General features: G+C 57.9%; 56 protein-coding genes (1 of these 56 only partly in view). 26 read left to right on the plus strand and 30 right to left on the minus strand.

Annotated features, from left to right (window positions below):
• Positions 1-58 carry the start of an acetylglutamate kinase gene (argB, locus tag K3556_RS02485; RefSeq protein ID WP_260518151.1) on the minus strand. 803 nt of this gene lie to the left of the window's left edge, so the window shows 58 of its 861 coding nt (coding positions 1-58); its start codon is at positions 56-58; the stop codon falls past the left edge of the window.
• A 108-nt stretch (positions 59-166) separates the two neighbouring features.
• Here argB and K3556_RS02490 point away from each other — a divergent pair, with 108 nt between their 5' ends.
• On the plus strand, positions 167-910 hold the full coding sequence (locus K3556_RS02490) for an SDR family NAD(P)-dependent oxidoreductase (RefSeq protein ID WP_260518152.1): 744 nt from the start codon (positions 167-169) through the stop codon (positions 908-910).
• A gap of 13 nt (positions 911-923) precedes the next feature.
• Here K3556_RS02490 and yihA read toward each other — a convergent pair whose 3' ends face one another.
• From yihA to rpmH, 10 genes are all read right to left on the minus strand, one after another.
• Positions 924-1,577 carry a ribosome biogenesis GTP-binding protein YihA/YsxC gene (gene yihA / locus K3556_RS02495; RefSeq protein WP_260518153.1) on the minus strand — a complete coding sequence of 218 codons (654 nt, stop codon included), beginning with the start codon at positions 1,575-1,577 and terminating at the stop codon, positions 924-926.
• Positions 1,574-2,326 carry an MOSC domain-containing protein gene (locus K3556_RS02500; RefSeq protein ID WP_260518154.1) on the minus strand — a complete coding sequence of 251 codons (753 nt, stop codon included), beginning with the start codon at positions 2,324-2,326 and terminating at the stop codon, positions 1,574-1,576. The genes yihA and K3556_RS02500 overlap by 4 nt, the downstream gene beginning before the upstream one ends.
• Positions 2,326-4,137, minus strand: a complete 1,812-nt coding sequence (yidC, locus tag K3556_RS02505) for a membrane protein insertase YidC (protein ID WP_260518155.1) — start codon at positions 4,135-4,137, stop codon at positions 2,326-2,328. The genes K3556_RS02500 and yidC overlap by 1 nt, the downstream gene beginning before the upstream one ends.
• A gap of 108 nt (positions 4,138-4,245) precedes the next feature.
• Positions 4,246-5,778, minus strand: a complete 1,533-nt coding sequence (locus tag K3556_RS02510; protein WP_260518156.1) for a putative bifunctional diguanylate cyclase/phosphodiesterase — start codon at positions 5,776-5,778, stop codon at positions 4,246-4,248.
• 116 nt (positions 5,779-5,894) lie between these two features.
• Positions 5,895-6,746, minus strand: a complete 852-nt coding sequence (ttcA, locus tag K3556_RS02515) for a tRNA 2-thiocytidine(32) synthetase TtcA (protein WP_260518157.1) — start codon at positions 6,744-6,746, stop codon at positions 5,895-5,897.
• Positions 6,747-6,822: 76 nt separating this feature from the next.
• Entirely contained in the window at positions 6,823-7,056 is a 234-nt protein-coding gene (locus K3556_RS02520; protein WP_260518158.1) for a hypothetical protein, read from the minus strand.
• A gap of 102 nt (positions 7,057-7,158) precedes the next feature.
• The gene (locus K3556_RS02525; protein ID WP_260518159.1) at positions 7,159-7,380 is read right to left on the minus strand and encodes a hypothetical protein; all 222 of its coding nucleotides are present in this window, start codon (positions 7,378-7,380) and stop codon (positions 7,159-7,161) included.
• A 364-nt stretch (positions 7,381-7,744) separates the two neighbouring features.
• A complete protein-coding gene (yidD, locus tag K3556_RS02530; RefSeq protein ID WP_260518160.1) occupies positions 7,745-7,993 on the minus strand; it encodes a membrane protein insertion efficiency factor YidD in 249 nt (82 codons plus the stop codon).
• Positions 7,990-8,430 (minus strand): ribonuclease P protein component, encoded by a 441-nt coding sequence (rnpA, locus tag K3556_RS02535; protein ID WP_260518161.1) that lies wholly within the window; start codon positions 8,428-8,430, stop codon positions 7,990-7,992. Before rnpA ends, yidD begins: the two co-directional genes overlap by 4 nt.
• Positions 8,431-8,447: 17 nt before the next feature.
• The gene (rpmH, locus tag K3556_RS02540) at positions 8,448-8,582 is read right to left on the minus strand and encodes a 50S ribosomal protein L34 (RefSeq protein ID WP_260518162.1); all 135 of its coding nucleotides are present in this window, start codon (positions 8,580-8,582) and stop codon (positions 8,448-8,450) included.
• Between the two features lie 262 nt (positions 8,583-8,844).
• On the opposite strand from rpmH, the gene K3556_RS02545 reads away from it, so the two are divergent.
• From K3556_RS02545 to K3556_RS02555, 3 genes are read left to right on the plus strand one after another with little or no spacing between them, the layout of a single operon-like run.
• Positions 8,845-9,585: a TVP38/TMEM64 family protein gene (locus K3556_RS02545; RefSeq protein WP_260519159.1), complete on the plus strand. Its 741-nt coding sequence runs from the start codon at positions 8,845-8,847 to the stop codon at positions 9,583-9,585.
• Between the two features lies 1 nt (position 9,586).
• Positions 9,587-10,957, plus strand: a complete 1,371-nt coding sequence (locus tag K3556_RS02550) for a dihydrolipoyl dehydrogenase family protein (RefSeq protein ID WP_260518163.1) — start codon at positions 9,587-9,589, stop codon at positions 10,955-10,957.
• 24 nt (positions 10,958-10,981) lie between these two features.
• Complete coding sequence (locus K3556_RS02555; protein ID WP_260518164.1) at positions 10,982-12,370, plus strand: sensor histidine kinase; 1,389 nt, start codon at positions 10,982-10,984, stop codon at positions 12,368-12,370.
• A 6-nt stretch (positions 12,371-12,376) separates the two neighbouring features.
• On the opposite strand, the gene K3556_RS02560 is transcribed toward K3556_RS02555, so the two are convergent.
• The 3 genes from K3556_RS02560 to K3556_RS02570 all read right to left on the minus strand — a co-directional run bounded on the left by K3556_RS02560 (position 12,377) and on the right by K3556_RS02570 (position 17,943).
• Positions 12,377-15,583, minus strand: coding sequence for a reductive dehalogenase (locus K3556_RS02560; protein ID WP_260518165.1), 3,207 nt, complete (start codon positions 15,581-15,583; stop codon positions 12,377-12,379).
• Between the two features lies 1 nt (position 15,584).
• Complete coding sequence (locus K3556_RS02565; protein ID WP_260518166.1) at positions 15,585-17,240, minus strand: sulfatase-like hydrolase/transferase; 1,656 nt, start codon at positions 17,238-17,240, stop codon at positions 15,585-15,587.
• Between the two features lie 85 nt (positions 17,241-17,325).
• Positions 17,326-17,943 (minus strand): TetR/AcrR family transcriptional regulator, encoded by a 618-nt coding sequence (locus K3556_RS02570; RefSeq protein WP_260518167.1) that lies wholly within the window; start codon positions 17,941-17,943, stop codon positions 17,326-17,328.
• Between the two features lie 81 nt (positions 17,944-18,024).
• Between K3556_RS02570 and K3556_RS02575 the strand changes: the two genes are divergently transcribed.
• Both K3556_RS02575 and K3556_RS02580 read left to right on the plus strand, forming a co-directional pair.
• Entirely contained in the window at positions 18,025-19,584 is a 1,560-nt protein-coding gene (locus K3556_RS02575) for a trimethylamine methyltransferase family protein (RefSeq protein WP_260518168.1), read from the plus strand.
• 11 nt (positions 19,585-19,595) lie between these two features.
• The gene (locus tag K3556_RS02580; RefSeq protein ID WP_260518169.1) at positions 19,596-21,638 is read left to right on the plus strand and encodes an NADH:flavin oxidoreductase; all 2,043 of its coding nucleotides are present in this window, start codon (positions 19,596-19,598) and stop codon (positions 21,636-21,638) included.
• A gap of 14 nt (positions 21,639-21,652) precedes the next feature.
• Here the strand turns inward: K3556_RS02580 and K3556_RS02585 are convergent, their stop codons facing one another.
• The 3 genes from K3556_RS02585 to ubiA form a co-directional block, all read right to left on the minus strand.
• Positions 21,653-21,982, minus strand: coding sequence for a hypothetical protein (locus K3556_RS02585; protein ID WP_260518170.1), 330 nt, complete (start codon positions 21,980-21,982; stop codon positions 21,653-21,655).
• A 24-nt stretch (positions 21,983-22,006) separates the two neighbouring features.
• Positions 22,007-24,058, minus strand: a complete 2,052-nt coding sequence (locus K3556_RS02590) for an OmpA family protein (protein WP_260518171.1) — start codon at positions 24,056-24,058, stop codon at positions 22,007-22,009.
• A 64-nt stretch (positions 24,059-24,122) separates the two neighbouring features.
• On the minus strand, positions 24,123-25,091 hold the full coding sequence (gene ubiA, locus K3556_RS02595; protein WP_260518172.1) for a 4-hydroxybenzoate octaprenyltransferase: 969 nt from the start codon (positions 25,089-25,091) through the stop codon (positions 24,123-24,125).
• Positions 25,092-25,102: 11 nt separating this feature from the next.
• Between ubiA and K3556_RS02600 the strand changes: the two genes are divergently transcribed.
• The 4 genes from K3556_RS02600 to K3556_RS02615 all read left to right on the plus strand — a co-directional run bounded on the left by K3556_RS02600 (position 25,103) and on the right by K3556_RS02615 (position 28,629).
• Positions 25,103-25,828, plus strand: coding sequence for a 16S rRNA (uracil(1498)-N(3))-methyltransferase (locus K3556_RS02600; protein ID WP_260518173.1), 726 nt, complete (start codon positions 25,103-25,105; stop codon positions 25,826-25,828).
• Positions 25,825-26,685: a GNAT family N-acetyltransferase gene (locus K3556_RS02605; protein ID WP_260518174.1), complete on the plus strand. Its 861-nt coding sequence runs from the start codon at positions 25,825-25,827 to the stop codon at positions 26,683-26,685. Before K3556_RS02600 ends, K3556_RS02605 begins: the two co-directional genes overlap by 4 nt.
• Complete coding sequence (locus K3556_RS02610; protein WP_260518175.1) at positions 26,682-27,194, plus strand: hypothetical protein; 513 nt, start codon at positions 26,682-26,684, stop codon at positions 27,192-27,194. Before K3556_RS02605 ends, K3556_RS02610 begins: the two co-directional genes overlap by 4 nt.
• 64 nt (positions 27,195-27,258) lie before the next feature.
• Positions 27,259-28,629, plus strand: a complete 1,371-nt coding sequence (locus tag K3556_RS02615) for a glutamate--cysteine ligase (protein WP_260518176.1) — start codon at positions 27,259-27,261, stop codon at positions 28,627-28,629.
• 16 nt (positions 28,630-28,645) lie between these two features.
• Here K3556_RS02615 and K3556_RS02620 read toward each other — a convergent pair whose 3' ends face one another.
• Positions 28,646-29,107 carry an OsmC family protein gene (locus K3556_RS02620; RefSeq protein WP_260518177.1) on the minus strand — a complete coding sequence of 154 codons (462 nt, stop codon included), beginning with the start codon at positions 29,105-29,107 and terminating at the stop codon, positions 28,646-28,648.
• A 146-nt stretch (positions 29,108-29,253) separates the two neighbouring features.
• On the opposite strand from K3556_RS02620, the gene K3556_RS02625 reads away from it, so the two are divergent.
• Entirely contained in the window at positions 29,254-29,850 is a 597-nt protein-coding gene (locus K3556_RS02625; protein WP_260518178.1) for a pyridoxamine 5'-phosphate oxidase family protein, read from the plus strand.
• A 35-nt stretch (positions 29,851-29,885) separates the two neighbouring features.
• Here K3556_RS02625 and K3556_RS02630 read toward each other — a convergent pair whose 3' ends face one another.
• On the minus strand, positions 29,886-31,292 hold the full coding sequence (locus K3556_RS02630; RefSeq protein WP_260518179.1) for an FAD-binding oxidoreductase: 1,407 nt from the start codon (positions 31,290-31,292) through the stop codon (positions 29,886-29,888).
• 139 nt (positions 31,293-31,431) lie between these two features.
• On the opposite strand from K3556_RS02630, the gene glpK reads away from it, so the two are divergent.
• Complete coding sequence (glpK, locus tag K3556_RS02635; RefSeq protein ID WP_260518180.1) at positions 31,432-32,898, plus strand: glycerol kinase GlpK; 1,467 nt, start codon at positions 31,432-31,434, stop codon at positions 32,896-32,898.
• Here glpK and K3556_RS02640 read toward each other — a convergent pair.
• Entirely contained in the window at positions 32,885-33,127 is a 243-nt protein-coding gene (locus K3556_RS02640; protein WP_260518181.1) for a hypothetical protein, read from the minus strand. The genes glpK and K3556_RS02640 overlap by 14 nt on opposite strands.
• A gap of 93 nt (positions 33,128-33,220) precedes the next feature.
• Here K3556_RS02640 and K3556_RS02645 point away from each other — a divergent pair, with 93 nt between their 5' ends.
• Positions 33,221-33,592, plus strand: coding sequence for a YigZ family protein (locus K3556_RS02645; RefSeq protein WP_260518182.1), 372 nt, complete (start codon positions 33,221-33,223; stop codon positions 33,590-33,592).
• A gap of 82 nt (positions 33,593-33,674) precedes the next feature.
• Here the strand turns inward: K3556_RS02645 and K3556_RS02650 are convergent, their stop codons facing one another.
• Positions 33,675-34,133 (minus strand): hypothetical protein, encoded by a 459-nt coding sequence (locus K3556_RS02650; protein WP_260518183.1) that lies wholly within the window; start codon positions 34,131-34,133, stop codon positions 33,675-33,677.
• Between the two features lie 392 nt (positions 34,134-34,525).
• Here K3556_RS02650 and K3556_RS02655 point away from each other — a divergent pair, with 392 nt between their 5' ends.
• Positions 34,526-35,119 carry a thymidine kinase gene (locus K3556_RS02655; protein WP_260518184.1) on the plus strand — a complete coding sequence of 198 codons (594 nt, stop codon included), beginning with the start codon at positions 34,526-34,528 and terminating at the stop codon, positions 35,117-35,119.
• A gap of 114 nt (positions 35,120-35,233) precedes the next feature.
• On the opposite strand, the gene K3556_RS02660 is transcribed toward K3556_RS02655, so the two are convergent.
• From K3556_RS02660 to K3556_RS02675, 4 genes are all read right to left on the minus strand, one after another.
• Positions 35,234-36,184: a 2-hydroxyacid dehydrogenase gene (locus K3556_RS02660; protein WP_260518185.1), complete on the minus strand. Its 951-nt coding sequence runs from the start codon at positions 36,182-36,184 to the stop codon at positions 35,234-35,236.
• A complete protein-coding gene (locus tag K3556_RS02665; RefSeq protein ID WP_260518186.1) occupies positions 36,184-36,522 on the minus strand; it encodes a tRNA-binding protein in 339 nt (112 codons plus the stop codon). Before K3556_RS02665 ends, K3556_RS02660 begins: the two co-directional genes overlap by 1 nt.
• On the minus strand, positions 36,515-37,339 hold the full coding sequence (proC, locus tag K3556_RS02670) for a pyrroline-5-carboxylate reductase (RefSeq protein ID WP_260518187.1): 825 nt from the start codon (positions 37,337-37,339) through the stop codon (positions 36,515-36,517). The genes K3556_RS02665 and proC overlap by 8 nt, the downstream gene beginning before the upstream one ends.
• A 111-nt stretch (positions 37,340-37,450) precedes the next feature.
• Positions 37,451-37,954: a YbjN domain-containing protein gene (locus K3556_RS02675; RefSeq protein ID WP_260518188.1), complete on the minus strand. Its 504-nt coding sequence runs from the start codon at positions 37,952-37,954 to the stop codon at positions 37,451-37,453.
• A gap of 311 nt (positions 37,955-38,265) precedes the next feature.
• On the opposite strand from K3556_RS02675, the gene K3556_RS02680 reads away from it, so the two are divergent.
• The 4 genes from K3556_RS02680 (at position 38,266) to K3556_RS02695 (ending at position 41,479) form a co-directional block, all read left to right on the plus strand.
• Positions 38,266-39,552 (plus strand): lipoprotein-releasing ABC transporter permease subunit, encoded by a 1,287-nt coding sequence (locus K3556_RS02680; protein ID WP_260518189.1) that lies wholly within the window; start codon positions 38,266-38,268, stop codon positions 39,550-39,552.
• A complete protein-coding gene (locus K3556_RS02685) occupies positions 39,545-40,222 on the plus strand; it encodes an ABC transporter ATP-binding protein (protein WP_260518190.1) in 678 nt (225 codons plus the stop codon). The genes K3556_RS02680 and K3556_RS02685 overlap by 8 nt, the downstream gene beginning before the upstream one ends.
• 104 nt (positions 40,223-40,326) lie before the next feature.
• Positions 40,327-40,974, plus strand: coding sequence for a DUF3047 domain-containing protein (locus K3556_RS02690; protein ID WP_260518191.1), 648 nt, complete (start codon positions 40,327-40,329; stop codon positions 40,972-40,974).
• Positions 40,975-41,065: 91 nt separating this feature from the next.
• Positions 41,066-41,479 carry a c-type cytochrome gene (locus K3556_RS02695; protein WP_260518192.1) on the plus strand — a complete coding sequence of 138 codons (414 nt, stop codon included), beginning with the start codon at positions 41,066-41,068 and terminating at the stop codon, positions 41,477-41,479.
• A gap of 174 nt (positions 41,480-41,653) precedes the next feature.
• Here the strand turns inward: K3556_RS02695 and K3556_RS02700 are convergent, their stop codons facing one another.
• The 4 genes from K3556_RS02700 to truA all read right to left on the minus strand — a co-directional run bounded on the left by K3556_RS02700 (position 41,654) and on the right by truA (position 46,570).
• Positions 41,654-42,427 carry a hypothetical protein gene (locus tag K3556_RS02700; RefSeq protein ID WP_260518193.1) on the minus strand — a complete coding sequence of 258 codons (774 nt, stop codon included), beginning with the start codon at positions 42,425-42,427 and terminating at the stop codon, positions 41,654-41,656.
• Between the two features lie 12 nt (positions 42,428-42,439).
• Entirely contained in the window at positions 42,440-44,398 is a 1,959-nt protein-coding gene (gene parE / locus K3556_RS02705; protein WP_260518194.1) for a DNA topoisomerase IV subunit B, read from the minus strand.
• 332 nt (positions 44,399-44,730) lie between these two features.
• Positions 44,731-45,642: a tellurite resistance TerB family protein gene (locus tag K3556_RS02710; protein ID WP_260518195.1), complete on the minus strand. Its 912-nt coding sequence runs from the start codon at positions 45,640-45,642 to the stop codon at positions 44,731-44,733.
• 160 nt (positions 45,643-45,802) lie between these two features.
• On the minus strand, positions 45,803-46,570 hold the full coding sequence (truA, locus tag K3556_RS02715; RefSeq protein WP_260518196.1) for a tRNA pseudouridine(38-40) synthase TruA: 768 nt from the start codon (positions 46,568-46,570) through the stop codon (positions 45,803-45,805).
• Between the two features lie 132 nt (positions 46,571-46,702).
• On the opposite strand from truA, the gene K3556_RS02720 reads away from it, so the two are divergent.
• The 3 genes from K3556_RS02720 to K3556_RS02730 are packed head-to-tail and all read left to right on the plus strand — an operon-like array spanning position 46,703 to position 49,556.
• Positions 46,703-48,118 carry a YcjX family protein gene (locus K3556_RS02720; protein WP_260518197.1) on the plus strand — a complete coding sequence of 472 codons (1,416 nt, stop codon included), beginning with the start codon at positions 46,703-46,705 and terminating at the stop codon, positions 48,116-48,118.
• The gene (locus tag K3556_RS02725) at positions 48,115-48,549 is read left to right on the plus strand and encodes a GNAT family N-acetyltransferase (RefSeq protein WP_260518198.1); all 435 of its coding nucleotides are present in this window, start codon (positions 48,115-48,117) and stop codon (positions 48,547-48,549) included. The genes K3556_RS02720 and K3556_RS02725 overlap by 4 nt, the downstream gene beginning before the upstream one ends.
• On the plus strand, positions 48,549-49,556 hold the full coding sequence (locus K3556_RS02730) for a YcjF family protein (RefSeq protein WP_260518199.1): 1,008 nt from the start codon (positions 48,549-48,551) through the stop codon (positions 49,554-49,556). The genes K3556_RS02725 and K3556_RS02730 overlap by 1 nt, the downstream gene beginning before the upstream one ends.
• Positions 49,557-49,575: 19 nt before the next feature.
• Here K3556_RS02730 and K3556_RS02735 read toward each other — a convergent pair whose 3' ends face one another.
• Positions 49,576-50,013: a group III truncated hemoglobin gene (locus K3556_RS02735; RefSeq protein WP_260518200.1), complete on the minus strand. Its 438-nt coding sequence runs from the start codon at positions 50,011-50,013 to the stop codon at positions 49,576-49,578.
• Positions 50,014-50,283: 270 nt separating this feature from the next.
• Here K3556_RS02735 and ileS point away from each other — a divergent pair, with 270 nt between their 5' ends.
• The 5 genes from ileS to K3556_RS02760 all read left to right on the plus strand — a co-directional run bounded on the left by ileS (position 50,284) and on the right by K3556_RS02760 (position 56,289).
• The gene (gene ileS, locus K3556_RS02740; RefSeq protein WP_260518201.1) at positions 50,284-53,187 is read left to right on the plus strand and encodes an isoleucine--tRNA ligase; all 2,904 of its coding nucleotides are present in this window, start codon (positions 50,284-50,286) and stop codon (positions 53,185-53,187) included.
• A 104-nt stretch (positions 53,188-53,291) separates the two neighbouring features.
• Positions 53,292-54,017 (plus strand): AAA family ATPase, encoded by a 726-nt coding sequence (locus K3556_RS02745; protein WP_260518202.1) that lies wholly within the window; start codon positions 53,292-53,294, stop codon positions 54,015-54,017.
• 65 nt (positions 54,018-54,082) lie between these two features.
• Entirely contained in the window at positions 54,083-54,541 is a 459-nt protein-coding gene (locus tag K3556_RS02750) for a methylated-DNA--[protein]-cysteine S-methyltransferase (protein ID WP_260518203.1), read from the plus strand.
• Positions 54,542-54,604: 63 nt separating this feature from the next.
• Complete coding sequence (locus K3556_RS02755) at positions 54,605-55,531, plus strand: ABC transporter ATP-binding protein (RefSeq protein ID WP_260518204.1); 927 nt, start codon at positions 54,605-54,607, stop codon at positions 55,529-55,531.
• On the plus strand, positions 55,528-56,289 hold the full coding sequence (locus K3556_RS02760; protein ID WP_260518205.1) for an ABC transporter permease: 762 nt from the start codon (positions 55,528-55,530) through the stop codon (positions 56,287-56,289). The genes K3556_RS02755 and K3556_RS02760 overlap by 4 nt, the downstream gene beginning before the upstream one ends.
• The last annotated feature ends 57 nt before the right edge of the window (positions 56,290-56,346 follow it).

A 56,346-nucleotide genomic window follows, 5' to 3' on the forward strand; every position in this document is an offset into this window, starting at 1 on the left:
CTTGTGACAGAGTGCGGGCGGTAGCGATCCAATCGCGATTCATATCTTGAGTCTTCATCTTATTTTCCCAGAGTTACTCTGTGTTAGAGCGTTGGTCGCGCGCTGCCAAGAGGCATTGCGCCCAACCTTCGTGCTGCTAGGGTTGCGACGAAACCAACCGACAGGAATGGCGATCATGGCCGAGCAACAAAAAACCCTTCTTCTGACTGGTGCCAGCCGCGGCATCGGACATGCGACAGTTCGACGGTTCAATCTGGAAGGCTGGCGGGTGATCACCTGTTCACGCCATCCAATACCCGAAGAATGTCCTTGGGGCGGTGCAGGAGAAGACCACGTTCAGGTGGACCTATCCGACCCCAAGGATACGATTAATGCGGTTGGGATCCTTCAGGACAAGTTGGATGGACGTCTGGATGCGTTGGTCAACAACGCCGGCATTTCACCGAAAGGGCCGAATGGTGAGCGTCTGAACACCTTGAACACCGATCTGAAAGATTGGGGAAAGGTGTTCCACGTCAACTTCTTCGCATCTGTGGTCCTAGCACGCGGGCTGAAGGACGAGTTGGCGAAGGCCAAGGGTGCGGTGGTTAACGTAACTTCAATTGCGGGCGTGCGCGTCCACCCGTTTGCAGGCGCGGCCTATGCCACGTCAAAGGCAGCCCTTGCCGCGCTGACGCGCGAGATGGCACATGATTTCGGGCCGCTGGGCGTTCGGGTCAATGCGATTGCGCCGGGTGAAGTCGAAACGTCAATCTTGTCGCCGGGAACAGACAAAATCGTCGAAAAACTGCCAATGCGACGTCTTGGGCAACCAGAGGAGGTCGCCGCCGCGATCTATTTCCTGTGTTCCGGGGACAGTTCATACATCTCTGGGACCGAGATTGAGGTGAATGGCGCTCAGCACGTTTAACCGGGCGGCGATATCAATCCAATGTCGCGATGATCGACCTTAGTGTTTCGATCCCAATGCCCTTTTCCGAGGAGGTCAGGACCAGCTCCGGAAAGGCGGCCGGATGCTTTGACAAGGCGCCGCGCACCTGCGCCAGAACTTTTTCACGATCCTTTTCTTTGACCTTGTCGACCTTGGTCAATACCGCTTGAAACGTCACCGCAGCCCTGTCCAGCAGCGACATAATCTCATCATCGACTGCCTTCACACCATGGCGGGCGTCGATCAGCACAAATGCCCGACGCAGGTTTTGCCGACCTGACAAATAGGACTTCAGCAGCCGCTGCCATTTCTCGACCACCTTAACCGGGGCGTTGGCATAGCCGTACCCTGGAAGGTCAACCAGATAGGGGCCATTCGTTGTCGTGAAAAAGTTAATTTCCTGAGTCCGCCCGGGTGTGTTTGAAGCACGAGCGAGCCCCTTGCGACCCGTCAAGGCATTGATCAGGCTGGATTTCCCAACGTTCGAACGCCCAGCAAAGCACACCTCGATCCGGTCCGGATCGGGTAATCCGTCCATCGCCACAACACCCTTCAGAAAGTCGGTGCTGGCCGCAAACAACAAACGACCTTTTTCGCGATCTTGCGCGTCGGGGTCTTCTGCCAAAGGGAAGGGTAGCTGGTTCATGCGATCACCACGACCGGGCTGTCGACATGCACGATGCCGGGTTTGGTGACATAACCGTAAACGCCAAATTCCTGATGACCCCAGCCGTTTTTCAAGGCCCCCAGAGTGTCGGCATCCCGCGCGCCCGTGCGGGTGCTGGCGGTCGTCGCCAAGCAACGCGTGATCTCTTCCCGGATTTCCATTTCAGCCTGTCCGACCCGAATGCGCTTGCCGACCCAGTTCTTTTCTTCCCAAGCCTCAAGACCTGTCAGTTGCAGGTTTCCGCGCCAGCGTTTTGGGGACAGCTCTCGGTTTAGATGGGTCTCGACGGCCTTGTGCGACGCAAGATTGATCAGCGAAATTGACGGAAAATCAGTATCCGTCATCCCCCGATCCGCCTTCACAAGGCGTGAAGGTGCTGCGCGGTCTGGCGGACACAGCGGGCTCACCCAGTCAATGAACCGCGCATTGTCTTCGGTCCGATCAGGATTGATCGTGATGCCGGGCTGCTGTGGATGGGTCAGCGTAATTGTATTGCTCGCAGGGTCGAAACTTGCCTCTAGCGCCATAAGCAACGGCGCTTTTGACCCGCGCGAGAAATTTGCGCACGGCGCCCACTGGCCAGCTTCGCCCAATTTCGCAGCCTCATGAGCGACCGCCCATTGGCGATCATATGGCAGACATTCACCTGCCTTCAGCATCACCTGAAGAAGAGCTTCACGCCCGTGCGACTTGATGGGATGCCGCCAAATTTCGGCGACATGCGCCATTATCCCGCGTCCTTCGACTTGCGTTTGAAGGTTTTAAACACGTTGCCTAAGACATCGGGTTTGTGCCCGTGACTGCGCATGATGGTGTATTGCTGAATGAACGTGATCGTGTTGTTCGCAATCCAGTAAACCACAAGACCCGATGCAAACTGTCCCAGCATGAACATGAACACCCATGGCATCCATGCAAAGATCATAGCCTGGGTCGCATCGGTGGGCGCTGGGTTCAGCTTCTGCTGCAACCACATCGAGATACCAAGGATAATCGGCAAAACACCCAGTGAAATGATTGCAAGCAAGCTTTCCGGCGCCGGAGGCGCATAGGGCAATAGGCCGAACAGGTTCAAAATCGAGCTGGGATCGGGAGCCGAAAGGTCCTTAATCCACCCCATCCACGGCGCATGCCGCAATTCCAGCGTGACAAAGATAACTTTGTAGAGCGAGAAAAAGATTGGAATCTGAAGCAAGATGGGCAGACAGCCGGAAGCAGGGTTTACCTTTTCCTTTTTGTATAGCTCCATCATCGCCTGTTGAAGCTTCGCGCGGTCATCACCGGCGCTCTCTTTCAGCTTCTCCATTTGCGGCTGCAGCTCTTTCATCTTCGCCATCGAGACGTAGGACTTGTAAGCCAACGGGAACAGGATCGCTTTGATCACCAGCGTCAGGCCGATGATGGCCCAACCCATGTTCCCAATCACGGCGTTCAGCCAGTGCAGTACTGCAAAAATGGGCTTTGTCAGGAAGAAGAACCAACCCCAGTCGATTGAGTCGATAAATTTGTAGATGCCATCTTCGTTCTGGTATTTGCGGATGGTTTCCCATTCTTTTGCGCCAGCAAACAGGCGGGTCTCGACGCTGGCCGAGGCACCCGGCGCCACATCCAACGTGCCCATTCTGATCTGCGTTTGATAGATATCGGCCTTCTCCGCATAGCGCACGACCGAGGTGAAACCCTGTCCGGGTTCCGGGATCAGCGTGGTCATCCAGTAGTGGTCGGTGAAGCCGATCCAGCCGTTTTCGGTGACCTGTGCGACGTCGGCTTTTGCGCCTTCGCGTTCGTCAAATGTCAGGTCGGCCACATCAGAATAATCGGTTTCCTCAAGTTCCTTGTCGACCTGGCGAATAACGCCTTCATGAAGGATGAAAAATCCCTTCTGATTAGATGGTTCGCCATGACGGGCCAGAACGCCATAGGGCGCCATGCGATGGGCGGTAGCGCCAGTGTTCTCGACCGATTGGTTGATGGTAAACATAAAGTTTTCGTCCACCGAGACTGTGCGGCGGAAAATCAGGCCATTGCTGCTGTCCCAACGCAACGTAACCGGCGTTTCGGATGTAAGCTTCGTGCCGCTCTCAATTGACCAAACAGTTGTGGGCCCCGGAACATCTTCCAGCGCAGTTTGGCCACCGGGCGTCCAGCCATAGAGGGCATAGTAAGCCTCGGGCTCGCCGGTGGGGCGCAGCAGCTGAACGATGTCGCTCTCTTTTGAAAGTTCGACGTGGTAGTCTTTCAGTTTGAGATCATCCAAACGACCGCCCAACAGCGAGATGGATCCCGACAGTGCTGGTGTATCGATTTCGACCCGTCCAACTTGGGCTTGCTGAGCGGATACATCGGCGGTGGTGGCGGCGGTCGCCGCTGCGCTGTTGGAAGCAGGCAAGGATGGCACGATTTGACCTTCGGCTGCAGCCTGTTCTGTCGGCGCAGTGGCCGGAACGGGTTCTGCAGGCGGAAACATGATCATCCACCCAGTAATGACGAGAAAGCTCAGCACTGTCGCGAGGATCAGGTTCTTGTTCTGGTCGTCCATCGGGCCTCACCACTCATCAATTTCGGTCAGAGTGGTTCAACAGGGCAGGGCGCAAAAGGTCAAGCAGTTTTAACTCGCGTGTCGTTAGATTGCTGGTGAATCATGGCTTCACGCAAGTCTGGGAACAGCCTCAGATGACAACAGTTTCGGTTCGTGTGCCTTGACCCAATCCAGAAAAGTCTGCGCAGGCATTGGCTTGGCAATTGAATACCCCTGGGCATGATCACAGCCCAGTGCAACAAGCTTTGTATGTTCGCCATGGGTTTCGACGCCCTCAGCGACGGTCCCCACGTCCAGTTGATCCGCGATCGTCAGAATCGCCGAGATCATGTTTTGTTGGTCAGTATCGGTGTCGATATGGGTCACGAAAGACCGGTCAATTTTGATCCGGTGCACATTGAAACGCGCAATGCTCGCGATAGACGCATTTCCAGTCCCAAAATCATCTAAGTCGATCTTGCAGCCCAAATCTGCCAAAGCATTAATGTTATGCCGGGCGACGTCATCCTCGGTCTGCGCAATGACATTTTCAAGAATTTCGACCACCAAGCGATTGGGTCGCATGTCAAATCGGTCCAGCTCCCATTTGATTTTCTCCGATAAGTTGGGGTTGTTCAGTTCCTCAGCGGAAATATTGATCGCCACAGCGGGAATTTCCAAACCTTGGCGGTCCCAGTCCTGTAACGCAGAAAGGGCACCAAACAGAACAACCTCACCCAGCCTTTCCATCAAGCCAGCCTTGGAAATGGCGGGCAGGAACGCGCCGGGCGCAATCAGCCCCATTGTCGGATGTTGCCAACGCACCAATGCTTCGCAACCTGAAACGCGACCGGTCTTGACGCTGACTTGAGGCTGAAACCACGGTCGGATTTCTCCGGCATCAAGAGCACGGCTGAGTTCATCGCGATTGTGTTCGGAACGACCCACGCGCGCAGCCATACCGTTCGAGAAGGCGCGAATGGACCCTGGCCCTGCCAGCACTGCAACGCCAAGGGCGCTTTCGGCAGCCGCCAAAAGCGCTTCGCCCGTTGCTTCTGGGGAACGGCTTGGCAAGGCGAAGCCGACGCAAGACGACAAAAGCACCCGCGTTTGGTCAACCGAAATGGGTTCGCTGACCGCTGCTTGAAGGCGTGCGGCCAATTGCAGGGTGGCCTCCAGGTCTGCGCGCTGTCTCTTATCGATCGAGATGCCAAACCTTCCGGTGTTCAAGGCGCACATCAAATCAGTTTCACGCAAAGTGGCTTTGACCCGATCCGCAATTGTCCTGAGGACCTGACGAATACTTTCTTCGCCAAGTTGCGCGGACAGTTTCTGGATGTCGTCAATCTCCAGAACGAAGCAGGATTTTTCAAAATCCGCATCGCTTGCGAAACCCCGGTCCAACTGCTCAAGCAGTTTTGGCCGTCTTGGCAAGCCTGTGATCTCGTCGTTTGCCACCCCCCTCGTTGGTTTAGGGCGCGTAAGCGCGCCACCAATCGCGAGGAGACCGGGGAACAAAATGGCGACCAGAACCATCAAATTTTCCCCACCGTTCCAAAATGCCATGATCATAATCGCGGGTAGAAATGCGGCCAGATGGGGCGCGGTAAGCACAGCACGCACGCGTTTTTTTACTTGCTCAGCACCCTGAACTCCCACCATGACAGTTTCCTTTTGTCGCCGGTCACACACGAAGGGCCCGCGTGCTTAGAAGCGCGCCCCGTCAATGGACAAACTAGGAACATGTGGTCAATCAGAAGTTAACGCGCGCCGGAAAACTATGGCGAATTGTCTTCAATCGCAGGCGTTTCCCGTGCGAGCGCTTTGAAATCAAAAAGTTGTGGGTCCAACAGATGGCTTGGTCGCGTGTTCATCAGGGCCCTGAACATAACCTGACGACGACCGGGAGAGTTGGCCTCCCACGTGTCGATGATTGCCTTGACCTGTTGGCGTTGCAGCCCATCTTGAGAACCGCACAGATCACAGGGAATGATCGGATAATTCATCCGGGTGGCAAACTTCTCGCAATCCGCCTCAGCGACATGTGCGAGGGGGCGATAGACGAACAAATCTCCCTCCTCATTGAGCAGTTTTGGCGGCATTGTGGCCAGCCGACCACCATGAAACAGGTTCATAAAGAAGGTTTCAAGGATGTCGTCTCGGTGATGTCCCAGCACGACGGCGGAACACCCTTCCTCGCGCGCGATGCGGTAAAGGTTTCCACGTCGCAGGCGCGAACATAACGAACAGAAAGTTCGGCCTTGCGGGATTTTGTCCATAACGATCGAATAGGTGTCTTCGTATTCGATCCGATGTGGCACCTGCATCTTCTCAAGAAACTCGGGCAAGACCGTCGCGGGAAAGCCGGGTTGCCCCTGATCAAGATTGCAGGCCAACAGTTCGACCGGCAGTATCCCGCGCCATTTCAGCTCGTACAGGGCAGCCAGCATTGTGTAGCTGTCTTTACCGCCAGACAGACAAACCAGCCACTTCGCGCCGCGTTCAACCATACCATATTGGTCCAAGGCCTCGCGCACATTGCGCATGATGCGCTTGCGCAGCTTTTTGAACTCGGTGGTCGAGGGCGCGCCGTGAAACAGCGGATGGATATCGTCAAGGTCGTCCAGCATGGGCGCGGCATATGGGAAAAAAGGCAGCCGGGCAAGGGAAAGCAGAGGCATGCGGTTTCGCATGCCTCTGCGTTGCTTACCGTAACAGAAGCTGTTTCTGGTGCGGCATTTCCGGTGTGTCCTGCGGAAGATTTAGATCCCGGCGTGCGGCCGGGCCAAGGTCTTCAAGGCGCAGCAGGTGGGACGGTCGCGCGAACAGGGCGGCCCGGATCACCCGCCAGCGTCCATGGCGTTCGATCAGCCCCAACAGGGCAGATTGCAGTCGTCGCCTGTGGTGTCGCCGCCGTGGCAGCGTCAGCGAATACGTCATCGTCATTCTCCAGTCGCTCATTTGGAGGCCTTGTCGGGCCTCAAGTTAGCTTTAGGTCAAGAAGTTTCTGGCCCGCCCCAACAAAAACGGGGCGGGATAGGATCAGAAACGCAGATCAAGCAGCACTGGCGGAGGGTGACTGGGCGGCAGCCCCACGTCGCGACGCAGATGGTCGGACATGTGATCCGTGCGCGGTCGCCGATGACGCCGGGTTGCGAGATTTGCGACCAGCACGCGCACGACGCGCCATGCGCCGTGATTTGTGATCAGATCGTCAACCAGATCGTTGAGCCGAAGCGGTTCGGTTTTAAAATTCGAGTCCATCATGGGTTCGTTACCGGTGGGGACACCGGCCCTCTTTTTTGGTTTGTGGTTATTTGGACTCTCTGACGCGGGTGTTGGTCGCAGACACAGCTAAAGTGTCAGGACAAGCACAGGTCAAAGATGTCAGAAATGCCCATCACGGGCGGCTCAATGGGGCCTTTAGGCGCGTGATGCAGTCATCACGAGGCGGGAAAGCCCCATAGTACCGAAACGCGGCAGGCGAGATGGAGAACGCTGGTATTCATCATGTAACGCCTCCTTTTGTTGTGAGCGTTGCGGTTGGCGCTGTTTTAGAGCACGGATCGCGATTCTCAAGAACTAAGCGCAAGAAGTCGCGTTGTGTGGCCATGGTGGCACGGTGCGATCAGTCGTGATCCCGGCAATCATGATCTGTTCCGGGGACCGGGTCATAGCCGCACGACCCCCATGGGTTGCACCGCGCGATCCGCTTGGCTGCAAGCCACCCGCCCTTGAACGCGCCATGTTTCTGCAACGCTTCAAGTGCATAGGCGCTGCAGGTGGGCTGATATCGGCAGTTGAACCCAACCCATGGGCTGAAAACCGCGCGATAGGCGCGGATGGGTAAGGACAAGATGAAGGCGGCGGGGTTCATGGCTTTTTGCGCGGGGTATGAATCTGTTTCAGGGCGCGGACGAGATCCGCTTTCAGATCAACATAGTCATGGCTTGCGGTTTTTTCCGCGCGACCGATCAGCACATAGTCCCAGCCCGGTTTACCCATGGCAGGCAGAACGTCGCGCGCGATGGCGCGAAGGCGCCGCTTGGCTTTGTTGCGCGCCACGGCGTTGCCGACTTTTTTTGAGCAGGTGTAGCCGACGCGGGTTTGGTCGGCTGGTGCTTTCTCGTCCGCCCCACGCTGACGGGCTTGCAAAAGGAAAGCAGGCGCGGGCGCGCGTCTGGCGCGGGCAGCGGCCAGAAAATCCCGACGTTCGGTTAGGGTCGCGATCTTACGTTCGCTCGCGCAAACGGAAACCGCCGCAGACCTTTCGGTCCCGGCGGTTTTCGATGTGTCAGCTTTGGGCGCAGACATGGCTGCGACCCGACGGCTTATGCGCTCAGCGACTTCCGACCGCGTGCACGGCGCGCGTTCAGAATCTTACGGCCAGCGGCAGAAGCCATGCGCGCACGGAAGCCGTGGCGGCGTTTGCGAACCAGGTTCGAAGGTTGGTAGGTGCGTTTCATCGCCCGTCTCCGTCATATGCGTCCCAATCCCGGTGGATTCGGCGCGTGTGTTATTCGAAGCCCGGTCTATAGGGGGCATTCAGGGGCAAGTCAAATGGCTGATGAAATATTTTCGTCCCTTTTGTTACATCCTTATGCGATTTTTTCACCCCTGTTCAACCACGCGTGATGTGGGTGGGCAAGACGGGCGATTGCGCTCATGTTGCCAGAAACCCAATGCGGCCCGTCCGCTGTATTGCCCCATGGCATGGAAAGACCAATGATGATGACTGAACCGGATGCGGATATGCAGAAACCCGCACAGAACGCCTTGTTGCGGCGCCTGCCGCTGATCGCGATCTTGAGCGTTGCCGTTATTGGCGCGCTTACCCTGCGCGATTACCTGAGTTTTGAGACATTGGCGCAAAACCGCGAGGCGCTTTTGGCGTTTCGTGACACCAATTACGCGCTGACCGTCGGGGTGTTTATCGCGGCTTATGTGGTGATTGTTGGCTTTTCGCTGCCCGGCGCCACCATTGCCACCCTGACCGGAGGGTTTCTCTTCGCGACCTTCCCCGGCGTGCTCTTCAACGTTTTAGCCGCCACAATCGGGGCGACGATCATCTTTCTTGCCGCGCGCTGGGGGCTGGGTGAACGCCTTGCCGCCAAGATGGAAGGTAGCGAAGGTGCTGTTAAGAACATCAAAGACGGGATCGACGAAAACCAGTGGTCGGTTCTGTTCCTGATCCGCCTTGTCCCTGCCGTGCCATTTTTCGTGGCCAACCTGATCCCTGCGCTGGTCGGCGTGCCGCTGCACCGATTTGTCGTCTCGACCTTCCTTGGCATCATTCCCGGCGGATTGGTCTATACGTCTGTTGGGGCTGGTCTGGGCGAGGTCTTCGCCCGTGGCGAAACGCCTAATCTGGGCATCATATTCGAGCCGCATATTCTCTTGCCCATACTGGGTCTGGCCGCGCTGGCCGCCCTGCCGATGCTCATCAAGCTTTTCAAGAAGGACGCCTGATATGGCTGAACGGATCAAAACGGATGTCTGCATCATTGGTGCAGGCTCGGGCGGGCTGTCGGTGGCGGCGGGTGCTGTTCAGATGGGGGCATCGGTTGTCCTTCTGGAAGGCCATAAAATGGGGGGGGACTGCCTGAACTACGGCTGCGTTCCGTCCAAAGCACTGCTGCATGCGGGCAAGTCCGGCATGGGCTGGGCCGAGGCGCATGACCATGTGCGAAACACCATCGCAACCATTGAACCCCACGATTCAGTCGAACGGTTCGAGGGGCTGGGCGTGCGCGTCATCACGGAAAACGGCCAGTTCATCTCAGAAAACGAGGTTCAGGCCGGCGAACATGTGATCGAAGCCCGTCGTTTCGTGATTTCGACCGGGTCGTCGCCATTCGTGCCGCCGATTCCGGGCATCGAGAACGTGCCCTATGAGACGAATGAAACCATCTTCGAGATGAAAGAACAGCCAGAACACCTTTTGATTGTCGGTGGTGGTCCCATCGGTATGGAAATGGCGCAAGCGCATCGCCGTCTTGGCTGTGAGGTTACAGTTATTGAAGGCATGAAAGCGCTGGGCCGGGATGATCCTGAAATGGCGGCGCAGGTTCTGAAAGCACTTCGCGACGAGGGCATCGCCATCGAAGAAGATGCCATGGCCGCAGAGGTTCGCGGCAAAGCTGGCGAGATCGAGGTCGAAGCCAAGGATGGCCGCATCTTCAAAGGCACTCATCTGTTGATGGCCGTGGGCCGCAAGCCCAACACCGACAAGCTGAACCTAGACGCGGCGGGCATCGAGCCCACCCGCGGAGGGATCAAGGTGGATGAAAGCCTGCGCACAACGAACCGGAAGGTCTATGCCATTGGGGATGTCGCGGGTGGGCTGCAATTTACTCATGTGGCGGGCTACCACGCCGGCGTGATCATTCGCTCGATGCTGTTTGGGCTGCCGTCAAAGCAACGCACGGATCACATTCCGTGGGCCACGTACACCTCGCCCGAGATGGCACAGATCGGCTTGACCGAGGCGCAGGCCAAAGACGCGCACGGTAACAAAATGGAAGTTGCGCGTTTTGATTTCGCTGGCAACGACCGGGCCATTGCCACGCAACAAACCAATGGTCTGATCAAGGTGATGATCGTGAAAGGTCGCCCTGTGGGTGTCTCGATTGTTGGGCCCAACGCAGGTGAAATGATCAACCTCTGGGCGCTCGCACTCGCCAACCGGCTGAAAATGGGGCAGATTGCCGCCATGGTCGCGCCATACCCGACGATGGCGGAAGTCAGCAAACGCGCAGCAGGGGCCTATTTCTCGCCGCGACTGTTTGATAACCCTTGGGTTAAGCGGATTGTCGGACTGGTACAGAAGGTCCTGCCGTGAAGTTTTAAGGGCGGAGCGCACAACGTGTTGAACACTCTTTCAGGCCGTTTTCTGATCTTGACGACGCTGTTCGTCATGTTGGCTGAAGTGTTGATCTTTGTGCCGTCTGTCGCGCGGTTTCGCGAGGATTACCTGAGCACCCGGCTGGAACGGGCACAGATCGCGTCGCTTGTGCTTCTTGCAGACGACATGATCGCGCCGGAGCTTGAAGCCGAACTTCTGGAAAACGCCGAGGTCTATAACGTGGCGTTGCGCCGGGACGAAGTGCGGGAGTTGATGTTGTCCTCTCCGATGCCACAACCGGTCGATAAAACCTTCGATCTGCGCCACTCCACAGCTTTCAGCCTGATGCGCGATGCAATCTCGCAATTGTTTACGCCTAAGCCGGAAGTGATCCGCGTGATCGGGGACCCGGTGCGCAAAGGGGGCTTGGTGATCGAGATCACCATGATGACCGGAAAATTGCGGGCCGCGATGCTCGATTACGGGCTGAACATCTTATATCTGTCGGCGGTCATCTCAGTCATAACCGCAAGCTTACTTTTCTTGGCGGTGCGGTCCTTGATGGTGCGTCCGATCAGGCGGGTGGTCGACAACATGAAAGACTATGCCATCAACCCGGAAGACGCGCGTCGGATCATTCAACCCAGCACCAATGTCACCGAGTTGCGCGATGCTGAACTGGCGCTGAAAAGCCTGCAAACTGACCTGACCAGCGCCTTGAAGCAGAAAGAACGGCTGGCGCAACTGGGTGGGGCTGTCGCGCGGATCAGCCATGATTTGCGTAACATCCTGACCACCGCACAGTTATTTGCTGATCGGATGGAGAACAGCAAAGATCCGATGGTCAAGCGCGTTGGGCCAAAGCTGGTCAATTCGATCCATCGCGCCGTCAGCCTGTGCGAGAATACGTTGACCTTCGGCAAGGCAGAAGAGCCTGCACCAGCCCTGGGTTGGATCGTACTGGCTGATCTGGCAGGTGACATATTTGAAAGCGAACGGCTTGCCGCTGGCGACCATGACATCTCGTTCGGCGAGGATATACCGGCGGGGCTGACCCTTCGTGCTGATCCCGAACAACTGTATCGCGTGCTTCTGAACCTAGTGCGTAATGCGCGACAAGCCATTGTCGCGACCGGAAAACCGGGCGAGGTGGCCGTTCAGGCCGTCGAGACAGAAAAAGACTGGCAAATTCGCGTTGTCGATACCGGGCCAGGTCTTCCGAAAATGTCGCAAGAGCACTTGTTTCAACCCTTCGCCGGTACCAACCGCAAGGGTGGGTCGGGGCTTGGGCTGGCAATCGCGGCCGAGCTGGTGCGCGGACACGGTGGGGGGCTGGTGTTGGAAAGATCCGGGCCTGAAGGCACCTCGTTCTTGCTGACCTTGCCAAAGGAAGTCGCGCACGTCGCTTGACCAAGGCTACAGGTCGACCTCGATTTCGCCATTGGGGTCTGCGGCACGGCTTTGGCACAGTATCATGTTTTCTGCGCGCTGGGCATTGGACAAAACGAAGTCGCGATGTTCAACCGCACCGGAGGTCACGCCACATTTGCACACGCCGCAAATGCCGTCCGAACATTTCACATCCACATGAACACCCGCGGCGTTCAGTGCGTCAGCCGCGGTTTGATCTTCTGACACTGCAACACGACGGCCGTCTTTCAGTTTGATCGTGAACGGGTGGTTTTCATACTCGGGCTGCTCTGGCGGGTTGAAATACTCCAGATGCCGCGCCGCATCGGGAATGCCTTGCCGTTCGGCAGCTTCCATCGCGGCTGTCATATATCGGTCTGCGCCACAGCAATAGACATGAGCACCTTCAGGTGCGCCCGACAGGATCGCATCGAAATCAGCCCGCGTCCCTTCATCCGAGAAGTGAAGATGCACGCGGTCCGCCCACGGCATCACGGCAAGATCGTTCAAAAACCCCGCATCGGCGCGACGGCTGGCGGAGTAATGAAGCGCAAAATCTGCACCGATGGTGTGCAGACGGTGGGCGAAGGCGATCATCGGCGTGATGCCGATCCCGCCGCCCATCAGGAAGGTTTTGGAGGCACTTTCGTCCAATTCAAAATGGTTGATCGGTTTGGCAACAAAGACCTTGCGCCCCTCAGAAAAGATCCGGTGCAACAGGGCAGACCCACCGCGCCCATCAGGCTCGCGCAAGACGCCGATCTGATAGGACATCTGGTCCGCCGGATCACCAGACAATGAATACTGCCGCAGGAAATCGGGCGACACCAACACATCCAGATGCGCTCCGGCTGTCCATGCGGGCAGCGGTGCACCATCAAGGGATGCAAACTCATATTTAGTGACGCCTTCGGCCATCGGTTCGACGCGGTTAACCACCAGCTGCACCACTGGCGTATCATCTGGAACGGAGTAGCGGTGGATCATCGTGCGATCGCCCTGTGCCAGCCGCGCGCGATATTCACTTGCTGTGATCATGGCCTGATAGGCTGCGATGCCCGCCTCGCGGTCCATTGGGAAAGGATAGGGATAGGGGGGCGGGGCAAGCGGTGCCGGGTAAACTGCCAAGGTCTGATCTTCAAAGCGCAGGTCCAGATCACGGCTGAGGTTTCGCCGATTCACCGGATCATCTGTCGGATGATAGCCGCCATCGGGGCCAAGCTTCAGATCCCACCACCATTTCTTGGTATCGTTCAGCCCGCCATTGCCCACCACATCGTCCAGCTTTGCCAGAAATGGCGCGGCACCTGGCAGATTTGAAGCCGCCCAGCGGAAGGGCGCTTGGGCAAAAAGCCCCTCAAGGTTCCATGGGCAGGTTTTCATACACCGCCCGCACATCGCGCCGCCCGGTTGGGTGACGCGATAGGTGGTGCATTTCTGACTGTCGGACTTCCAAATCTCATAGCCGTTGAACATCAGTTTTGGCCCGGCGGTGATTGCACCCGATGGGCATTCGCGGGCACATTTGTTGCAGTTTTCGCAGAACCGTTGCAGGCCGAAGTCGATTGGCTTGTCATGCGCCATCGGCATGTCGGTGGTCACCACGCCCGATTTCAAGCGTGGGCCAAGATAGGGGTTCAGGATGACCTCGCCAATCCGGCTGACCTCGCCCAAACCCGCAAGCAACAAAAGGGGCGGTTGCAGAACGGTGCCGTCCATCACGGTATGCGCCTTGGCAGAATAGCCGAGGTTGCGGATTTGCTGCGCGATCACCCCGCCAATCAGCGAGAACCGCAAATAGGCGCGCATGGATTGGCTGACGGCGATCCAATCGTCACCCGAAGCGCCCTCCATCGTTTCAAACCCCTGATCGACGATCATCGACACCGCCTGGTCATGAGTTGGCTCAATCTCGGCCCCGGTGGCGTCATGGCTGTACCATGTCCAGTCCGGGCAGCGGCTGGTGCCCACCGCGTCAATGCCAAGAAAATAGCTGGCAGCCTTCAGTGCGGCAGAGTTGGCATTCGGGTCATCGGGGAGGTTGGCCTGATCCTTCACTGGCCCGTCTTGCAGCGGCGTCAGCACCCCGAGGGCGCGGCGCTGGGCGTAACTAGGGGCCGCTTTGCGCACATACATGCCGCCGGATGAGTGCTCCTGCAGGTGCTTTCCCATGTCACCGAATTGGGCGCGGGCGAACATGTCGGCGCGTTTTGGAACGCGGGCAACATTGGGTTCGTCTATATAGGTGGTCGGTGTTTCGACGCGCTTCAAACGCTCGAACGGATGTGCGCCCATGGCATAGTCACGTTTGGCATAAGGGTCGCGGTTTAGGGCAGACTTTACGGTCTTGGTGCCAAGCCACCATACGGGTCCATTGATCTGGTGCCATGGTTGTTGCGGCATCGGGGCAAGCGGCTTGTCGGACGCCAGCGCCATGTCCGTGGTCACCACGGCCAGCCCGAACCGGGACCCGATCCAAGGGGCAACGAGCTGTCCGTGTTCCACCGTGGCCAACCCGGCGGCCACGGCCAACCGGTTCAGATCGACATCCGTGGCGGCACCCGAATGCGCCTTGGCGTCGAACCCCAGAAGCCGGATGTAGTTTGCGATGACAATCGCGGTCTCGGCCCCCAGCAGACAGGCGCGTTGGTCTTGAGCGTCCATGATCCAGTCGGCCCCGGGCTCGTCCGGGCGGGGGTCGCGGTGATGCTCATATAGAAAAACCAGCGCGTGCCGGTGACCGCTGACGGGCCGGGGGGGTGCGCCAAGGCTTTCGCCCAGTTCGGCCATCAAGGTGTCGATGCCTGCTGCCAGCGTGCGCACTTCGCGACTGTCCAGCGAAGTGACGAGCGCTTCGATATCCGGGTTTGTAATCGGTTGATCCAGAACATCATCGCTGGTGAGGTTTGCGACCCCAACCATCGACGCGTCCGAGAAATAGCCAAATGCCTTTAGGTGTACGCTGCGCGCGGTGGCATCATCGGGGATCGTTGAACGTGCCGTGTTCACATTGCCATCGCGGATAGCGTCCAACGCGGCCTGATAAGGGCCCATGGCGTTGACGATGTTTTCGGGTGTTTCGGGGCGGTCAAACCGCACAGGCCATTGTGGCGGTACGCTGGATAGGTCCGGGGGGCTGTCGCACCGTTTCAGTCGCTCAAGCGGATAGGGTCCCAAATGCACTGGGCGATTCTTGGTAGAAAACAGCCGCATGTCAGGCGTTGTCTACAGGTCGCGCTGGGCCGCTGTATCGTGAGAGGTATTCCTCTGGAATATCCTCGTCCCCATACAGACCCAACAGGATGCCGACACGGCCCGCGCCGCCTTTGCGCCGTGCTTCGATCTGGGCGTCCGAAACGGTGGTGCGTTGCGATTGCCGCCGCGACCACGTGAACAGATGGTCGTAAAGTTTTTCGATGACGTTGGCATGATCCGTCGAAGACCCCAGATCGATCAGCTCGTCGGGATCGTTCGTTAGGTCGAACAGCATCGGTCGAAACCCGCCTTCAGCGTGCATCATTTTCCATTGGTCGGTGCAGACCATGAACAGGCGGCAATCTTTCGGGGCCAGCCCCAGTTTGCTGGCCGCGCCCGAGGTCGAGAAGTCATATTCGCTGATCGCAAAGTCCCGCCAGTCGCTTTCGCGCCCTTCCAGCAGCGGCACTAGGGAACGGCCCTCAAGGATATGGTGTGGCACCTCTGCGCCTGCCATCTCGACAAAGGTTGCGGCAAGGTCAATCTGTTCAACCAGCTTGTCGCAGACGGTGCCGCGGGTCGCGTCCGCCTGCGCGCGTGGGTCCGAAATGATCAACGGCACCCGCACCGACGGGTCATGGAACATGTCCTTCTCGCCCATCCAGTGGTCGCCCATGTAATCACCGTGATCCGAGGTCAACACGATCACCGTGTCGTCCGACTGTCCAGTGTCGTCCAGATAATCCAGCAAACGCCCCAACTGGTCGTCACACTGCTTGATCAGACCCATATAGGCCGGGATCACAGTTTCACGGACTTCGTCGCGCGAAAACGCGGTGCCAACGCCGCCCTCCATATAAGCGCCAAAAACCGGGTGCGGGTCGCGGCGTTCATCTTCGGACCGGACCACGGGCTTAATGTGGTTGTGCCCATACATGTCGTGATAGGGCGCGGGAACGATATAAGGCCAGTGGGGCTTGATGAAACTGACATGTGCGCACCATGGCCCCTTGCTCTGCTGCGCTTCGATGAAGTCAATCGTGCGGTTGGTCAGCCACGGCGTTTCGCTGTCTTCCTCGCGAATATTGGCGGGCTTGTCGGCGTGCATCATCAGAAAGCCCGAGGCAATGTTGCCGTCGCCTGTCACGCCCGCATTCGCGTTGTCATGCCACGGGTTCTTCGCCGGATAACCTTTGGCTTTCAGGTATTCGTTATAGGGCGAGCGTTTCTGATCATAAAACCCATCCGGCCCTTCGGCCCACAACCCATCATCACGTATCCAGACGTCAAAGCCACATTCCTCGACCCGTGCGCCGATCACGCTGTCAGGCGACAGACCCAAGCGGGCCATACCCTCGGCGTCTGCTTTCATATGTGTTTTGCCGATCAGCCAGCAGTCCATCCCAGCCTTGCGCAGATGGTCGCCCATCGTGATCTCGCCCACCTTCAGGGGAAAATTGTTGTGCGCTGCCCCATGCGAAGACACGTAACGCCCTGTATAGGTGCTCATCCGGCTGGCACCACAGACGGGGGATTGGCAATAGGCGCGATCAAACCGCACGCCGCGCGCAGCGACGCGGTCGAAGTTCGGCGTTTCAAGCGTGGGGTGACCCGCACAGCTAAGGTAATCGAACCGCAACTGGTCATACATGATGAAAAGGATGTTTGGCGCCATGCGCGATGCCCCTCCCGCGTATCGTTCTGTTCGCAATGGAATCAGTTGAGCATGGACGGGAAGGGCGCGCTACCCCAGATTGGATTCAATATCCATTTCTAGAGCGAAAACGCTCAATCTCGGCCTTCGACGGCGTCTGCCCGGTAAAAAGCTCAACATATGCGGGGACGCGGTCAATCCGTCCGACCGGATCTTCTTCGATCTCCATCGAGATATAGCCAGCCTGAGTGTATAGGATTGCCATCGTACGAATTTCGGCATCTTCGCCGGAATACCCGAACCGTTGAAACATCGCCGAGACGGCAGCTTTTCGACGCGCGTCTGCTTCGTCCAGCCGCGTCTTCAACAACGGCTCACTGCGGGCCCAATGACGTATGGCATTGTCCAATTCGGCGTCGAACAGCGTTGGGTCGATCCAACAGTCCTGAAGGTTGAACATCGCTTCGCAGATCGTTTCGGCATACGCCTCGCACCGCGCCACAAGATTGCCTGTGTTCTTTTCTTCCCAACAGCGGACCATCGCATCCAGCAACGCATCGCGGTCGCGGAAATGGTGATAGAAGCCCGTCCGGGTTAAACCAAGACGTTTGGCCAAAGGCATGACTTTTACAGCATCCACGCCTGCTTCGATTAGCATTTCCAAAGCGGCATCCAGCCACATTTGATCAGACGCACGCGGGCGGGAAGGGGGCAAACTGTTCATGCGCCTATTTTAATAAACTTGACACAAGTGTCAATTGTGCTGACATCTATGTCAGGAGTGACTCGTAACTGGGAGGAAGCGATGAGCGATACAGTGGTGAGACAACGTCGTGGCCGCAGCAAACGCCAAGAGCGTGATGGCGCGCCGGGTCAGAACCCGCATCTAGAACGCCCCTTTATCAAGCGCGGCATTCCCACCTATGACATTCTGGGTGATGAAGCTCTGGAGCGGATCGAGGATACGGCAGACCGCATCATGGCCGAGATTGGTATCGAGTTTCGCGATGATCCGGGCACCGTTGAACTGTTTCGCAAAGCCGGGGCAGAGGTCACAGAGCTGGACCCAACCCGCTGGAACGTGAAATTCGCGCCGGGCATGATCCGTGAAATACTGAAAACCGCCCCGCCCCAATTCACCCAGCACGCCCGCAATCCCGCCAATAATGTCGAGATCGGCGGCGACAATGTGGTGTTCGCGCCGTCTTATGGCAGCCCGTTCGTGATGGATCTGGACAAGGGCCGGCGTTATGGCACGCTCGAGGATTTCCAGAATTTCGTCAAGCTGGGTCAAATGAGCCCGTGGCTGCACCATTCCGGCGGCACAGTTTGCGAACCCACCGACGTTCCAGTCAACAAGCGGCATCTGGATATGGTCTACGCCCATATGCGGTATTCTGATCGGCCGTTCTTGGGATCGATCACCGCGCCGGAACGTGCTGCCGACAGTGTCGAAATGTGCCGTGTGTTGTTTGGCGCAGAGTTCGTCGACCAGAACTGCGTGATCATGGGCAACTTCAACACCACCAGCCCGCTTGTGATCGACGGTGTCACCTCGCAAGGCATCCGCGAATATGCGAAGGCAGGGCAGGGGTCGATTCACCTGCCGTTCCTTCTGGGCGGTGCGGTGTCGCCGCTGACCATGGCCGGTTCGGCGGCGCAATGCCTTGCCGAAAGCATGGTGTCTTGCGCAATCGCTCAGTTGGAACGTCCCGGCGCGCCAGTGGTACTGGCCAGTTTCCTCAGCTCGATGTCGCTGCGCTCGGGCTCGCCTACATTTGGCACGGCCGAACCGGCGGTAGGAAGTCTGGTTTTCGGGCAATTGGCACGGCGGCTAAACTTGCCCTTGCGCTGTGCTGGAAATTTCTCGACCTCTAAACTGCCGGATGCGCAGGCGATGCAGCAAAGCATGATGTCGATGATGTCGGCAATCCATTGCGGAGCGAACTATCTTCTGCACTCGGCAGGGTTTCTGGATGGGCTGTTGTCGATGTCATACGAGAAATTTATGCTTGATCTCGACCTTTGCGGGGCGCTGCATGCCTATCTGGATGGCGTGACGGTGAACGAGGATACGTTGGGTTTTGATGCGCTTGCAGAGAAGGGGCCGGGCGAGCATCTGTTCTCGACCGCACACACGATGCGGCACTACAAAACAGCGTATTACGACAGCGCGCTTGATGATAACCAGCCGTGGGAAACATGGGATGAGCAGGGCGAAGTTGACATGGCCACCCGTGCCAACCTGCGCTGGAAAGCACAACTGGCGGCGTATCAAGCGCCACCAATCGACGCTGGCATTGATAGCGCTCTGAAAGATTTCATTGCGCGGAAGAAGGCGTCCATGGGCGACGCTTGGTACTAAGGAAGACGCACATGTCGAATGATCCCCTTCTGCAGCCCTATCAACTGGGTCACCTGACGCTTCGCAACCGGATCATGACCACCAGTCACGAACCCGCCTATCCCGAGGACGGCATGCCGAAAGAGCGCTATGCCGCCTATCACGCCGAGCGCGCGAAAGCCGGGATCGCGATGGCCATGACGGCAGGGTCGGCCGCCGTATCAAAAGACAGCCCGCCCGTCTTCAACAACATTCTGGCTTATAAAGACGAAGTTGTGCCATGGATCAGGAATCTGACGGATGCCGTACACGAGCATGGTGCGGCCTGTATGATCCAGTTGACGCATCTTGGGCGCCGCACAGGTTGGAACAAGGGTGACTGGTTGCCGCCAGTCTGTTCCACGCCACACCGTGAACCTGCCCACCGTGCCTTTCCAAAATTGGCCGAGGATTGGGATATTGCCCGGATCATTTCCGATTTCGCCGACGCGGCCGAGCGGATGAAAGAGGGTGGCATGGATGGGGTCGAGGTTATGACCCACGGGCATTTGCTGGACCAATTCATCTCGCCTCTCACCAACCGTCTTGATGGCCCATATGGCGGCGAATTGGCGGGTCGGATGCGGCTGACGCTCGACATTATTGATGCCGTGCGTCGGCGCGTCGGCAAGGAATTTATCGTCGGCGTACGCTTTGCCCCGGACGAGGTTGAGGACGGCGGTATTGACCCGGATATGGGTATGGAGATCGCCAAGATGCTGCGCGACAGCGGGCAGGTGGATTATCTGAACATCAACCGTGGACGTATTCATACGGACCCCGCGATGACGGACATGATCCCCATCCAAGGCGCGCCATCTTCGCCACATCTGGATTTTGCCGGGCGGGTGCGTGCAGAAGTCGGTATGCCCACATTCCATGCCGCGCGTATCCCCGATGTTGCAACCGCGCGCCACGCCATTGCGTCGGGACAACTGGATATGGTGGGCATGACCCGCGCCCATATGGCGGACCCGCACATTGTTCGAAAGATTGTCGAAGGGCGCGAGGATGACATTCGCCCCTGTGTTGGCGCGACCTACTGCCTGGATCGTATCTATCAGGCGGGCGATGCGTTGTGCATCCACAATGCCGCTACCGGGCGCGAACTGACGATGCCGCATGTGGTGGAACCTGCCAAGGATGTACGCAAAGTGGTGATCGTAGGGGCCGGCCCCGCCGGGCTGGAAGCTGCTCGCGTGGCAGCTGAGCGCGGCCATGATGTGACCGTCTTTGAAGCACAACCAAACCCCGGTGGGCAGGTGCGGCTGACCGCGCAAACGCCGCGCCGGCGCGAGATGATCGGCATCATCGACTGGCGTATGGCGCAATGTGCAGCGCGCGATGTGACGTTCCATTTCAACACATGGGCCGAGGCTGATGATGTGACTGCACTGAATCCTGACGTGGTTATCATTGCCTCAGGTGGGCTGCCCAATCAGGAGCTTTTCGAAACCAAGGGCGATCAGGATCTGGCGATCAGCGCATGGGATGTGATTGCGGGCGACGTGAAATGCGCGGGCGACGTGCTGATCTATGACGAAAGTGGGGATCATCCCGCATTGCAAGCGGCTGAAATCGCAGCCGAAGCCGGGGCCAATGTCGAGGTGATGACCCCCGACCGCGTCTTCGCTCCTGATATCATGGCGATGAATCTTGTGCCTTATATGCGGTCACTTCAGCCCAAGGGGGTAAGGTTCACCGTGACCGAGCGTTTGCTTGGCATCGCACGCGACGGCAACCGTTTGCGTGCGACACTGGGGACAGACTATTCCGACCATACACGCGAAGCGACTTATGATCAGGTGGTGGTCAACTACGGGACAATGCCCATGGCTGACCTTTATTTTGACTTGAAAGAGATGTCAGTGAACCGTGGCGAAGTGGATCAGGATGCGTTGATAAACGGTCAACCACAGGCGATTCAGGCGAACCCGGATGGCACGTTCCAACTGTTTCGGATCGGTGATGCAGTAACCGCCCGCAACACACACGCGGCGATCTATGACGCATTGAGGCTGGTCAAAGATCTATGACAGCGCGGGCCAGCCTAGCTGCCCTGTGTCATCCGTTCGATATAGGCGCGCAATTCGCCAGCTTCCTGACGCGCGTCGCGCAGACCATCCATGGCGGCACTCAGCTCAGCTTCGGTCTGCTGCAACTGGTTTGACAGTTCTGCTTCACGTTGATGCAGATAGTCCGTTGCCTGATCGCGTGTTTCTTCAGCGTCGTGAAGAGCTTGAGCCATCTTGTCCAACTCACCCATCTCGGAGCCAGCGACTTGCACGAACCGGTGGATCAGCCAATGGGCAAACCAACCTAATGCAAACGCCACAAACAGGATGATGGCTGTAACGATGATAAACTCGGTTCTGTTCATCGGCGGAAGTCCTTGATTGATGGCTTAGCGTTCAGGGCGCGGTTCGGGGCGGGCGTCATCGGATTTTGGGGCAAATACATCTACGCCGCTGTAAGGCGGGGCGTCGGTGTCAGTCGCCTCGTCACTTTCACCTGCTGCAGGTGCGTCTGTTCCTACCTCGGAATCAGCAGCTCCTGTCTCGGCGCTGTCTTCTGATGTTGGCTCGGCATTCTCGGCAGAAGTCGCGGCGGCGTCATCATTTTCTGGCTCAATGGTCGTTGCTTCAAGCAAGCGGAATTCGATTCGGCGGTTTGCTTCGCGCCCGTCCTCGGTTCCATTGTCGGCAATCGGGTCAGCTTCGCCATAGCCCTGCGCGGTCAGGTTGGTGGTCAGGATACGACGGGTCAGAAGCGCATTCAGCACGGCTTGGGCCCGGCTTTGCGACAGCGCGAGGTTCATTTCTTCGCGACCCTGACTGTCGGTGTAGCCCGAGATTTCCATCCGCACGTCGGCACAGTCTTTCATGATCTCGGCGATCTTGTCGATTGTATCAGCTGCGGTGGCCTCGATATTCGCAGAGCCGGGCGCAAAGGTGATCTTGGATGCGGCCATTGTGGCATTGATGTTGGCGGCGCATTGTTCAGGGCTGGGAAGCGAGTGGCGCGGGTCAAGCTCTTCTTTATAAACCACATTAACCTGGAAGTTCTCCGACGCGCCCAACTTCTCACTCAAAATACGGGATACCGTCGCACTGGCGTCGGCGTCACCCGTGACACCGCGGATATCCACCACTTCGGGCTGAACCACAACCGAGCCACTGCTGAGGAATGACAGCGCTTCAAGTGCTGCGAGCACACGGGTGGGCCAGTCGGTTGGCAATTCCTGATCCAGCCGGGTGGCGGGATAAACATTGCCCGAACCGAATTTGGCGCGTGCGAAGCTTTCGGTGGCGCTGCGCAACGTCTCGTCTGTCAGTCGACCGCGCAATTGCAACAGGCCCTCGGGACTGCGCGTGGCAACGAATTCGGGTGGTCCACCACCTTCGCCACTGCCGTCAATCTTGACAGGCGCTGGCAAGACGGAATGCAGTGAATAAAGGTCCGGCAGGTCGTTCTCTAACTCCCCCACGACGCGGTCAAAGGTGCCTTGTGGTGTGGTGTCGGCCGCAACCAGCGTGACGTCAGCGTCCGAGAACGTGATAGAACCCCCGCCAAGCTCTTTAAGGGCTCTAATGCCTGTTTCAACAGCAATCGGCCAGTCTGGGGACGGCACACCTAATCCGATGGTGCAATTGGCCGTGCTGGTCATGCCAGCCTCGGTGGCGGCGGACACGATTTTTGCGCGACCGACCGTGGTATGCGCAGAGCAAGCATCAAACCGGGCGCCCTCGTCATCGATTAGGAACCGAAGGGTGAAGGGGGTAATAACCGGGCGCGGCGCAGAAATGTCGATCGACAGCAAGGCTGACCGCGGGGCTGCGCGTTTCAGATCGCGCGCCCATTTTGCTTTCTGCTCTTCACTGTCTGCGAGCGCCGTGATCAACACCTTGCTGGCATCCATCGAGATTTTCGACCTCGGCAGGGTCTCAAGCGCGTGGACAGCAAATGCCAGCACCTCGTCCCAATTGGCAGGCACCGGATAGTCGGCAACTTCAAGCAAGTCAGTGACATGAGAATCGCGCGCGATCGCGCTTACATCATCATTCAAAGTTGCTCGGTCTGACGCCGCGGGGATTAGCCCAATCATCGAAATACCAACATCATTCCGCAAGATTTCGATAGAGAATCGCGGTGGTTTGATCGCTTCGGCGGCAGGAATGGTCACATTGTCGATGACACGTGTTGAATCGACCACCTTGGCTGCGGCTGCCAAGGCCCGAAACCGCGCCGCTTCGCTGGGGGCGACGCCCGACAGGACCACTTGCAAACCATCAGCCTCGACACCGGTCCATTCATGGCCCTGCAGGAACAATTCGGCTTTTACTGATTCCAATGATGTCGTCTCGATCGTTGAAACGGCCATATTCGCAGCCAACAAAGACACCAAAGCCGCTATGAAGAACGAGGCCGGAACTAGGAGAACTTGCGAAAGGCGCATACTGAATGGCGTCCGTTATCTTGTGAATCCTACGCTTCTTAAGGTGTGTGGATGTCTGGCGCAATCACAGCAATATCGTAACGGCGAAAAATAGCACAGCAATAAGCCCAGTGTTTCGATTGGATCGGAACAGGCGCAAGCATGTTTCTGGGTCGTCGGTTTTCAGTTGCCGGAGCTGCCACATCATGTGCCAGCCCATGAACCAGACGCCACCAAGCGCAATCACCAGCGAAAGGACGTTTTCATTGGGAATCAGCGCCAAAGCAACAGCAATCGCCATCAATGCCACGGTCAGGATCTGGAAAAATAGAAGCCATTTGCGGCTATTTTCACCAAACAGGCGGGCGGTGGATTTGACGCCGATCAATGCATCATCCTCGGTGTCCTGATGAGCATAAATCGTGTCATAGAAAAGCGTCCATGCGATACCTGCGGCATATAGCACCACCGCAGGCCAGCCCAAGCAGCCTGTATGCGCGGTCCAGGCCAGCAAAGCGCCCCAGTTGAAGGCGATGCCCAGAAAGACCTGCGGCCACCATGTGAAACGTTTCGCAAATGGATAGATGGCAACCGGCGCCAACGACACAATACCCAACAAGACCGTCGCGCTGTTGAATGTCAGCAATATCCCGAAGGCGATAAGTGCTTGAAGGATCATCCAGATAGCGGCCTGCCGCGCTGTGACCTGCCCCGAAGGGATCGGCCTGCTGCGGGTGCGTTCGACCTTTGCGTCGAAGTCACGGTCTGTGATGTCGTTCCAGGTGCACCCGGCACCCCGCATCAGCCACGCCCCAATGGCACAGCCCAGCATGATCCACACATCAAACCAGCCGAACTGTCCTGTGCTGCTTGCGGCAAGTAGAACGCCCCACCAGCAGGGGAGCAGCAGCAACCATGTGCCGATAGGCCGGTCGGCACGGCTAAGCCTTAGATAAGGGCGGCTCCAGACCGGGGCCAGATGATCGACCCAATTGCCACGATAGGCGTCAGACACCTGTCCTTTTGGCTCTGGCAAATTGGCGTTTTGGGTCATAGGTTTCCCTCATGAAACAGGCGAAAGTCAGGCTCTATGTAGATCACCCCTTGGCCGAGGGGCAAACCGTTTCGCTGTCACGCGAACAGGCGCATTACCTTTTTGGCGTGATGCGGTTGAAAGACGGCGGCCTTGTCGCCTTGTTCAATGGGCGTGACGGCGAATTTCCGGCGCGTATTATCGAATCGGGAAAGCGCGCAGGTGTTTTGGAGTGTTTGGCGCAATCGCGCCCGCTGCACATGCCGCCTGACCTGTGGTTGTGTTTTGCGCCGATCAAGAAGGCCCGCACTGATTTTATCGTCGAGAAAGCGGCCGAAATGGGCGCGGCGGTGATTCAGCCCATGCAGACCGAGTTCACAAACTCTGAACGCATCCGTCGCGACCGGTTGCAGGCACATGCCATCGAGGCCGCCGAGCAATGCGGCGGCACCTATGTCCCCGAAGTCGCGGACCTTATGCGTATGGACAGGCTTCTGGACGCGTGGCCAGATGATCGCCAGATCATGTTTTGTGATGAAAGCCTCGTGGGTGCGGCCGAGACCCTTTCTGCCGCCAGCGGTCATCGTTGGGCAATTTTCATAGGTCCCGAAGGCGGCTTTTCTGATGCCGAGCGAAAACGTTTGAGTGCGATGGACATCGCCCACCCGGTCAGCCTTGGCCCACGTATCCTGCGGGCTGATACCGCCGCTGTGGCCGCGATGACGCTGTGGCAGCAGGCGTTGGGAGATTGGGCGTGATACGCGTGGCCCAACCGGGCGATGAAGCTGCAATCGAGGGCTTTTTGAAGCAGCACGCAGCAACCAGCATGTTTTTGCGCTCTAATCTTGCCAATCTTGGGTTGGCCCCTTCGGCGTCTCCACGGTCCACTGAATTCTGGCTTTTTGGCGCGCCGGACCTGCGGGGGGTGATCGGCTTTAGCAAAGCGGGTTTTGTTATGTGCGAGGTTCCCGATCTAAGGCTCTGCGATTGGCAAGAGTTTGCAGCGGCGGTCGAAGGCAGAACGGTTGCGGGCATTATGGGTGATCCCACGCAGGTCGACCTTGGAAAGCGCGGTCTTGGCATAGATGCCGCCGCATATTCGACGGACAGGGAAGAGCCGCTTTACCGGTTGCCATTGGATGGCCTGATAACCCCTGACGGTGTCGGCAAGCTGCGACCCGCGACAGACGACGATCTGGATATGCTGGTGGAGTGGGTGATCGACTATGACCTGACTGCATTCGGCCTGACGCTTGATGACAGGGTGCGCCGTCGGGCCCGGGAAACAGCGCAAGCGCATATCGCATCCGACAATCACCGTATTTTGGAGTGCAAGGGCGTCCCCGTCGCTAAAACCGCATTTAACGCGACTTTGCCGGACATGGTGCAGATCGGTGGGGTCTACACGCCTCCCTGCCTACGCTCGAAAGGCTATGCACGGCGTGCTGTGGCGCTGCACCTTCGGGAAGCGCAGGGCAAAGGCGTCAAGACGGCCATTCTGTTTGCAAGCGGAGAACCTGCTTGCCGCGCCTATGAGGCCATCGGTTTTCAGAAGATCGGAAGCCATACATTGGCGATCCTCGCTGAACCGCAAGTGATCGGGGCAGGCGTATGAGCTTTGTGCGCCCCGAAGCGGGCGCGGCTTTGGCTCGGTATCGCGAAGCTATTGTGGGCGGTATCATCGCATTCTTGGGCCTTTGGTGGGCGATAGGGTCGTTGGGTCTGATCAAGTGGATCGGCCTGACCGTTGCTGCGTTCGGCGTGGCGATCTTGTGGTCCGGCCTCAGACACGCGCGGATCCGTGCTGGCCATGGCGGCGTTGGGGTCGTGCAGGTCGATGAACGCCAGATTACCTATCTGGCGCCAATCGGTGGCGGCTTTGCGTCACTGGACGATGTGGGACGGATCGACATTGCAAAAGACCGCGCCGGAATGGCCAGTTGGCGATTTCGCACCGGCAATGAAATCCTGTTCATCCCAGTGCGTGCGGAAGGGGCAGAGGCCTTGTTCGACGCCCTGACCGCCCTGCCAGGAGCAGATATTGATGGGGCCATCCGTGCCGCCAATACGCCACCCAATGAAACTGTCGTGATCTGGCAACGCCCGGTCGTATCGTTGCATTGACACTTCCGGCCCATTGGCCCACCACTGAAAGACCCTGCAAGGCGCGAACATTCAGGAGACGCCCATGTCTATCCCTCAGTCCGGCGGCGGACCAATCACTCACCAAGATCAACTGGCCCAGTATCTGGCAGATGGCTGTAAACCGCGTGAGACGTGGAAGATTGGGACCGAGCATGAAAAGTTCGGCTATTGCAAAGATACGCTGAACCCGTTGCCCTATGACGGGCCACGGTCAATCTTGGCGATGCTGGAAGGGTTGCGTGACCGCTTCAATTGGTCCGAGGTTCGCGAGGCTGGCAACCTGATCGGGCTAGAGCGGGATGGCGCGAATATCAGTCTGGAGCCGGGCGGGCAGTTTGAATTGTCTGGCGCACCGTTGGACAGCATCCACCAAACTTGTGATGAAGTGAACGAACACCTACGCGAGGTGCAAGAGGTCGCCGACGGGATCGGTGCACGGTTCATCGGTTTGGGGGCGGCGCCAGAATGGACGCACGAGCAAATGCCTGTGATGCCAAAAGGGCGTTACAAACTGATGACCGACTACATGGACAAGGTCGGAACCCACGGCAAACAGATGATGTACAGGACCTGTACGGTGCAGGTAAACCTCGACTTCGCGGACGAGGCCGACATGGTGCAGAAGTTCCGCGTGGCGCTGGCGTTGCAGCCCGTTGCCACCGCGCTGTTCGCCAATTCGCCGTTTTTTGAAGGTAAACCCAATGGTCACAAGTCGTGGCGCTCGCGTATTTGGCGTGACCTCGATGCGTCGCGCACCGGGATGCTGCCTTTTGTGTTCGAGGACGGCATGGGTTTTGAACGCTATGTTCAATACGCGCTCGATGTGCCGATGTACTTTGTCTATCGCGACGGGGAATATATTGACGCGCTGGGCCAATCTTTCCGGGATTTCATGCAAGGCAAACTGCCTGCGCTGCCCGGCGAGACGCCGACGCTGAGCGACTGGGCTGATCACCTGACCACAATCTTCCCCGAAGCGCGGATCAAGCAATATATGGAAATGCGCGGCGCCGATGGCGGTCCATGGCGTCGCCTCTGCGCCCTTCCCGCCTTCTGGGTCGGGCTGATGTATGATCAGAGCAGCCTGAATGCGGCGTGGGATCTGGCCAAAAATCTTGACGCGGAAACACGCGAGGGCTTGCGGGTCGCGGCGTCAGTCGACGGGTTGCAGGGCGAGGCAGGCGGCGTGAAGCTGCATGATCTTGCACGTGAGGCCGTGAAAATTGCCGAAGCTGGCCTAAGAGCGCGTGGCCGCGAAGGCAATGCCGGTCTGGTGCCAGACGAAACCCACTTCCTGAACGCGGTGCAGGAAAGCGTCGAGGAAGGTCGCTCGCCCGCCTGTGAATTGCTGGGCAAGTATCACGGCGAATGGGACGGGGATCTTTCGCGGATTTATGCTGAGTATAGTTACTGAGGGCTGCTGTGCGGGACTAACCCGCCATTGAGATGGAAACCGGCACACCAACAGACAACGAATTGCTTACTACACAACTCGAACGTGCGCTTTCTACTACGAGTGTCGGGTCAGAACTGTCTAACGTGGTACAGTCAACCAGCATGTGGGCCGTTGTGACGACCAACGGTTCGCCTCCCAATTCGAGTGATACATCCACGGAAATATTATCGAGCTTTACGCCAAGTTCTTCAGCGGCGTAGCGCAGGTCATTGCAAAAGCACCCACCTAAGGCCAGCGCAAGAAGTTGGGCGCCGTTGAAACCTAACCCAAGACCGCCAGCTTTTCCTTCAGGCCGGTCCGCGACAATCGTGTGACTACCGGCCCAGCCAACCGCGGCTTCCGTTCCGGGTAAATTGCGCAATTGCACGTCTACTTTCATTTTGCCGTTCCCGTCTTCGCTTAGCCATTGTTCTGCGAGAATGCTGAGATGTGTCAACAATTAACAAGGACAGGTTTCCGACTTGGGCTTGATTGCATCAGTCCCCTCAAACGGCGCGACCAAAATCAAACAGAGAGTGCTGCACTTCGCTGAATTTGAAGAATACTGATATACTGCAATTGGTCACGCAAGGAGGAACAAGAATGTCGTCTCAGCCAAGCAGCATGTATCACGATGGTCACCGGGAATTGCAGGACAAATTCGACGGCCGTCGAATGGCGGACGCATTGGAAAAGCATCGGCGCTTTTCTGAGTTTCGGGAGCAAGATATCAGTTTCATTGAGGGTTCTGAATTCTTCTTCATCGCCACCGCACACAAACAAAGCGTCGACTGTTCTTTTCGAGGCGGCGCCCCGGGCTTTGTTCGAGTTACCGGCCCGAGGCGCCTAGAATGGTCTGATTACGATGGAAATTCAATGTATCGAAGCCTTGGTAACGCACTAAGGTCACGACGCGTTGGGCTGCTATTCATTGAATTTGGCGCCCAGCCCAAACGATTGCGAGTCAATGGGAACTGTAATCTTTTGGATGGACCAAAGATTGAGGGCCAAAAGATGACCGTGCAAATAGACGCCGACGAGATTTTTCCGAATTGCCCGCGTTATATTCCCGATCTGACCAAAGCTGGGGCATCTGCCTATATCCCTGACGAGACCGGGGCTAGCGCCAAACCGGATTGGAAAAGTGCTGAGGACCTGCGTGCAGCGCTTCCAGAAAATGACCCACACCGCGGTCAATAAGGGCTCAAACCAGACCTGCAGGGAACTACTAGATTTCACTCCGGCAACACCTTCCCCGGGTTCATGATCTCCTTCGGGTCCAGCGCCTGTTTGATCTGCTTCATCACAGTCAGAGCCACCGGATCCTTGCGTCTTTGCATTGACGGCAGTTTTGACAGGCCAATCCCGTGTTCGGCCGAAAAGCTGCCGCCCATTTCGATGGTGACGTCCTCAACACGTTCCATAATTGGGGTGACAAAGGATGCGTCGCTGGGGAAGACGGCATAGTGGATGTTGCCGTCACCCAAATGTGCAACCTCGATGACCTCCGCGTCGGGGTCTATCGCCGAAAGCTCACCCGCCATGCGTGTCAGGAATTCTTCCACGCGATCAAGGGGGAGGGCGATGTCATTGTTCACCAAGGGGCGACGGGACAACATGACCTCAGCGGCGGCTTCGCGACGGTCCCACATCTCGGTGCGCTGCGTATCGTTTTGGGCAATGACCGCATCAGTGATGGCACCTTCGTCCATGAACCCAGCCAAAATCTCTTCCAATCGCGACGTAAGGGGGATGGACCCGTCATCGTCGGGGGTGGCGTCACGCGCAACAGTTGATCCGACTTCAGCCAAAATATTGATGTCATGGTGGTCAGAGAACGGCGGTCGCAAGTTCTGGTGCCGCTTGGCAAGCGTGTCTAAATAAGCGCTGGGCATATATTCAAAAGCTTCAACAGCGCCGCCAGTTTCTTCCTGCAGGCGGTTAAGAATGGACAGGGCGTCGCCAAGCGACGAGACCGCAAGCATGGCGGTGGCGCGCGCTTTCGGGGCAGGCACCAACTTCAGGACCGCGCCCGTTATGACCGCCAGCGTCCCTTCAGAACCGATGAGCAGGTCGCGGAGGTCGTAACCGGAATTGTCTTTGTGCAACTCGCTCATCAGATTGAGCACCTCGCCATTGGGCAGAATCGCTTCGATCCCGATGCACAAATCACGGGTGTTGCCATGGCGCAGGACGTTTGATCCGCCTGCATTTGTGGCGAGCATGCCGCCGATCATGCACGACCCCTTGGCTCCGAAGCTCATCGGAAAGTTCAGGTCATGGGCCGCAACAGCGACTTGCAGGGTTTCCAGCACAACGCCGCCATCAACGATGGCAAGCCGCGCGTCTGGGCGGATCGAACGGATGCGGTTCATGCGAGAAAGTGACAGCACCAAGCTGCCTTCTGCCGCCTGGGTTCCGCCTGACAAACTGGTGTTGCCCGAAACGGGGACAACAGGCGTGCCCGTCTCATTGGCAATGGCCATGATAGCCTGCACATCGCGCGTCGAGCCGGGTCGCAGTACTGCCTTGGGCGCACTGTGATACTTGCCCAGCCAGTCGCGGGTCCACGGATCTGCATCGGCGCTTGTCAGGACATGAGCTGTACCAATCGCGTCGCGAAGCCGTTCCAAAATATCCATAAGAGCACCTCTTTTTCGGTAAGTTAGGCCGGAGCAGGCATAAGGTATAGTTGCAATCAGTCGTGACAGGTGCCTGTCGGAATGTTAGCGATATCTTGGTCGCGACTTGGCGGCGGTTCACACGATGATCGGAGACACAATGACCCACATTCTTGCCATTGATCAGGGCACCACATCCTCGCGCGCCATTTTGTTTGACCATCAGATGCGCCCGACCCGATCCGCGCAGCGCGAATTTACACAGCACTTTCCGGCCTCGGGTTGGGTCGAGCATGATCCGGAAGAAATTTGGAAAACGGTTCGCGATACCTGTCTTGAGGTTGCCAGCGGTGCTGACATCGCAGCCATTGGCATCACCAACCAGCGCGAAACGACGCTGGTCTGGGATCGGGCGACGGGACAACCAATTCACAACGCAATCGTGTGGCAGGACCGACGCACTGCTGGCACTTGTTCCAAGCTGAAAGAGGCCGGGCACGAAGCGCTTGTGACCAGTCGAACTGGGTTATTGTTGGATCCCTATTTCTCTGGGACAAAATTGGCCTGGATATTGGACAATGTGGACGGTGCCCGCGCCCGCGCCGAAGCGGGCGAGTTGGTGTTCGGCACGGTCGATACCTTTCTGATCTGGCGCCTGACAGGTGGGGCGCGGCACGTGACCGACGCCACCAACGCTGCGCGGACGATGCTCTACGACATCAACTCCGGCGCATGGGACGCTGACATCTGCGCGCTTCTGGATATCCCGATGTCGATGCTTCCCGAGGTGCTGGATTGCGCCGCCAAGTTCGGCACGACAGATCTGCTGGGTGGTGAGACCCCGATCCTGGGTGTTGCAGGTGATCAGCAGGCGGCCACGATTGGGCAGGCCTGTTTTAAACCCGGCATGATGAAATCCACATATGGCACGGGCTGCTTTGCGCTGTTGAATACGGGGGACACCCCGGTCACCTCGACCAATCGACTTCTGACCACCATTGCCTATCAATTGGATAGTAAGCCAACCTATGCGCTGGAAGGGTCGATTTTCATCGCCGGGGCCGCCGTGCAATGGCTGCGCGATGGGCTGGGGATCATCGATGATGCCGCACAGACGGGTAATCTGGCCAAAGCTGCTGACCCCGAACAGGACGTCGTTCTTGTTCCAGCCTTCACCGGCCTGGGCGCACCCTATTGGGATGCTGAATGCCGCGGTGCGGTGTTCGGCTTAACGCGAGGTTCAGGGCCAAAGGAATTTGCGCGCGCTGCACTTGAAAGCGTCGGGTTTCAGACCCGTGATCTGTTGGCTGCAATGAAGGCAGATATGGGGGCGAAGGCCGATACTGTGTTGCGTGTCGATGGTGGCATGGCGGCGTCTGACTGGACCATGCAGTTTCTGGCCGACATCACCGGAGCGGCCGTTGATCGCCCAACAGTGCTGGAAACCACCGCATTGGGGGCGGCTTGGCTGGCAGGGATGAAAGCGGGCCTATACCCCGATCAAGACGGGTTTGCCGCGCGTTGGGCGCTGGATTGCCGGTTCGAGGTCAAGATGGATCAGGCTACCCGGGCCCGACGCTATCAGACTTGGCAAGACGCTGTCAGCCGTACCCTTAGCCGCCCGTAGTCTTGGTCGAACGATATATTCCTTCAGGAAGGTTTAATGCAGCTGTCAGGTCTGCCAGTTGTGCGGGTGACAGCGTGATCCGATGAACCAAGTCCGTGCGCGGGTCCCATTGTTCCAGCGTGACGCAATCGTCAAACGCATTGATGGTGACGTCTTCGTTCAAATGCTCGCGCCCTTCGTCCACAAGGGTAACGACGGTTGCGTCAAATTCGTGCTCAATAGTAAACATAGGGCGAGTTTACGCGATCGCGCGACAAAGGCCAGTGCATCCTCTGGTCCGGATGGGTTTTGGCGCCTACATTACGCGGATCAGTGGGGGCAGATGCAGCAGTTTAATGGTTTCCTGACCGATCGTGGTTCAAAATACGCAGTGTCTGGCGGGCCGGTCACGTCGCGTGCCGACGTGAAGGCGTTTCTGAAGGCACTGACCCGCGATAAGCGCTTCGCCAAGGCTAGCCACAATACCTGGGCTGCGCTTTTAGCTGATGATGGCCCGACAAAGGGCGACGACGGAGAGGCTGGGGCAGGGCTTGTCATCCTGCGGATGTTGGAGCGCGAGGGGTTGCAGGGTCACATCATTGTTGTAACCCGCTGGTTCGGGGGAACGAAGTTGGGGGGTGACAGATTCCGCCGTGTTCAGGATTGTGTGGATCACTATCTCACCAACGCTGATTTGCGAAATGGCGGAGGATAGAAGTCATGCCGTGGCGCCCATAGACACCCGGCAACTGGCTGCAGATCTGATTTAGGTGAAGATGCGCGGCCGCCAGAGGCGGTCAGCCGCCGCTTTCTTCCTCAAGATGAAGTTTCATATCGATCAGCACATGCTGAAGCGCCAACGTTTCACGCAGCAGGCGTTTGGCTTCGTTGATGGTGATCACACCATCTTCGATAGACTGCTGATACTCTCCCATCAGCATGGCAAAACGCTGCGAAAGCGCGATGACGTCCGAGTTAACGCCGCCGCTCGCCGCGTTCTTGCGTTCCGCGTCATAAGACATAGTGATGCCCTGCAGTTCCGCCAGCGCGCTGGTGACATGCGGATAACGTGACGCTTTCTCCAGAGCCGCCACAGCGTCTACCGGCATGAACCTATCGCTATGTTCGTCGCTGTCTGAATAATAACGGCCCAACGTCGCTTTGGACTTGCCGGTAAGTTCACATGCTGCCTCAAGCCCCACATCCTTAACCAAGGTCTCGGTGTGCTTCTTCAAGTAACTGCCAATACTTTCCATATACGTAACCTCTGCACATCCGCATCTGACTGCGGGGAAATCCACGTTTCTTTTCCCATTATTCTGCGCGCAATGGAATGGCTTATTTAATCCATAGCGAGTTGGTGAGTTTATCGAGTGCTTGGCGCTTGTCGCGCCAGCGCACAGAAAGGGTCCACTGTGTGTATGACGGTGGGAGATTTGGACATGTTGTTCAGGTCAGTGTCAGCAGGGCACATGTGGTGAGTAATTGGTCCGTTCCATCCCCAGGGTTTCGACCCGCAGACCTTAATAGTGTTTTTGCTTCTGCTGCCCCCTTTCTGTCTGCGCGCTTGTTTTTGAAACAGCTGCGCTGCGGCCTGCTTTGTGATGCAGCCCTTGATCACGACAGCCGCGCGGCGTAATCCCAAAGCATGGCCAAACTCTATTTTCAATATTCGACGATGAATGCGGGTAAATCGACCCTGCTTCTGCAAGCCAGTCATAACTATGGCGAACGCGGCATGCAGACTTATCTGATCACCGCAAAACTGGATGGTCGGGCTGGGTCCGCTCGTATTGGCAGCCGGATCGGCATTGGTACTGACGCCGACACTTTTGATGTTGGCGAGGATCTGTTTCAGAAAATTAAAGCGCGGCTGAATGCCGGGCCGTGCGCCTGCGTGTTCATTGACGAAGCGCAGTTTCTTGAGCCCGATCAGGTGTGGCAATTGGCGCGTGTTGTCGACGACTTGGGCGTGCCGATCATGTGTTACGGCCTGCGCGTTGATTTTCAGGGCAAACTGTTCCCCGGGTCTGCTGCGCTTTTGGCATTGGCGGATGAAATGCGCGAAGTGCGCACGATCTGCCATTGCGGCAAGAAGGCCACGATGGTTGTCCGTCAAGACGGCGAAGGCAATGTGCTGACCGCGGGCGATCAGGTACAGATCGGCGGGAACGAAACCTATGTTTCGCTATGTCGCCGCCACTGGCGCGAAGCGGTGGGAGACACCGAAGCCATGACTTAAAGCGTCTCGCCTTTTATCTGAGGCAGGGGAAAGGCGAGGCGCCGCGCAACATATGAACATTGTGGGCGTTTCCCGAAAATCCTGTGACGCGGGTTTTACGCGAAACGCTTTAGCTCAAACCGGGCTAATCAGCGGCTTGCCCGCGGCGAAGGCTTCCAGATTGTCCATCGCCAACATTCCCATGGCCGTGCGCACTTCCAGCGTGGCCGTGCCCAGATGCGGCAAAAGGGTCACGTTTTCCCGCGCGATCAGGGCGTCTGGCACCTTTGGTTCAAACTCATATACATCCAGTCCCGCACCTGCGATCTGCCCGGCGTCCAGCGCAACGATCAGTGCAGCTTCGTCCACGATTTCACCGCGAGCGATGTTCACCAGAATGGCGTGCGGTTGCATGGCGGTGAATGTGTCAGCGCCAATCAAGTGCTGGGTGTCAGCACCCCCAGGCACCGCGATCACCAGAATATCGCAGGCCGCTGCGACCTCGTGAATGCTGGGCAATTGACGTGCCGGAAAAGGTGGGTTTTTGGGGGACCGATTGAAAAACACCACATCCATACCGAACCCATGGTGACAGCGCGCGGCGATGGCCTGACCAATCCGGCCCATGCCTATAATGCCGATGGTCTTGCCTGTGACGTGCAGCCCCAACATCTGTGTGGGATGCCACCCTTTCCAACGCCCAGCCCGCACCATGCGTTCGCCTTCGCCCGCGCGCCGCGCTGTCATCAGGATCAAGGTCATCGCCGTGTCGGCAGTGGCGTCGGTCACCGCACCGGGCGTGTTCGACACCGCCAAACCATGCGCTTTGGCGGCATCCACGTCGATGTGGTTATAGCCGACACCAAAATTCGCCAGCAGCTTGGCGCGGATGTCACCCGCCGCATCCAACACCTGAGCGGAATAGAAATCCCCGAGCGTTGGTAGAATCAAGTCGAAGTCGCGCAGGCTGGTGATCATCTGGTCTTGCGACAGGGATGTGGTGTCGGTGCGCACAGTCACCTCGAAACTTTTGCGCGCACGGTCGACCACCGCATCGGGTAGTGGGCGGGAAATGAACAGCCGCATCAATACATCCGCGCGCCATTGGGCACCGTTTTGTCGGGCGTCAACAGTACGATCTCCTCCTGTTCGTCGGGCAGTCCCAACACCAGTACTTCGCTCATCACAGGCCCAATTTGGCGGGGAGGGAAGTTGACGACGGCCAAGACCTCTTTCCCCACAAGCGTTTCGGGGTCGTAATGCGTCGTGATCTGCGCCGAGCTTTTCTTTTCGCCCAGCTCAGGTCCGAAATCGACCCACAGTTTTATGGCGGGTTTACGCGCTTCGGGAAAAGGTTCAGCCCGTGTGACGGTGCCTTTGCGAATGTCCACCTTCAGGAAGTCTTCAAAACTCAGATCACCCATTTGCAAGCTCCTTGGATCGGTTGGCGGCAGCGGCGACGGCGCGGGTCAGAAGTGATGGGAAGCCGTCTGCCTCATTCATCAAAACCTCAAGCGCGGCGGCTGTGGTGCCACCAGGGCTGGTCACGTTCTTGCGAAGCTGAGCCGGGTCGTCGCTTGCGTTTTCGGCCAACGCACCGGCGCCACCGACGGTCGCCTTGGCAAGTTGCATGGAGAGCGCGGGTGATAAACCTTGTGCAACGCCCGCAGCAGCGAGCGTTTCGATGAGGTGGAACACATAGGCTGGACCAGAGCCGGATACAGCAGTGACCGCGTCCATCTGATGCTCGCCTTCAAGCCGGACAACCTGCCCGACGGCCGACAACAGCGTTTCCGCCATGTCCATATGGGCAGCGGTCGCGCGACTGTTGCCGCAGATAGCGGTGATCCCACGCCCGACGGCAGCAGGTGTATTTGGCATCGCGCGGATGATTGGTGTTTGGTCCCCCACCATGGCCTCATAGGTTGCGATGGGCGTGCCAGCGGCAACAGACAAAAACAGCGTCGTGCCGTTGCCGAGACTTGCCAGCGTCGGCAGGGCATCCGTCATCATCTGGGGCTTCACGGCCACCAAAACGATCGCGGGGTTGGTCGGCAGGTCGGCATTCAGGTTCAACCCCTCCAGCGCGGACAGCCACTCTGACGGATAGGGATCATTGACCCAAACGGACCCAGCCGGAAGCCCTTGCGCAAGCCAGCCCTCCAGCATTGCCGACCCCATCTTGCCGCAACCCAAAAGCACCAGGCCGCGCGCCTCTAGGTCTTTCATATCTGCGCTCATTTGTGTTCCTCCGATCCAGTCAAGCAATGGATAACGCGCAGGTCAGGTGTCCGGCCAGCAAAAAAGCCCGGTCAAGGACCGAGCTTTTCCAACGGCGTGTCGAAAGCTGGTTCAGGCGCGGCCATAAGCCTCGGCGATGGCGACTTTCAGCGAGTCTTCGATGGTACGGTCGGTCCAGCTTACCAGTTGGAAGGCTGGATAGAACCTCTCGGAGGTGGCGACCGCGCTTGAGATCAACTGGTCAATCTGTTGCGGGCTGACAATCTGTCCGCCGTTCAATGCAAGCCCATAGCGATACACCATCAGCCGCTGCTCATGCCAATAGGTGAACGCCCCGGTCCAACACATATCGTTGGTCATGTTAAGCGCTTCATATAAGCGCGGCAGACTGTCCTCGGGTGGCTCCATCTCGAACGTGCAGATCAGGCGCAGCGTTTCATCATAGGGCGACCATGCCAATGTGATCGAATAGGTGCGCCACTGCCCTTCGACCGCCATGGCGATCTGGTCATCTGCAACACGGTCAAATTCCCATGCGCGGTGTTCCGCGATGGTTTCGACGATGTCGATGGGATGAAGGTCTTCACTGTCGATAAACTGCTCTGTCGCGGACATGGTGCTGTCCTTCCATTCTTTTCAGCCTCGTGGCCGGATGAGAACCCAAATCGGCCACTATAGCTTGATGCCTGTACTAGGTTCGGCGTTCTGCGCGCTTTGCCCTTACTAGATATGGTGTCAGGTCACTGAGTCGCTGTAAAGACAAACTTTCTCTTGTGGCGCAGTTGTCCACAGAAAACTCTTGTTTCTCCACAAGTTATGACCCCCTGTGGATTAAGGCGGAACGAAGCCGGTTTTCCGAGCGCCGCTTGACCTTCGCACCCCGAACCCCCAGTTTGCCGCGAAAGAGCAGATGTCAGGAGACACAGGTGTCCAATCACACAGCCCCCTTTTCCCGGTTTGAGTGGCAGATAGCGTGGCGATACCTGCGTGCGCGCCGCTCGGACGGGGGCGTCAGCACGATGACGTGGATCAGTCTGATCGGCATCACGTTGGCGGTTGCCGCCCTGATCATCACGCTGGCTGTACGCACCGGGTTCCGGGACGAGTTTGTCGACACGATCCTTGGGGCCAATGCGCATGTTGAAGTGTTCGCCCAAAGCTATGTGAACGAAAACGGCCAAGTTGAACAGACTATCTCTGACTACAAGGGGTGGGCCGGTCGCATTGCCCAGGTACCTGGCGTGTTGCGGGCGGCCCCGTTGATCAAGGGTCAGGTGATGGCCAATTCGGGTCAGAACAACGCCGGGGTCGAGGTCTTCGGCATCACCTATGACGACCTTCTGGCGATCCCCCGCGTTGCCCGTCCCGAAAGCTTTCTGGGCGATATCGCTGCTTTTGAAAATGGCATCGCGATCGGGTCTGGTGTGGCCGCAGAGTTGGGGATCGGGCTGGGCGACAAGATCAAGATCATCTCACCCAACGGGGTGAAAACCGCTTTTGGCACCAGCCCGCGGGTGAATGCTTATGACGTGACCTATATCTTCACCGCCGGGCGCTGGGACATCGACCGCACGCGCGTATACCTGCCCTTTGCCGAGGCGCAGAGTTTCTTCAACCGCGAAGGGGCAGCGGATCAGATCGAAGTCATTGTGGAAGACCCCGAAAAAGTGGATCGCTTGATCGAGGATATTCTGACTGCCGCGAAAGAACCCGCGTCCTATTGGACATGGCGTGACCGCTCGGGCGCGTTTCTCAGGGCGCTCGACATGGAAGACAACGTGATGTTCATCATCCTGTCGGTGTTGGTGTTGATCGCGTCGATGAACATAACCTCTGGCTTGATCATGCTGGTGAAGAACAAAGGCCGCGACATTGGTATTCTGCGCACCATGGGCCTGACCGAGGGGTCAATCCTGCGGGTCTTTTTTCTGTGTGGATCACTGACCGGGATCGTTGGCACCATTGCGGGCGTCATCCTGGGATGCCTGTTCTCGATCAACATTGACGCGATCTTCTCGGTCCTCAACTATTTCTCGGGGGGTGGCGTTTGGGATCCATCAATCCGCGGCATCTATCGCCTGCCTGCAAAGCTCGAGTTCTGGGATGTGGCCTCCGCCGTAGGTCTTTCGCTGGCGCTCTCATTCCTTGTAACTCTTTTCCCGGCGCGCAAAGCCGCGCGGATGAACCCGGTCGAGGCGCTGCGCTATGAGTAACCCTGTTCTGCGCCTTACGGGCATCCAAAAGACCTATAACGAAGGCACGCCCGGTGAAATCCGCGTGCTGCGCGGCGCCGATCTTGAGATCGCCCGCGGCGAGGTCGTGGCGTTGGTTGCGCCGTCCGGGTCGGGCAAATCCACGCTTCTTCACATCGCGGGGCTGCTGGATACGGCAGATGCAGGGCAGGTGGCAATCAACGGGCAGGACATGGGCGCGCTGTCAGATCGCAAGCGGACGGCAGCCCGCCGCAACGAGGTGGGGTTCATCTATCAATTCCACCATTTGCTGCCGGAATTCACCGCGCTGGAAAATATCGTCTTGCCGCAACTGGCCAATGGCATTGGTGACAAGGTTGCCCGTGACCACGCCATGGAACTGATGGCGCGTGTGGGCGTGGATACCCGCGCCACTCACCGGCCAGCCGAGCTGTCGGGGGGCGAACAGCAACGCGTCGCCTTCTGTCGCGCGCTGGCGAACCGTCCCGCGCTGCTATTGGCCGATGAACCCACCGGCAACCTTGACCCGGACACGGCTGAAACTGTGTTTGGCGCGCTGATGGAGCTGGTGCGCGACACCGGCCTGTCAGCCCTTATCGCAACCCACAATCTTGAACTGGCCGCGCGCATGGATCGCACCCTGCGGTTGGATGGCGGGGTAATCACGTGACTGCTCGCGGGCGCTGACAATCATGTGAAATGACCCGCGACGGCATTGCTTGGCGCGCGTGGTTGGGCAAACTCACGTCACACGAACGAGTGCCGGAGTACCCCATGCCAAACCTTCTGAAAACCTCCCTTCTTGCCGTCGCCTTGTGCGCGCAAACCGCGTCGGCAGGTCCCATAGGATTTGGCGACTGGCGGCAACACTGGTTTGCGCGGTTTGCGGATGTTGACTTCACCTACGCTGCCAATGCGCTGAGCGTGCAGGCCAATGGCGCGGTATCAATCACCTACCGGCTGCTTGACCCGCAGAACTGGGGCGCAACCTCCGCCCGCTGGTCATGGTCGGTTGATCAGTCTGTTCCGAAAACCGATCTGCGTCAGAAGGGCGGGGATGACCGAAACCTCGCGCTCTGTTTCGCCTTCCTGCCAAAAGCCGAGGCCGAGCGGGTCAAGGGTGGTCGCAACCTGCGCAGGCTGTTGAAAAACCCAAACGGGCGCGTGCTGGTCTATGTCTGGGGCGGTGATCACGGGCGCGGCGCGGTGCTGGCGTCGCCGTATCTGGGTGCGCGCGGCAAGACCGTGGTGCTGCGGCCATCGGGCACCGGCGGCCATGCAGAACGCGTCGATCTGGCGGCCGATTATCGCCGTGCCTTTGGATCAGAGCCCGGCGCGCTGGTTGCCTTGGCCGTGTCGGCGGACAGCGATGACACAAACACCGTTGCGCGCGGACGGATTGCGGATCTGGAGCTGAAGTAGGCGGATAACAGCGGCCCCGGCGCCTGTTCTGGTTGAACCTGCCGGGCCGCGTGCTAGGATCGTAGCGCAACCCATTCTGATGCGAGGTCCCATGCTGCGCACCGCCCTGATCCTTCCCGTTCTGACCCTGACGCTCGCCGCCTGCGAACCGGACGGCATGTTCAAAACCAATAGCGACAAAATCGACGTGACGGACGAAACCGGCGCACAGATATATGCCGAGAATTGCGCAGCCTGCCACGGGGCTGACGCCAAAGGCGGCGCCATGGCAGGCGCACCCGACCTGACCACACTGACCAAACGCCACGGCGGCAGTTTCCCCGCGCGTTACGTTATGTCCACTATCGACGGCTATGCCCAAGGCTCGCACCGTGGCCCGATGCCCGAATTCGGCGCCTATCTGGAAAGCGAGATGGAGGTCTGGGTGGACGAGAAAGGCGTGCAGACCCCGACCCCTGCTGCGTTGATTAGGCTGGCGGAGTATTTGGAGAGTGTGCAGGGGTAACGGCATTCGCTGACCTCCCGCCCGGTCGATAGACCGGGCAGCGCCCGACCCTCCCCACGGGAGGGCGCTTTTGTAGCGTTACAACATACGGAACGGGTTCGCGTGCGGTGAGCGGATGCCTCATGAGAGGGCATTGAGCGCCCACCCAGGGTCAGGCGCTGCCCTCGTCTCGATTCAATTTGAGTAATCGACGAGCCTTTTCACAAAGGCCTCAATATCGGCTTGGTGCCCCTGATGAGAAATATTTAAGGGGCGAATACACAGCCCGCGCTCGCGCACATGATTCTTTCCTTTCTCCATTCTACCCCACATAATCCGCGATAGATGTTTAAGAAGGATCTTCCCTACTTTGTCTTTATCAGGCTCGTTTGCAACGAACCGAAAAGCTCCAACAACGATGTCGCATATTGTTGCAAGGTGCGAGTGGCCAATACCTGTGTCATCTACGCCGACTACATTTTCCAACTTCTTCCTGGACCCGTCGTTCCAAGGTATCCCTAGTTCGAAGACCTCTCGAAGGTACTTCTTTTGGTGATAGTCTTCAGTGTGATCAAAAAACGCGAGACCAGATACGCCTCCATTCTCACTAAGAAATTGGTTAAATTTCGTTAGAATGGTGTTGGTACCAAACTTTAGCCGATCTTCATGTGTCTGACCTTTCGCAATCGCATGTGGAACAACATAACAGCAAATCTTGCAGCCAGTATCAGCAGCCAATTCGAGAATTTTGTTTTTTACTTCAGTATGCTGATCTCTCGAAACGTGTTCCGGTTTGGTCATCGGTGAAGATTTTAAAACATCGCCAGAAACATACCCATGACTAGCACGAAGACTTTCAACCCCTTTATGTAACTCTAGCAATTTCTCTGAGGGAAAAAATACCGCTGCGAACACCAAGAACTGCTTTTGCCCGTCCTGATCAGCCTCGTCAGCTATTAGAATGTACAAATCGTATCTACCTCAAACATCCAACTCCTCCACGAACTTCGCGTTCTCCTGAATATACTGGAACCGAAGTTCGGGTTTTTTGCCCATCAGTTGCTCGACCAAGGCGGCGGTTTCGCCGGGTTCATCCTCGTCAATCGTGACGCGGATCAGTTTGCGGGTGGCGGGGTTCATGGTGGTGTCTTTCAGGTCTTTCGCGTCCATCTCGCCCAGACCTTTAAAACGGCTGACGTCGATCTTGCCTTTGCCGCCCAGACCTTTCTCTAACCACTCGTCACGCTCGGCCTCGTCCAGACAATAGACGCGTTTCGCGCCTTGGGTAAGGCGAAACAGCGGCGGGCAGGCCAGATACAGGTGCCCGGTGTCGATCATCGGGCGCATTTGGGTGAAGAAGAATGTCATCAAAAGCGCGGCGATATGCGCGCCGTCGACATCCGCATCGGTCATGATGATGATCTTGTCATAGCGCAGATCATCGACGTTAAACCGCGTGCCCAGACCGACACCAAGGGCTTGGGTCAGGTCGCTAATCTCAGCATTGGTGCCAATCTTGGACCCCGCCGCGCCCAACACGTTCAGAATTTTACCGCGCAAGGGCAACAGCGCCTGCGTTTTCCGATCCCGCGCCATCTTGGCTGACCCACCAGCCGAGTCGCCCTCGACAATAAACAGCTCGGTGCCTTCGCGGTTGGTGGCGGAACAATCGACCAGTTTGCCGGGAAGGCGCAGTTTCTTGGTGGCGGTCTTGCGTTGCGTTTCTTTTTCCTGCTTACGGCGCAACCGTTCTTCGGCCCGCAGCACAAGGAAATCGAGGATCGCGCCCGCCGATTTCGTGTCTGCCGCCAGCCAGTTGTCAAAGTGGTCGCGCACCGATTGCTCGACCATTTTGCTGGCGCTTTCTGTGGACAGCCGGTCTTTGGTTTGCCCCACGAAGGACGGATCGGCGATGAAGCACGACACCAGCGCGCAACCGCCCGTCATCATGTCGTCGCGGGTGATGTTGGTGGCCTTTTTGTTGCCCACCAGATCGCCGTAAGCCTTGATGCCTTTCAGGATCGCGGCCCAGAATCCGGTCACGTGGGTGCCGCCTTCGGGGGTCGGAACCGTGTTACAATAGGACTGGATGTAGCCATCGCGCGACGGCGTCCAGTTGATCGCCCATTCGACATAACCGGGTTCATTGAACCGTTCGCGAAACTCGACTTTTCCGGCGAAGGGCTGGTCGGCATAGACCGACGCGCTGCCCAATGTTTCCTTCAGATAATCGGAAAGCCCGCCGGGGAAGTGGAAGGTCGCTTCAGTCGGCGTCTCGCCGTCGTCGATATGCGATTTCCAGCGAATTTCGACGCCCGAGTACAAGTAGGCCTTTGACCGCACCAGAGTGAAAAGCCGCTTGGGTTTGAACCTGTGGTGGCCGAAAATCTCTTCGTCTGCGTGGAACGTAACCTCGGTGCCGCGCTTGTTGGGGGCAGCGCCGACTTTCTCGACGGGTCCAAGCGGGATGCCACGCGAAAAGCGTTGCTCGAACATCTCTTTGTTTTTGGCGACACGGACAATCATCGAATCCGACAAAGCGTTCACGACAGACGAGCCAACACCATGCAGCCCGCCCGAGGTCTGATAGGCCTTCCCCGAAAACTTACCGCCCGCGTGCAGGGTGCACAAAATGACCTCAAGCGCGGATTTGTCGGGAAATTTGGGGTGCGGGTCGATCGGAATGCCGCGCCCGTTATCGGTAATGGAAACGGAATAATCGTCGTTCAGCGTGACTTCGATCCGGTTGGCGTGCCCAGCCACAGCTTCGTCCATCGAGTTATCAAGGATTTCGGCCACCATATGGTGCAACGCGCGCTCGTCTGTGCCGCCGATATACATCCCGGGGCGTTGGCGCACAGGCTCCAGACCCTCAAGCACCTCGATAGAGGATGCGTCATAGGTATCGGCGCCCTGACTGGCCAAAAGGTCGTTGCTCATAGATTTTTTGCCCTGCATGCTGCTTTGCTTTGCTATTTGGTGTACTATGACAGAGCACCCGGACCGGGAAAAGGGCGGGAGTGCGACTTGATTGGTTGAAACAACAGGTTTTTCGGTTTCTTTGAAAGATACGCGTTTGATCGCACCTTAAGGTGAAAAATACGTCAGGTCTTTGCCTGCGTAGATATCAGGTGATCGGGGATGCGAGCCAAGCATTTCGGAAGCAAATGCAACGTCCATATGCTCGCAATTGCTCCAATGCAGACACATCAGAAAACGAAGAAGGCACCGATTCAGCGATGCCTTCTTAACCACATAATTTGGTTTAGCACTTAGCTATACAAGGCTGGTTCGCCCATCTGCTGGTGGATCGAATTAGCGGTGCGCGCATCGATGCCCAGAGCCTGACCCAACTCGTGCAAATACTTGGCCTCGGCCTGACTGTCGAGATCCAAGCCAACCAGAGACATTGCATAGACCTGCGCTTCCATCCCGCGGGGCACGTCGCGGGCAAGGTTGCCCACATCAACAGGAAGTTGGAATTCTTCATTCACAAGCTGCACCTCAGATGCCGTCATGTCGCCCATGTGCTTCAAGAGCGCTTCTTTCTCTTTAGCGTCAACCCGACCGTCACATTTTGCGGCCTGAATAATGGCACGAAGCAGCAGTGCCGCCTGATCTTCCTGCGCTTGGGTCGGCGTTGCCTTCGGCGTGCCGCCACGCTGGAAGGCATCGTTCAGCATGTCGCCCAACGACCCGGGCGCAGGCTTGGCTGTATTGTTCCCGGGTGCCATTCCGCCGGACAGGCTTTCCAGAAGGCCGCCCAATCCGCCTTGTGCGGCACCGCCGCCAGCAGAAGTGCCACCTAACATCTTGCCCAGCATGTCCACCAGTTCGCCACCGGGATTGGCGGCTTGCCGACCCGATGATTGTGCACCGCCGCCCAAAATATCTGACAACCCGCCGCCGGTTTTGCGGCCACCTCCGCTGGTATTTTTCATGATGTCGCCCAGCATATCCGACAGCCCGCCGCCAGATGCTTGCGTGCTGGTCGACTGGCCGCCAGCTAGCCCGCCCAGCAGGTCGCCCAATCCGCCTTCGGGAGAATGATCGCTTCCAAATATGCTGCCTGTGCCGGGTTCAGCTGCCGGTCGTTGGCGAGTTGTGCCTTTACCCATACTCGACACGCCCTTGGCGATGGCCGCGCCCAGTGCAATTTTCGCCAGTGTTCCAACAAGACTCATATCAATACCTCCCAGTTTTTAATCAGAAGTGATTCTAGTCCAACAACTGTGACGAGATAAGGGGAAACACCGGATGCCGACGTCACGCTCCAGCCAGCCTTCGCATAAATGGAAGCTCAGGACGTGCCGAACGGATGCTGCTAGACGTTGGGTTTCGTGACTATGCAAACGGGTTTTCGGGGTAAGTCACGCCAGCCAAATACAGCCCTTCAGGTGGGCAAACCGGCCCGCAGGCCGCCCGATCGCGGACTTCCAGCGCACGACTAACATCGTCAGGTGTCCACGCACCTGTGCCCACCCGCTCCAAAGTGCCAACGAAGCTGCGCACCTGATTGTGCAGGAAAGACCGCGCGCGCACGTGGAAGCGGTACTCGGTGCCGTTGGCCATCGTAATTTGCTCGACCCGCAGTTCGTCGAGTGTTCGAACTGGGCTGTCTGCCTGACATAGGGTCGACCGAAATGTTGTGAAGTCGTGTCGCCCCAGCAACCGATCAGCACCGGCCTGCATGGCGTCAACGTCCAACCCGTGTTTGATGTGCCACGCAAGGCCGCGATCGTGCGTCAACGGCGCGCGGCGCGAAATCAGGCGAAACAGATACCGCCGTTCAAGCGCCGAAAATCGGGCATGGAATTCATCACTCACTGCGGCGCAGTCCACAATGGCAATGCGCGCGCTTTTCAGATGATAATTCAGCGCCTCCGACAGCCGAAAGGCCTCCCAGTCTTTTTGCAGATCGCAATGTGCGACCTGCGCCAATCCGTGCACGCCAGCATCGGTTCGTCCAGCCGCTGCAATATTGTGCGTGCCGGATTCAAGCTTTTCCAGCGCAGCCTCGATCGCCCCCTGAACAGAAGGATGCTCCTTCTGGCGCTGCCAACCGGCAAACGATCCACCGTGGTATTCGACTTTTAAAGCGTATCTGGGCATAGCTTTCCGCATACCGTGCTGCGGGGGCACGGGCAAGATGCGACTCTATGGGGAGGCCGCATTGAAAGCTCCCCTCTGGCACTGTTGCAGCCGGATGCATATGTTCAGCCTGAATGAACGACGGAGGCACCTTTGGGCCTAGGCGATATCGCAGACAGTATTACCCGCCAGATCGAAGCGATTGGCGACGCGACAAGCGAAGCACTGTTCGAGCCTGTGATCCGGCTGGGCGTCACTGGCCTGTCGCGCGCAGGAAAAACGGTGTTTATCACCTCGCTGGTGGCCAACTTGATGAACCGGGGACGGATGCCGGGGCTTCTGGCGGCGGCCGATGGGCGTATTCAGGCGGCGTTCCTGCAACCTCAGCCGGACGATACTGTCCCGCGGTTTGACTATGAAACGCATCTGGCGGCGATGACCGGGTCCGCACCTTCTTGGCCCGCATCAACCCGCGCCACGTCCGAACTGCGCCTGTCGTTCCGGGTTCAACCCTCAGGCCTGTTGGGCGGGCTGCGCGGCCCCCGCACCGTGCATCTGGACATCGTGGACTATCCCGGAGAATGGCTGTTGGACCTGTCATTGCTGGACCTCAGCTATTCTGACTGGGCTGCTCAAGTGCTGGATCGGATCGCCGATCGACCGCAAGCGGAAAGCTATCTGGGTCTGCTGCAAGGCGTTGATGGTGCCGCGCCGCTGGACGAAATGGAGGCCAAGCGCCTTGCCGGTGGGTTCGCCGCTTACCTTACCGCTGCCCGCGAAGATGGATACAGCGACTGCACTCCGGGACGCTTCCTGTTGCCCGGTGATATGGAAGGCAGCCCCGCCTTGACCTTTGCCCCGATCCCGCGCCCCGACACCACGCCACGCAAAAGCCTGTGGCGCGAGATGGAGCGACGCTTCGAGGCCTATAAATCCCGTGTTGTGAAACCCTTCTTCCGGGACCATTTCTCAAAAATCGACCGCCAGATCGTACTGGTCGACGTGCTGGGTGCGATCCATTCCGGTCCCAATGCGTTGGAAGACCTGCGCCGCGCGATGGCCGAGATACTGACCGCCTTCCGGCCCGGCGCAAATGCGTTTCTCAGCTCGATCTTTCTGGGTCGCCGGGTTGAACGCATCTTGTTCGCCGCAACCAAGGCCGATCACTTGCACCACAGCCAGCACCCGCGCATGACGGCAATCACCGAAGCACTGCTGCGTGATGCGCGTGATCGGGCGGATTTTGCGGGCGCAAAGACTGCGGCGATGTCCATCGCGGCGCTACGCACAACTGTCGAAGAACGACTGGATCACGATGGGCAGATGCTCGACTGCGTGCGCGGGCAGCTATTGGACAGCGGCAAAACCGCCGCCTTCTATCCCGGTGAATTGCCTGAAGATCCCGCCCGATTGCTCTCACCAGCGCGCAGCGGGGCCGAGAAATGGCTGGACGCTGATTACCAGATCATGCGATTTGCGCCGACCTCGATCTCGCTTAAGCCAGGCGAAGGTCCACCCCACATCCGGCTCGACAAAGCCGTCGAGTTTCTGATTGGAGACCGATTGTGATCTTAGCTCCGGCCACCCTAGCGGACGCGCCTGCAATCGCCAACATCCTGACCGGTTGGATCGCCGCGACCCAATGGATGCCGCGCATTCATAGCCGCGCCAGCGAAAAAGGGTTCGCGCAAAAGTTGGTGGAACGCGGCTGGACCACGGTTGCCTGTGATCGCGGCCGCATCTGTGGCTTTCTGTCACGTGATCATGCCGAAGTGCATGCGCTTTACCTGGCACCTGCTGCGCGGAGACGCGGGATCGGCAAAGCTCTTCTGGACGACGCCAAAGCGGCGCGCGCTGATCTTGCGCTTTACGCCTTTCAGGCCAATGAAGGGGCGTGCCGGTTTTACCGACGTGAAGGCTTCACCGAGGAATTCCGCACCGATGGCGCGGGCAATGACGAGCACCTGCCGGATATCCGGTTTGTTTGGAGGGCTGCGTGATGGCCAACACTGAAAAACCAAAAAAGGGGCCGGTTCTGATCGAACTGGATGACGCGCCAGCTACGACGCCTGCTGATGCCCCTCCCGTGCCCGACCTAAGCCCCGTCGCAACGTCCGGCGCAGCTATGCAGAGCGCAATCAGCTTTGCGGGCCGCAAGCCGTCGTGGCTGGCGCGGTGGTTCTGGTCGCTGTTGCTTGCGATTACGGGTTTTGTGCTGTCGGTTGCCGCGCATGACTTCATCATGGGGCTGGTCGCGCGTCAGCCAATCCTTGGCTACGCGGCGCTGGGCTTGGTCGCGGCCTTCATTCTTGTCTTGCTGATCATAGCCCTGAAGGAATGGGTCGCGTTTGCCCGATTGCGCCGCGTCGACACGCTGCATCGCGCTGCCGAAGCCGCCATGGCACATGGTGATCTGGGGGAAGCCCGCAGCGTGGTCGATAGCTTGAAACGGCTGTATCGCGGGCGCGATGATATGCGGTGGGGGCTGGATCGGATGGCCGAGCGTGATGGAGATGTGTTCGACGCAGACACACTTTTTTCACTGGCGGAAACCGAACTGATGGCGCCGCTGGATGCCGCCGCAATCAAAGAGGTTGAGGCCGCCGCCCGTCAGGTCGCCACTGTGACTGCCATTGTGCCCATCGCGCTGGCCGATGTGGCGACGGCGCTGACCGCCAACATCCGCATGATCCGGCGCGTGGCCGAGATATACGGTGGCCGCTCTGGCGCGCTGGGAAGCTGGCGCTTGACCCGTGCCGTCATGGCACATCTGGTGGCGACCGGCGCTGTCGCGATCGGCGATGACATGATCGGTTCATTGGCTGGGGGGGGCATTTTGTCGAAACTTAGCAGACGCTTCGGCGAAGGCGTGGTGAACGGTGCGCTAACCGCACGTGTCGGCGTTGCCGCCCTTGAAGTCTGTCGACCATTGCCGTTTGGCCCGAAGAAACGCCCGAGCGTCACAGGAATTGTGAAACGCGCGCTGACGGGGTTGTTTGGAAACTGAGCCTCACACCGAAGTCAGATCAGTTTAGTCTTGGCACCTGCTGCGCAGGCTGTGACAGGTCTTCGACACCCATCCGAAGTCCACGTCCGATCCGATGGGCCAGCATGATCCACGCGCGCGCCGTTTCCGGTGGAAGCACTTCGGTCGTGACCTCTTCAAACAGGTCCAGCCACGGGTTAAAATGGTTTGGTTTAACATCTCCGGCCTGCATGTGTGCCCGCATTGGATTGCCGTCGTAACCGGGTTCTCGCAGGATTGCCCCACGCCAAAACCGTGAAATCAGGGCGATATGCGTCGCCCATTCTTCATCCGTTGTTCCCACATGACCGTTGAAAATGGGCCCGAGTTCTGGATGCTGTCGGACCCGCGCGTAAAACACAGCCAGAACCAGGCCGATTTCATTTGGGGTAATATCGAAAAGCCTGAGTGGATTTGGCCTTGAAACTGTTTGTGCCATTGCGCGTCTCTTTTCCTAGTAAAATACTCGACAAACTCGGGGCCGCCAAGGGGGACGACATGGACAAAACAGCACAGGCCAACAGGCCTTCATGACTTTACGCCGCCCAACCACACGCCTATAACGCCCTCATGATGCACGCACAGGCCATCATTATTCGAATTATATGCCCGGCGCTCTGATCAAGACGAGCCGCCGGGACAAGGCGTTTGGATAACCGCGCCGCCCCATAGCCCCATTTGCGAAAATCTCCTGAAAAGGACCGGACACATGTGTGCCGATACACCTGAATACAAAGACACCCTGACGCTTCCCGTCACCGATTTCCCGATGCGCGCAGGCCTGCCCAAGCGCGAGCCAGAGTGGCTGGCCCGCTGGGAAAAGATCGGCGTCTATGACCGCCTGCGCGAAACTGCGGGCGACCGCGTGCCGTTTGTGTTGCACGATGGACCGCCTTATGCGAACGGGCATCTGCATATCGGCCACGCGCTGAACAAAACGATCAAGGACATGATCGTGCGCTCGCACCAGATGATGGGTTTTGATGCGCGCTATGTGCCCGGGTGGGACTGCCACGGTCTGCCGATTGAATGGAAGATCGAGGAACAGTACCGCAAGAAGGGCCGCGACAAGGACGAAGTCAATGTCGTCGATTTCCGTCAGGAATGCCGCAAGTTCGCCGAGGGCTGGATCGACATACAGCGTGACGAGTTCAAACGTCTGGGCATCACCGGAAACTGGGCCGATCCATATCTGACGATGGACTTCCATGCCGAGCGTGTGATCGCCGAGGAATTCATGAAGTTCCTGATGAACGGCACACTGTATCAAGGATCCAAGCCCGTGATGTGGTCACCGGTTGAGAAAACCGCGCTGGCCGAGGCCGAGATCGAGTATCACGACCACAAATCGCACACGATCTGGGTGCCGTTCTCGTTTGCGAATGCCGAAGGTGATCTGGCTGAGGCACGCGTCGTGATCTGGACCACGACGCCTTGGACAATCCCGTCCAACAAGGCCGTCGCCTTTAACGACAAAATCGCTTACGGGCTTTATCGCGTTGATGCGACCGAGGAAGAAAGCTGGACCGCGCCGGGTCAGCTCTACATCTTTGCCGATACTTTGGCTGAGGACGCGCTGGGCAAATCCCGTGTGACCGAGTTTACCCGTGTGCGGGATGTCGCAGCCGATGAACTGTCGGGGCTGATCTGTAAGCACCCCTTCCACGGCCTCGACGGTGCCGATGGCTTCTGGGACTATGAGGTCCCGATGATCGACGGTGATCACGTGACGGACGATGCGGGGACGGGGTTTGTACATACTGCGCCCAGCCACGGTGCTGACGACTATGAAGCATTCGTGAAGCGCAACTGGATCGACCGGATGACCCACAATGTGGGCGAAGAAAGTGAATTCCTGCCCCATGTGCCGTTTTTCGCGGGCCTGCAGGTCTTTGACCGAAAGGGCAAGGAAGGCAAAGCCAATAACGCTGTGATCGCCAAACTGGTCGAGGCCGGTGGCATCATCGCGCGTGGGCGTGTGACGCATTCCTATCCGCATTCGTGGCGGTCGAAAGCGCCCATCGTATTCCGCAACACGCCACAGTGGTTTGCGAGCGTGGACAAAGAGGTTGGCGACGGACAGGACGAGATGGGCAAGACCATCCGCGAACGTGCGCTGAACTCCATTGATCAGCTGGTCAAATGGTGGCCTCAGACCGGTCGCAACCGACTCTATTCGATGATCGAAGCGCGCCCGGATTGGGTGTTGTCGCGTCAACGCGCGTGGGGTGTGCCGCTGACCTGCTTTGTGAAAAAGGGACTGTTGCCGACTGACGAAGATTTCCTTCTGCGCGACCCCGCCGTGAACACGCGCATCGCCGAGGCGTTCGAGGTCGAAGGGGCCGACGCATGGTATGCTGACGGCGCAAAAGAGCGGTTCTTGGGCAATGATCACAACGCCGACGACTGGGAGCAGGTCTTCGACGTGCTCGACGTGTGGTTTGACAGTGGTTCGACCCACTCTTTCGTGCTGCGCGACCGTGAAGACGGCACGCCGGACGGGATCGCAGATGTCTATATGGAAGGCACCGACCAGCATCGCGGTTGGTTCCATTCTTCGCTTTTGCAAGCCTGCGGTACCAAAGGCCGTGCACCCTACAAGAACGTTGTGACCCATGGTTTCACGCTGGACGAAAAGGGCATGAAGATGTCCAAATCCTTGGGCAATACCATCGTGCCCGAGACCGTCGTGAAGCAATATGGCGCGGATATTCTGCGTCTTTGGGTTGCCCAGACGGACTACACGGTCGACCAACGGATCGGGCCGGAAATCCTGAAAGGTGTGGCCGACAGCTATCGCCGTTTGCGCAACACGATGCGCTTCATGTTGGGCAACCTGAACGGGTTTGACGATGCCGAGCGTGTGGACGTGGCGGATATGCCGGAGCTGGAGCGCTGGGTGTTGCATCGTCTGGCCGAACTGGATCACGTCGTGCGCGAAGGGTATAAGGCCTACGACTTCCAGGGCGTGTTCTCGGCCGTGTTCACCTTTGCCACCGTCGACCTGTCGAGCTTTTATTTCGACATCCGCAAGGACGCGCTTTACTGCGATGGGGCAGACAGCCTGAACCGCCGCGCCGCGCGCACTGTGTTGGACATCTTGTTCCACCGCCTGACCACATGGCTGGCGCCGGTTCTGGTTTTCACCATGGAAGATGTGTGGTTGGAGCGTTTCCCCGGCGATGAAAGCTCGGTGCATCTGGTCGATTTCCCCGACACGGCGGCGGACTGGCTGGACGAACCTCTGGCGGCAAAATGGTCCGGTGTCCGCAAGGCCCGCCGCGTTGTCACGGCCGCGCTGGAAATTCAGCGACGCGACAAGGTGATCGGGGCTTCGCTGGAAGCAGCCCCGGTTGTTCACGTGCGCGACAAGGACATTCTGGCGTCATTGAAATCCGTGAACTTCGCGGACATCACGATCACTTCGGCTGTGTCGCTGACAAACGACCCGCTGCCTTCTGAAGCCTTCCGCCTGCCGGAAATCGAAGGCGTGGGTGTGGTGTTCGAAAAAGCATCGGGCGAGAAATGCCAGCGCTGCTGGAAAATTCTGCCGGACGTGGGCAACCACGAACACGCCGGTACGTGTGGTCGTTGCGACGAAGCACTGGGATAAGCAATGACGGGCGGGCCAGTGGCTCGCCCTTCGCTTTAGGTCAACAGATGGCAAAGCGCGCCCGAAGCACCATGTTGCCAGCACCATATCTTAAAAGGATATGGGTGCGGCCTGACGCTTTGCCGCTGCCAAAGGCATACCCCTTCGATATCGCGTGGCTGAGTGAGGATTTCGAGTTGGAATTCGACACCCCGGTTATGATTTTCTGCGGGGAAAACGGCGCAGGTAAATCCACGTTGATAGAAGCACTCGCCGGATTTTGTGGCTTTGACGAAGCGGGCGGTGGCAATGGCTATGCGCCGGTCGATCACGGCATGGCACTGGACGTCAGCGGCGCTGGATTAGGCGACGCTTTGCGCGGCGCGTGGCTGCCAAAAGTGACGCAAGGCTGGTTTTTCCGGGCCGAAACCTTCTTTTCCGTTTCACGATATTTGGATGAGACCGCGCAAACCTATGGGGGGACGGCACCGGACTTCCTGTCCCATTCGCACGGCGAAGGCTTCCTTAGGTTCTTTAGCGAACGGATGGAGCAGCAGGGGATATATTTCCTTGATGAACCCGAAAGCGCATTGTCACCGCGCCGACAGGTAGAGTTGCTGCAACTTCTTATGAAGGTGCAGCAGACAGGAAGTTCTCAGGTGATCCTGTCAACGCATTCGCCCATCTTGATGGCCACACCGGGTGCTGATTTGCGCCAGATCACCCACCGTGGAATTTTCCCAATCGCCTACCGCGATACGGAACACTTTCGACTTTATCAATCCTTTGCTCTGGATCCTGAAGGGTTCCTGATATCGGCGCTCGACGGCGATTGGGATGCGATTACTTAGACGGCCCTGCCCATTAGGGACAAAAACCGGATTGATTGCCCCTGCTGGCTGGGCCAGTCTTCGGCATGTTTCAGATGTCATTCCTTTCGCCTGTCGGACCGTTAGTCATCCATGAAGAAGATGGTGCGGTGACGCGGCTAAGTTGGGGTCGGGCCATCGATGAAGCGGAAACTCCTTTATTGCGGGACGCAAATGAACAGCTTTTGGCCTATTTCGATGGTCGTCTGACAAAATTTGACCTGCCAACATTTGTTCATGGTTCAGATTTCCAACGCGCTGTCTGCGACGCGATGTTGGCCATACCGTATGGCGAGACACTGACCTATGGCGATATTGCCAAGCTTACGGCGAACTCGGCGCAAGCCGTCGGAAACGCATGCGGGGCGAACCCAATCCCGATCATTATCCCGTGCCATCGCGTGATGGGAGCAGGGGGTAAGCTGGTCGGGTTTTCCGGCGCGGGCGGGGTTGAGACAAAAGTTCAGCTTCTGCGCCTTGAAGGCGCCGCCGGGTTGCTTATTTGAAAGACTTGGCCCGCAACGCGCTGTTGTTCAACAAACAGTGCGGCGGCGATACAGGGGGACAGAATGACGACGATCCTGAAAGTCAGCGGCGTGACGAAGACCTATGAGGGTGGTCATGAGGCCCTTAAGGGCGTCGATCTCGAGATCCAAGAAGGTGAGATATTGGCCCTGTTGGGCCCTAACGGCGCCGGGAAAACGACGCTGATCTCGATCATCTGCGGGATTGCGACCGCGTCAACCGGCACGATCACTATCGGCGGATTTGACCACGTCCAGGATTACCGCGCGGCGCGCAACCTGATCGGGCTTGTGCCGCAGGAAATCAATCTGGAACCGTTCGAGACAGTGATGAACACAGTGCGGTTTTCGCGCGGCCTGTTCGGGCGCCCCCGCGACGATGCAAGGATCGAAGAAATCCTGAAGCTGCTCAGCTTGCACGACAAGAAAGATAACCGGATCATGACGCTGTCTGGCGGTATGAAGCGGCGGGTGCTGATTGCCAAGGCCCTGTGTCACGACCCCCAAATCCTGTTCCTTGACGAGCCGACAGCGGGCGTGGATGTCGAGTTGCGCAAAGACATGTGGGCCATCGTGGCGAAACTAAAAGCAACCGGCGTCACGGTGATTTTGACCACCCATTACATCGAAGAAGCCGAAGCGATGGCGGACCGGATTGGCGTGATCTCTAAAGGCGAGATTCTGTTGGTCGAAAACAAGGACGCGCTGATCAAACGTTTGGGACAGAAAGAACTTGTGATCGAACTGGACACACCGATAGAGGCCGTGCCCAAAGAACTGGCCGCGTATCCGCTGACCCTGTCGGGCGCGGGTGGGCTTATCTATAGCTATGACACCCAGACCGGCAGCACAGGCATAACCGGGTTGTTGGCTGATCTGCGCGAGGCCGGATTGCATTTGTCTGATCTGTCCACGCGTCAAAGCTCGCTTGAAGATATTTTCGTGGATCTGGTGAAGGAGGATGCAGCGTGAACTGGAACGCAATCGCCGCGATTTACCGGTTCGAGATGGCCCGAACCTTCCGCACCCTGATGCAATCTATCGTGTCGCCGGTCCTGTCGACCTCGCTTTACTTTATCGTGTTCGGAGCTGCGATCGGGTCACGTATCGAGCAAGTCGAAGGTGTCAGCTATGGCGCCTTCATCGTTCCCGGCCTGATCATGCTGACCGTGCTGACGCAAAGCACAACCAACGCCTCTTTTGGGATCTACTTCCCCAAGTTCATCGGCACCATTTACGAGCATCTATCCGCCCCAATCTCGTTCTTTGAGATTGTCATCGGATATGTCGGCGCAGCTGCGACGAAAGCCTTCATGATCGGCTTGATCATACTTGCAACCGCGTTTTTCTTCGTCGACCTGACAATCGTGCACCCGGTCTGGATGATGACGTTTCTAGTTCTGACCTGTATCAGTTTCGCGCTGCTTGGTTTCATCATCGGTATCTGGGCGCAAAATTTCGAGCAGCTACAACTTGTTCCGCTGCTGGTCATCACGCCATTGGTGTTTCTTGGCGGGTCGTTTTATTCGATTTCCATGCTGCCGCCGGCGTGGCAGACGATCACGTTGTTTAACCCGGTCGTATACCTGATCTCGGGTTTCAGGTGGGCGTTTTTCGGGATGGCCGATGTGTCAGTGGGCTGGTCTGTCCTTGCCATTGCGGTATTCATGACCACATGCCTTGCAACCATTGGATGGATATTCCGTACGGGATACCGCTTGCGCAGTTGATGATGGGCCTTCTGCAACAGGGGAACAACCTTACCCCCATCCCCTTGCCTGAGTTAG

This window comes from Aliiroseovarius sp. M344 (assembly GCF_025140835.1).
In the GTDB taxonomy this organism is placed as follows: Bacteria; Pseudomonadota; Alphaproteobacteria; order Rhodobacterales; family Rhodobacteraceae; genus Aliiroseovarius.

What these genes read in the sequence shown, in the direction of transcription:
- K3556_RS02490 (WP_260518152.1), top strand. Translation starts at nt 167, where the DNA reads ATGGCGATCATGGCCGAGCAACAAAAAACCCTTCTTCTGACTGGTGCC.
- yihA (WP_260518153.1), bottom strand. Translation starts at nt 1,577, where the DNA reads ATGAACCAGCTACCCTTCCCTTTGGCAGAAGACCCCGACGCGCAAGAT.
- K3556_RS02500 (WP_260518154.1), bottom strand. Translation starts at nt 2,326, where the DNA reads ATGGCGCATGTCGCCGAAATTTGGCGGCATCCCATCAAGTCGCACGGG.
- yidC (WP_260518155.1), bottom strand. Translation starts at nt 4,137, where the DNA reads ATGGACGACCAGAACAAGAACCTGATCCTCGCGACAGTGCTGAGCTTT.
- K3556_RS02510 (WP_260518156.1), bottom strand. Translation starts at nt 5,778, where the DNA reads ATGGTGGGAGTTCAGGGTGCTGAGCAAGTAAAAAAACGCGTGCGTGCT.
- ttcA (WP_260518157.1), bottom strand. Translation starts at nt 6,746, where the DNA reads ATGCTGGACGACCTTGACGATATCCATCCGCTGTTTCACGGCGCGCCC.
- K3556_RS02520 (WP_260518158.1), bottom strand. Translation starts at nt 7,056, where the DNA reads ATGACGTATTCGCTGACGCTGCCACGGCGGCGACACCACAGGCGACGA.
- K3556_RS02525 (WP_260518159.1), bottom strand. Translation starts at nt 7,380, where the DNA reads ATGGACTCGAATTTTAAAACCGAACCGCTTCGGCTCAACGATCTGGTT.
- yidD (WP_260518160.1), bottom strand. Translation starts at nt 7,993, where the DNA reads ATGAACCCCGCCGCCTTCATCTTGTCCTTACCCATCCGCGCCTATCGC.
- rnpA (WP_260518161.1), bottom strand. Translation starts at nt 8,430, where the DNA reads ATGTCTGCGCCCAAAGCTGACACATCGAAAACCGCCGGGACCGAAAGG.
- rpmH (WP_260518162.1), bottom strand. Translation starts at nt 8,582, where the DNA reads ATGAAACGCACCTACCAACCTTCGAACCTGGTTCGCAAACGCCGCCAC.
- K3556_RS02545 (WP_260519159.1), top strand. Translation starts at nt 8,845, where the DNA reads ATGATGACTGAACCGGATGCGGATATGCAGAAACCCGCACAGAACGCC.
- K3556_RS02550 (WP_260518163.1), top strand. Translation starts at nt 9,587, where the DNA reads ATGGCTGAACGGATCAAAACGGATGTCTGCATCATTGGTGCAGGCTCG.
- K3556_RS02560 (WP_260518165.1), bottom strand. Translation starts at nt 15,583, where the DNA reads ATGCGGCTGTTTTCTACCAAGAATCGCCCAGTGCATTTGGGACCCTAT.
- K3556_RS02565 (WP_260518166.1), bottom strand. Translation starts at nt 17,240, where the DNA reads ATGGCGCCAAACATCCTTTTCATCATGTATGACCAGTTGCGGTTCGAT.
- K3556_RS02570 (WP_260518167.1), bottom strand. Translation starts at nt 17,943, where the DNA reads ATGAACAGTTTGCCCCCTTCCCGCCCGCGTGCGTCTGATCAAATGTGG.
- K3556_RS02575 (WP_260518168.1), top strand. Translation starts at nt 18,025, where the DNA reads ATGAGCGATACAGTGGTGAGACAACGTCGTGGCCGCAGCAAACGCCAA.
- K3556_RS02580 (WP_260518169.1), top strand. Translation starts at nt 19,596, where the DNA reads ATGTCGAATGATCCCCTTCTGCAGCCCTATCAACTGGGTCACCTGACG.
- K3556_RS02585 (WP_260518170.1), bottom strand. Translation starts at nt 21,982, where the DNA reads ATGAACAGAACCGAGTTTATCATCGTTACAGCCATCATCCTGTTTGTG.
- K3556_RS02590 (WP_260518171.1), bottom strand. Translation starts at nt 24,058, where the DNA reads ATGCGCCTTTCGCAAGTTCTCCTAGTTCCGGCCTCGTTCTTCATAGCG.
- ubiA (WP_260518172.1), bottom strand. Translation starts at nt 25,091, where the DNA reads ATGACCCAAAACGCCAATTTGCCAGAGCCAAAAGGACAGGTGTCTGAC.
- K3556_RS02600 (WP_260518173.1), top strand. Translation starts at nt 25,103, where the DNA reads ATGAAACAGGCGAAAGTCAGGCTCTATGTAGATCACCCCTTGGCCGAG.
- K3556_RS02610 (WP_260518175.1), top strand. Translation starts at nt 26,682, where the DNA reads ATGAGCTTTGTGCGCCCCGAAGCGGGCGCGGCTTTGGCTCGGTATCGC.
- K3556_RS02615 (WP_260518176.1), top strand. Translation starts at nt 27,259, where the DNA reads ATGTCTATCCCTCAGTCCGGCGGCGGACCAATCACTCACCAAGATCAA.
- K3556_RS02625 (WP_260518178.1), top strand. Translation starts at nt 29,254, where the DNA reads ATGTCGTCTCAGCCAAGCAGCATGTATCACGATGGTCACCGGGAATTG.
- K3556_RS02630 (WP_260518179.1), bottom strand. Translation starts at nt 31,292, where the DNA reads ATGGATATTTTGGAACGGCTTCGCGACGCGATTGGTACAGCTCATGTC.
- glpK (WP_260518180.1), top strand. Translation starts at nt 31,432, where the DNA reads ATGACCCACATTCTTGCCATTGATCAGGGCACCACATCCTCGCGCGCC.
- K3556_RS02640 (WP_260518181.1), bottom strand. Translation starts at nt 33,127, where the DNA reads ATGTTTACTATTGAGCACGAATTTGACGCAACCGTCGTTACCCTTGTG.
- K3556_RS02645 (WP_260518182.1), top strand. Translation starts at nt 33,221, where the DNA reads ATGCAGCAGTTTAATGGTTTCCTGACCGATCGTGGTTCAAAATACGCA.
- K3556_RS02650 (WP_260518183.1), bottom strand. Translation starts at nt 34,133, where the DNA reads ATGGAAAGTATTGGCAGTTACTTGAAGAAGCACACCGAGACCTTGGTT.
- K3556_RS02655 (WP_260518184.1), top strand. Translation starts at nt 34,526, where the DNA reads ATGGCCAAACTCTATTTTCAATATTCGACGATGAATGCGGGTAAATCG.
- K3556_RS02660 (WP_260518185.1), bottom strand. Translation starts at nt 36,184, where the DNA reads ATGCGGCTGTTCATTTCCCGCCCACTACCCGATGCGGTGGTCGACCGT.
- K3556_RS02665 (WP_260518186.1), bottom strand. Translation starts at nt 36,522, where the DNA reads ATGGGTGATCTGAGTTTTGAAGACTTCCTGAAGGTGGACATTCGCAAA.
- proC (WP_260518187.1), bottom strand. Translation starts at nt 37,339, where the DNA reads ATGAGCGCAGATATGAAAGACCTAGAGGCGCGCGGCCTGGTGCTTTTG.
- K3556_RS02675 (WP_260518188.1), bottom strand. Translation starts at nt 37,954, where the DNA reads ATGTCCGCGACAGAGCAGTTTATCGACAGTGAAGACCTTCATCCCATC.
- K3556_RS02685 (WP_260518190.1), top strand. Translation starts at nt 39,545, where the DNA reads ATGAGTAACCCTGTTCTGCGCCTTACGGGCATCCAAAAGACCTATAAC.
- K3556_RS02690 (WP_260518191.1), top strand. Translation starts at nt 40,327, where the DNA reads ATGCCAAACCTTCTGAAAACCTCCCTTCTTGCCGTCGCCTTGTGCGCG.
- K3556_RS02695 (WP_260518192.1), top strand. Translation starts at nt 41,066, where the DNA reads ATGCTGCGCACCGCCCTGATCCTTCCCGTTCTGACCCTGACGCTCGCC.
- parE (WP_260518194.1), bottom strand. Translation starts at nt 44,398, where the DNA reads ATGAGCAACGACCTTTTGGCCAGTCAGGGCGCCGATACCTATGACGCA.
- K3556_RS02710 (WP_260518195.1), bottom strand. Translation starts at nt 45,642, where the DNA reads ATGAGTCTTGTTGGAACACTGGCGAAAATTGCACTGGGCGCGGCCATC.
- truA (WP_260518196.1), bottom strand. Translation starts at nt 46,570, where the DNA reads ATGCCCAGATACGCTTTAAAAGTCGAATACCACGGTGGATCGTTTGCC.
- K3556_RS02730 (WP_260518199.1), top strand. Translation starts at nt 48,549, where the DNA reads ATGGCCAACACTGAAAAACCAAAAAAGGGGCCGGTTCTGATCGAACTG.
- K3556_RS02735 (WP_260518200.1), bottom strand. Translation starts at nt 50,013, where the DNA reads ATGGCACAAACAGTTTCAAGGCCAAATCCACTCAGGCTTTTCGATATT.
- ileS (WP_260518201.1), top strand. Translation starts at nt 50,284, where the DNA reads ATGTGTGCCGATACACCTGAATACAAAGACACCCTGACGCTTCCCGTC.
- K3556_RS02750 (WP_260518203.1), top strand. Translation starts at nt 54,083, where the DNA reads ATGTTTCAGATGTCATTCCTTTCGCCTGTCGGACCGTTAGTCATCCAT.
- K3556_RS02755 (WP_260518204.1), top strand. Translation starts at nt 54,605, where the DNA reads ATGACGACGATCCTGAAAGTCAGCGGCGTGACGAAGACCTATGAGGGT.